Source organism: Clostridium carboxidivorans P7, assembly GCF_001038625.1.
In the GTDB taxonomy this organism is placed as follows: domain Bacteria; phylum Bacillota; class Clostridia; order Clostridiales; family Clostridiaceae; genus Clostridium_AM; species Clostridium_AM carboxidivorans.
The window spans coordinates 5,245,911-5,303,581 of sequence record NZ_CP011803.1; the positions used below are offsets into that span (position 1 = coordinate 5,245,911).

The following is a 57,671-nucleotide window of genomic DNA, read 5'->3' on the forward strand; positions in this document are numbered from 1 at the left end:
CTATTCTATGTACAGGTTTTGAATTTCACAATGCCAGCAGTAAAGGCAACTTCTTTTAATGAAGATGATATGGCGGAAAGTAGATTTTCACTAAGTGATTCAGTATTAAATGTATTAGGATTGAAAATGAACAATCCTATGTCAGTTTTATCAAAAGAAATATCTTATATGAATTTGGGTAATGATAGCTCAAAAAATGATGTAAATGTGAATTTTAATCAATTTAAGTTAGATGAAAAACAAGTTTCAAAGGACAATCCAAAATCAAATGATAGTTCTAGTGGAAATTTAAATTTGGAAAATAAAACGGTAAATGTTTATGATCCAAAATTGAAAAAAACTTTAAACACTAGCAAGCCAGAAGTACTTATATATCATACTCACACTACAGAAAGCTATAAACCAGGTAATGCCATAAGTTTTGATACATCTCAAAATGTTTGTGCAGTAGGAGATGCATTAATAGATGAATTGCAGAAGAATTATGGAATTTCTGGCATAAACGACAAAACAGTACATGATGCAGAAGCTTATACTCAAAGCTACGAACGATCAGCTGTAACAGTAGATAAATATTTAAAACAGTATAAAGACTTTAAATTAGTAATAGATTTGCATAGAGATTCTGTAGATGATAAAAAAGCAGTTACTATTAAAATGAATGGGGAAAATGTAGCTAAATTTATGCTTGTTATGGCCAGAAAAAATCCACATTTTGATAAAAATATGGAATTGGCAAATAAAATAGCAGAAACTTCGAAAAGATTATATCCAGGTTTTTGCAAAGAGGTGTGTTACTACAATTATGGAACAAGATATTTTAATCAGGATAAAAGCAATAATGCAATACTACTAGAAGTAGGTGCAGATATAAACACTACCGATGAAGCGAAAGCATCAGCTAAATATCTTGCTAGAATAATAGCAGAATGTCTTAATAAATAGAGTTTTTTATGGGAATATTGGGGTAAAGTTATTAGACAAAAATTAGAATAAGTATATACTAACATTGAATAAAAATAAAAAAAGAGTACATCCTTAAATAATAGGATAGTTGAAGGTTGGATATGTTCATTTTTTAACTATTAATTATTATTTGGGGGTGTTTTTTCTTATATGAAAAAGAATGGTAGGAGTATTATGGTTATGATAATAATATGCTTTTTCATATCCTTGTGTGGAATTATTGTTATCAGTAATAATTTGCCTAAATTTATAAAGGATAAAGCGGATTTTAAAATAGATTATTCAAAGAAGCCTTTTGATTTTAGATTTGAAGTTGGGGAGTATTCTTTATACATAAATTCAAAGGCTGTTACAAATATAAAAAACAGTTCTGGTAAAATTATTAATAATATTGGTAAAAAAGTTCAGAATGACACATCCTATATGTTAAATAAAACTTCTGATGTATTTAAGTGTGTTGAAGAAAAAATAAATAATACTATACAGCATAAAGTTAAATAAAGGTATATAGAATCCACTTTTAACTGTATTGTTGTTGTGTTATAATTTACTATGATTATTTATATTAAGAGTATAGTATAAGATTTGCAATAAGATGCAAATCTTTTAAATTGTAATTAGTAATGGAGGGTAAAGGATATGCAGAGCGAAAGGCAAAAATATATAAGAAATTTTTCTATAGTTGCTCATATAGATCATGGAAAGTCTACACTTGCTGATAGATTAATAGAAAAAACAGGAACCCTTACAGAAAGAGAAATGGATGAACAGGTTCTTGATAACATGGAACTTGAAAAAGAAAGAGGAATAACAATAAAATCACAAGCAGTGAGACTTGTTTATAAAAGAGATGATGGACATGAATATATTTTGAATCTTATAGATACCCCTGGTCATGTAGACTTTAATTACGAAGTATCTAGAAGTTTGGCTGCTTGTGAAGGTGCTATACTTGTAGTTGATGCTACACAGGGTATACAAGCACAAACTCTAGCAAACTGCTATTTAGCACTAGATCATGATTTAGAAATTGTTCCAGTAATAAATAAAATAGATTTGCCTAGTTCTAGAGCGGATGAAGTTAAGCAGGAAATAGAAGATGTAATAGGAATTGAGGCATCAGATGCACCTTTAGTATCAGCAAAAACAGGCCTCAATATAGAAGATGTATTGGAAGCTATAGTGGAAAAGGTGCCAGCACCACAAGGTGATGAAGATGCTTCTTTAAGAGCACTTATATTTGATTCATCTTATGACAGTTACAGAGGAGTAGTGTGCCATTTAAGAGTAAAAGAAGGAACTATAAAACCTGGTACAAAAGTAAAATTAATGGTTACCGGAAAAGTATATGAAGTAGTTGAAACAGGGGTATTTGCACCTAGATATATGCCTGTTAGTGAATTAAAAGCAGGAGATGTTGGATATTTCACAGCATCTATTAAAAATGTTAGGGATGCTCGTGTAGGAGATACGGTAACAGAGGCTGATAGACCAGCTAAAGAAGCATTACCGGGATATAGACCAGCAATACCTATGGTATATAGTGGTATCTATCCTGTAGACGGAGCGAAATATGGTGAGTTAAAGGATGCACTTGAAAAGTTGCAAGTAAATGATGCTGCACTATCTTTTGAACCAGAAACTTCTATTGCCTTGGGATTTGGATTTAGATGTGGATTTTTAGGACTTCTTCATATGGACGTAATACAGGAGAGAATAGAAAGAGAATTTAATTTAGATATTATAACTACAGCACCATCTGTTATATATAAAATAGGAAAAACCGATGGAGAAGTTATAGAGCTTACTAATCCTACAAATCTTCCAGATATTTCGGAAATAAAGTATATGGAAGAACCTATAGTAAAAGCGTCCATAATAACACCATCAGATTTTGTTGGAGCTGTTATGGAACTTGCTCAAAACAGGCGTGGAACATTTAAGGATATGCAGTATATAGAAACTACAAGAGTATCCTTAAATTATGAAATACCTTTAAATGAAATAATATATGACTTTTTTGATGCTTTAAAATCAAGAACTAAAGGGTATGCGTCTTTAGATTATGAATTAATGGGATATAAGGATGCTAAATTAGTTAAATTAGATATTCTTCTAAACGCAGAAATAGTAGATGCATTATCCATGATAGTTCCAGAAGAAAGAGCGTATGCTAGAGGTAGAGCTATAGCAGAAAAATTAAAAGAGATAATACCAAGACAGATGTTTGAAATACCAATTCAAGCTGCAGTAGGCAGCAAAGTTATAGCTAGAGAAACAATTAAAGCCATGAGAAAAGATGTTTTAGCAAAGTGTTATGGTGGAGATATATCTAGAAAGAAAAAGTTACTTGAAAAACAGAAAGAAGGAAAGAAGAGAATGAGACAGGTGGGAAGTGTAGAAGTTCCACAGGAAGCATTTATGGCAGTACTTAAGACAGGAGAATAAGGCATCTTCAAAAAAATAATAAGTCCATCTGCTAGTCTATTTTGTATCATGCGGCGTCGGCAGAACCCTTAGATAGGGTTCACTATCTGCGGAACCTGCCTCCTTGCCTGACGCAAAATATCCGTCGCATCTGGACTAATTATTTTCTTTCACATGCCTAAATTAATTTTCAATGTAAAAAGGTGTGATAATTTTATGATAGAAAGTGAAACTATCTATGAAAATAAAGAAGTAGCTTTGTATATTCATATTCCCTTTTGCAAACAAAAGTGTTTATACTGTGATTTTCCTTCTTTTGCCAATAAAGAAAATCTTATGTTAGATTATTCAAAGGCTTTAGCAAGTGACATAGAAAGCTGTTCTAGAAGGAGTATAAAGACTATATTCATAGGTGGGGGGACTCCCACCTATTTGACTTTAGAAGCATGGGGCAATATTAAAAAGGCTATAGATATATTGAAAAAAACTAAAGACTTGGAATTTACTGTAGAAGGAAATCCAGGAACCTTTACAAAAGAGAAATTAAAATTTTTAAAAGAAATGGGCGTTAATAGACTTAGCATAGGGCTTCAATGCTGGCAAAACAATATATTGGAAAAATTGGGGAGAATTCATACTGTCCAAGATTTTATTAAAAGTTATGAAATGGCAAGAAATATAGGGTTTCAAAATATAAATGTAGATTTGATGTTTGGCTTACCAGAACAAAATATGGAGCAATGGCAAGAAACTCTAGATAAAGTAGTAGAGTTAAGTCCAGAGCATATATCCTGCTATAGTCTTATAATCGAAGAAGGCACTCCTTTTTACTCCATGGATCAAAAAGGAAAATTAATTTTTCCAGAAGAAGAAATGGAAAGAAAAATGTATAGATATGGCATAAAATTTTTAAAAAGCAAAGGTTATAGGCAATATGAAATATCTAATTTTTCAAAGCCAGGAAAAGAGTGTAAACATAATTTAGTATACTGGAATTTGCAAGAATATATTGGATGTGGGTCAGGGGCTCATTCTTATATAGATAATTTAAGATATAGAAAAAATGAAAGCATACAAGAATACATTAAGAATGTACGAGAAAATAAGAATTTAAAACTTGATAAGCATGAAAACTCTAAAGAAGATAATATAGAAGAATTTGTTTTTATGGGACTTAGAAAAATATCTGGGATATCTATAACAGAATTTAATAAGAGATTCGACACAGATATTTATAATATATATCCTAATGTTATAAAAAAATATGTAGATAATGGCATGATTATATGTGAACACGATAATTTATTTTTAAGTGAAAGAGGCATAGAAGTCTCTAATAGTGTCATGTGTGACTTTATATTAACTTGATTTAAAGACTTTGATAGGTTTCGCTAGAAAAACAGAGAAATTTTAATATTTAGCTATTTTAAACTTGTATATAAGTTTATCCGTACAAATAAAGTTAATTATGTAGTGTTGACAAATAAAATTATCAGTGCTATTTTTTAATCATAGTAATTAGCACTCAACAACAACGAGTGCTAATAAAGAGGTGAAATTATGGAAATGGATGAAAGGAAAATAAAAATACTTCAAGCAATAATAAATGATTTTATAAATACTGCTGAACCTGTAGGATCCAGGACCATAGCAAAAAAGTATGATTTGGGTATAAGTTCTGCTACTATAAGAAATGAAATGGCAGATCTTGAGGAAATGGGGTATCTTGAACAACTCCATACTTCTTCTGGGAGAAAACCTTCTGATAAGGGATATAGACTTTATGTAGATAAGCTTATGCAGGTACCTAATTTAACACCTGAAGAAGAATATATGATAAAAACACATATTTTAAGTACAGCGTTGTTTGAGGTAGACAGAATATTAAAACAAGCTACTTCTATTTTATCTGAGTTGACTAAAATGGCCTGTGTTGTAAAAGCTCCATCTGTAGGGAAAAGCTCTATAAAGCATGTTCAGCTTTTAGATATTGATTGTAATAATATATTATTGTTAATAATTACAGACAGTGGATTAATAAAAAACAATGTAATTAGGGTAGGTAAAGCTGTTGCTTCAGATGTGCTTACAAAATTAAGCAATGTGTTAAATACTAGATTGAGAAATTTAAATTGTGATCAAATAAATTTAGAAGTTATAAATAACTTAAGAAGTGATTTAAAAGGATATGATGATATATTCAATGCTATAATTCCTGTATTATATGAAAGTTTAAATACAGTTGATAAATCTGAAATTTACACTGAAGGTTCAACTAATATATTTAATTATCCAGAATATAAGGACATAGAAAGAGCACGTGAGTTTTTATCATTGTTAGATAACAAAGATAAGATAAGTGGACTTTTAAACAGTGGTGCTAATATGTCTGTAAAAATAGGAACTGAAAATTTTGTAGAAGGTGCAGAACAATGCAGTGTAGTTTCAGCAATTTATAGTATAAATGACAAGCCTGTAGGAGAAATAGGAGTAATTGGACCAACTAGAATGCCTTATTCAAAGATAATATCTTTAATGGCTAATGTAGTTAAGGAGTTAAATTATATCTTAACTCATACGTATCCTCAAGATGGATAATAAAATAGGCTTTAAAATATATGTTAGCAATTTAGAAAGTGCTAGATTGGAGGAGTTATTTAAATGTCAAAGGAAGAACAAGTTAAAGTGGAAGAGCAGAGTGAATTAATTGAAGAAAATGTAGAAGAAGAAAAAGTTGATAAAGACCAAAATGTAGATGCTGAAGAAAAAGATGAAAATTCACAAGAGGATGATTCAAAATTAGAAGAATCTTTAATTAATGAAATAAAAAGTGAAAATGAAAAATTAGCTAAAGAAAATAGTAGATTAGATAGTGAAAATCAAACTTTTAAGGATAGATTGGCAAGAACAGTAGCAGAATATGATAACTTTAGAAAAAGAACAGCAAAGGAAAAAGAAGGCATATATACAAATGCTTGCGAAGATATCCTAAAAGAGTTTTTACCAGTATTAGATAACCTTGAAAGAGCTATAACTGTAGATGGCAGTGTAGAAGATTTAAAAAAGGGAATAGAAATGACTATAAAGCAATTTAATGGTGCTTTAGAAAAGTTGGAAGTAGAAGAAATTGGAGCAGATGGAGAATTTGATCCTAATGTTCATAATGCAGTAATGCATGTTGATGATGAACAGTATGGAAAAAATCAAGTAGTAGAAGTATTCCAAAAGGGATACAAAAGAGGCGATAAAGTTTTAAGACATAGTATGGTTAAAGTTGCAAATTAAATTTTATTATAAATAACAAACATATAGAAAGAATGTTAATTCATTTGATATTTTAGGAGGTAAATTAATATGTCAAAAGTTATAGGAATTGATTTAGGAACAACAAATTCATGTGTAGCAGTTATGGAAGGTGGAGAACCAGTAGTTATAACAAACTCAGAAGGAGCAAGAACAACTCCATCAGTAGTTTCATTCCAAGCAAATGGAGAAAGATTAGTAGGACAGGTAGCAAAAAGACAGGCAATAACAAATCCTGATAAGACAATAATATCAATAAAGAGACATATGGGAACAAACCATAAAACAAATATAGATGGAAAAGATTATACTCCACAGGAAATATCAGCAATGGTACTTCAAAAAATAAAAGCAGATGCTGAAGCTTACCTTGGTGAAACAGTTACTCAAGCTGTTATAACAGTTCCAGCTTATTTTAATGATAGCCAAAGACAGGCAACAAAAGATGCTGGAAAAATAGCAGGACTTGAAGTTTTAAGAATAATAAACGAACCAACAGCAGCATCACTTGCTTACGGTATGGATAAAATGGATACAAATCAGAAAATATTTGTATATGACTTAGGTGGCGGTACTTTCGATGTATCTATACTAGAACTTGGTGATGGCGTATTTGAAGTTAAATCTACAAATGGTGATACAAAGCTTGGTGGAGATGACTTTGATGAAAAGATAATGAACTATATAGCAGATACATTTAAAGCTGAAAATGGAATAGATTTAAGAACTGACAAAATGGCTGTACAAAGATTAAAGGAAGCTGCTGAAAAAGCTAAAATTGAATTGTCATCATCAATGCAGACTAGTATAAATCTTCCATTTATAACAGCAGATGCAACTGGTCCAAAGCACATAGATATGACTTTAACTAGAGCTAAATTTAATGAATTAACTCATGATTTAGTTCAAAGAACAATAGAGCCAATGAAAAAAGCACTTCAAGATGCTGGACTTACAATTAATGATGTAAACAAAGTTATACTTGTTGGTGGATCTACAAGAATACCAGCAGTTCAAGAAGCAGTTAAACAATTTACTGGAAAAGAACCTTCAAAGGGAGTTAACCCAGATGAATGTGTTGCAGTAGGAGCTTCTATTCAAGCAGGAGTTTTAACAGGAGATGTTAAAGATGTATTACTTCTTGATGTTACTCCATTAACACTTGGTATAGAAACTTTAGGAGGAGTTGCTACTCCATTAATTGAAAGAAATACTACTATACCAACTAAAAAGAGTCAGGTATTCTCAACAGCTGCAGACGGACAGACTTCTGTTGAAATACACGTAGTTCAAGGTGAAAGACAAATGGCTGGTGACAACAAAACTCTTGGAAGATTTACACTTTCAGGTATAGCTCCAGCACAAAGGGGAGTTCCTCAAATAGAAGTTACTTTTGATATAGATGCTAATGGTATAGTTAATGTTTCTGCTAAGGATAAAGGAACAGGAAAAGAAGCTAACATTACAATTACTGCTTCTACTAACTTAAATGATGATGAAATAGATAAGGCTGTTAAAGATGCAGAAAAATTTGCTGAAGAAGATAAAAAGAGAAAAGAATCAATAGAAGTAAAGAATAATGCTGATCAGGCTGTTTATCAGACAGAAAAGACATTAAAGGATCTTGGAGATAAAGTATCAGCAGAAGACAAAGCTAATATAGAAGAAAAAGTTAAAGCTGTTAATGCAGTAAAAGATGGAGAAGATCTAGAAGCTATAAAGAAAGCTACTGAAGATTTAACTCAAGCTTTCTATGCAGTATCATCAAAAATATACCAAGCAGCAAATCCACAAGGAGCAGCAGGAGCACAAGGTGCAGGATTTGATCCAAACAACATGGGAGGAGCAGCTGGTGCAGGACAAAACAATGCAGGAGCAAAGCATGATGATAATGTAGTGGATGCAGACTATAAAGTTGAAGATGACAAATAAAAATATTCACTAATTAGACATATATAGTGTATAATATATAGTTGTGATAATTAAGGGAGGAGTTATACTCTTCCCTTAATTTGAGTAAGAAAAATAATTATAGAATTTTAATATTTATATTAGGTGGTGAAAACAGGGATGGCAAAAAAGGACTATTATGAAGTACTTGGACTTGAAAAAGGCGCAAGTGAAGATGAAATAAAAAAAGCGTTTAGAAAATCAGCACTAAAATACCATCCAGATAGAAATCCTGGTGATAAGGAAGCAGAAGAAAAATTTAAAGAGCTAAATGAAGCTTATCAAGTGCTTTCAGATCCACAGAAAAGATCACAATATGATCAATTTGGAACTACGGACTTTAATGGAGCTGGTGGATTCGATGGAGGCTTTGGAGGTTTTGATTTTTCAGATCTTGGAGGCTTTGGTGATATATTTGATTCCTTCTTTGGTGGGGGATTTGGTGGAAATGGAAAAAGAAGAAATGGTCCTGAAAAGGGAGCTGATCTTGAATATAACTTAAATTTGACTTTTGAAGAAGCTGTTTTTGGAGTTGAAAAGCAAGTAAATATAACAAGAAGTGAAAATTGCGAAAAATGTAATGGAACAGGAGCTAAAGAAGGAACGAGTGCACATACTTGTGATAAATGCGGCGGAACTGGTCAAATGAGGGTTCAAAGAAATACTCCACTAGGAAGCTTTGTAAGTATGAGTACCTGTGATAAGTGCGGTGGTAAAGGAAAAATAATAACAGACCCTTGCCCAGAATGTAAGGGAAAGGGAAAAATAAGAAAACAAAGAAAAATAAAAATAAATGTACCAGCAGGTGTAGACACTGGTAATGTAATGCCTATAAGGGGTCAGGGTGAACACGGAAATAATGGTGGCCCAGCAGGAGATTTGTATATAAATATAAGAGTAATGCCTAGTGATAAGTTTAAGAGAAAAGGCTTTGATATTTATATAGATACTCATATAAGCTTTGTAAAAGCTGCTTTAGGTGTAGAATTAACAGTTCCAACTATAGATGGAGATGTTAAGTATGATGTTCCAGCAGGAACTCAACCTGGAACTGTGTTTAGATTAAAAGGTAAAGGAGTACCTAGGGTCAATTCTCATGGTAGAGGAGATCAATATGTTAATGTAGTAGTAGATATTCCTAAAAATTTAAACCAGAAACAGAAAGAAGCTCTTTATATGTATGCTGAAGCAAGCGGGGAAATGGCAGAAGGAAAACATAATAAAAAATCTTTTATTGACAAGCTAAAAGATAATTTGAAATAAAAAAACTTTGTTTCTCAAAATTTTGGGAAACAAAGTTTTTTATTGACATATTAAGTCTATAATTATAAAGTAGATGTGATAAAAGATTAATTGTGTGGAGGTTGTTTATGGATAAGGAATGGATAGAAGTATCAATAATTACTAGTAGTGAAGCAGTGGAAGCTGTAACAGGTATATTATACAATACTGAAGTTAAAGGGGTTTCAATAGAGGATCCTGAAGATATAGAATTCAAGAAAAAGCACCCGGGAGATTGGGATTATTTTGATGAATCATTATTAAACGTTAAAGAGGGAGCAATAATTAAAGGTTACTATAAACAAAATGAAAAGCTTGATGGATATTTAAGATATATAAAAGACAGTATTAATGACTTAGAGAAGTTTGGAATAGATAAAGGAAAAGGTTTGATTACAGTATGCAAAGTAAATGAAGAAGATTGGGAAAATAATTGGAAGAAGTATTATAAACCAACAAAGGTAGGAAATCGAGTAGTAGTAAAGCCTATATGGGAGGAATATTCTAAAAAGGATGATGAACTAGTTGTAGAGCTTGATCCTGGAATGGCCTTTGGAACAGGTACACATGAGACTACAAGAATGTGTATAAAGGCCTTAGAGAAATATGTAAAACCTGAGTCAAAAATATTTGATATAGGAACAGGTTCAGGTATACTTGCTATAACAGCTGCAAAGCTTAAAGCAAAAGAGGTTATAGGTGTAGATTTAGACCCTGTAGCAGTAAAATCTGCATCAGAAAATGTTAAATATAATGACGTTGATAATATAAAAATACTTCATGGAAATCTTATGGAAGTAGTTCAAGGAAAAGCGGATATAGTTGTAGCTAACATTATTGCTGACGTAATAATATTCTTAACAGACGGAGTAAAGGACTTTATAGTTCCAGGTGGAAGATTTATATGTTCTGGTATAATACTAGATAGAAAAGATGATGTTGTAAATAAATTAGAAAGTTCAGGATTTAATATAGAAGAAGTAAATGTTGATGGGGAATGGGTATGTATAGTTGCAAAACTTTAGTAGACTTTTGATGTAATTTTAAAAGGTGGTGTATTATGCATAAGTTCTTTGTTAATAGAAACGATATAAATGATAATGCTGCTATTATCAATGGTGATGATGTAAAACATATATATAAAGTTTTAAGACTCCAAGTTGGAGACAAAGTTAATATTAATAATTGTGGAGGTGAAGAATTCTTAGGAGAAATAGAAGAAATAAACAAAAAGCAGGTTATTGTGAAATTTATAAAGAAGCTTCCACTTAACAATGAAAGTAATGTAGAAGTTTATTTATTTCAAGGGTTACCAAAGTCTGCCAAGATGGATTTAATAGTTCAAAAAACTACAGAATTAGGTGTAAAAGAAGTAACACCTATAGTTACGGAAAGAGTTGTGGTTAAAAATGAACTAGGTGAATTTAAAAAAATAGACAGATGGTGCAGAATTGCTTTAGAAGCTTGCAAACAAAGTAAAAGAAGTTTAGTGCCTAAGATTAATACCCCAATAGAATTTCAGAGTCTCCTAGAAGTTCTAAAACAAATGGATTTAATTGTAGTTCCTTATGAAAATGCAGAAGGTTATGGAATAAAAAAAGTTGTAAATAATATAGATAAAGACAGTATAAAAAAAATAGGAATAATAATAGGACCAGAAGGTGGATTTGAAGAATCAGAAATAGAAGCTTTAGAGAAGTTAGGTGCTCATATAGTTACATTAGGACCTAGAATACTTAGAACAGAAACTGCTGGTTTTGTATGTATGTCTTTGCTTATGTATGAATTAGGAGATTTAGGAGGGTTAAAGCCCTAAATGGGCTTTAGCGAGCGGGAGCGAGTAATCTTAATTGCTCAGTGTTCCAACTAAAAGGAGGAATATTTTAATGAAAGTTGCTTTTGCTACTTTAGGCTGTAGAGTTAATAAGTATGAAACAGAAGCTATGGTAGAAAAATTTATAAAAGATGGCTACGAAGTAGTGCCTTTTGAAGAATATGCAGATGTTTATGTTATAAATACATGTACTGTAACTAATATGGGAGATAAAAAATCTAGACAGATGATACATAGAGCCAGAAGAGAAAATGAGGATGCTGTCATATCAGTTGTAGGATGTTATTCACAAATTGCATCAGAAGAAGTATCTCAAATTGATGGAGTAGATGTTGTACTTGGAACTAGAAATAAGGGTGAAATAGTTTATTGGGTAAATAGAGTAAGAGAAGAAAGAAAACAAGTAGTAGAAGTTAAAGAAGTAATGAAAAACAATGCTTTTGAAGAATTGAATATAGAAAGTTATCAAGATAAAACTAGAGCATTCCTAAAAATACAGGATGGCTGTAATAGATTCTGTTCATATTGTTTAATTCCTTTTGCAAGAGGTGCTGTGTGCAGTAAGCCTCCAGAAAAAATTATAAGTGAAGTTAAAGAACTTGCAGCACATGGATTTAAAGAAATAATTTTATCAGGAATACATACTGCTTCTTATGGAGTTGATTTAGAAGAGGATTGCAGCTTACTTTCTGTATTGGAACAGATAGATAAAATTCCTGGTATAGAAAGAGTAAGAATAGGTTCAATAGACCCACAATTCTTTACAGAAGGTGTAATAGAAAGAATAAGTGTTCTTAAAAAGTTATGTCCTCATTTTCATTTATCACTTCAAAGTGGATGTAATGAAACTTTAAAAAGAATGAATAGAAGGTATACTGCTGGGGAGTATGAAAAAATTGTAGAAGATTTAAGATCTAATATTGATGATGTATCAATAACTACAGATATTATTGTTGGTTTTCCAGAGGAAACAGAAGAAGAATTTAATACCACTTATGAATTTTTGAAAAGAATAAAATTGTCAAAAATTCATGTATTTAAATATAGTCCTAGAAAAGGAACAAAAGCTGCTGAGATGAAAAATTCAGTAGATGGTAATATTAAGGATGAGAGAAGCAGCAAACTTATAGCTTTAGATAAGGTTATGGAAGAAGAATTTATGAAAAAGTTTTTGGGAAGGAATATGGAGGTTTTATACGAACAAAAATGTAGTAACTCGCAAGATTTGTATGAAGGATATACTCCTAACTATATAAAAGTTGTATCAAAGTCTGAAAAAGATATATCAGGAAGTATTAAAAATACTGAAATTGTACAAACTAAAAATGGAATATTAGAAGGAAACTTACTAAATGATTGTTAAATTTAATTTGTTATAGATTATATAATAAATTTGAAAAGAAAAATTTATTTTTTAGAAGGATATTTTTATTAAATATTGAATATTATCAAGTAAAACTTAATTTTATATTATAAATTTTGCAGTTATATAAATTTTATATTTAATAGTGATCGGATAACTTTAAAGGAGGTGAAATCATGAAAGATTGTATTTTTTGTAAAATAATAAAGGGTGAAATACCTTGTGAAAAAGTTTATGAAGATGACATAGTGCTAAGCTTTAAAGATATAAGTCCTGGTGCACCATCTCACATATTAATAATACCTAAAAAGCATATAAGCAGCTTAAATGAGTTAACAGATGAAGATTCAAAAATAGTAGCTCATGTGTTTGTTGTGTTAAAAGAAATAGTTAAAAAGTTAGGTATAGATAAGACAGGATACAGAATCGTTAGTAACTGTGGAGAAGATGGAGGACAGTCAGTGCCACATATTCATTTTCATGTATTAGGAGGAAGAAGCCTTCAGTGGCCTCCAGGTTAAAATCTCAATGAAATTGTTGACAGCTTGTAAATCTATGTTGTATAATAAACAATGTGCTATGTAACCTACATTGGCTGTGTTTAATTTTTTTAAATTAGATTGAGCTAGCGGAGGGAGGGATAAAATATGTCAGAAATAAAAGTTGGAGAAAATGAAACTATAGAAAGTGCATTAAGAAGATTTAAGAGAAAATGCGCTAGAGCTGGTGTTCTTTCAGAAGTTAGAAAGAGAGAACATTATGAAAAACCAAGCGTAAAGAGAAAAAAGAAATCTGAAGCTGCAAGAAAGAGAAAGTTTAAATAGAATTCTTTGAAAGAAGGTACTAAGTTAATGTCTCTTAAAGAAAGACTACAAGAAGATTGGAAGCAAGCCTTAAAAGCAAAAGAAAAGTCTAAGGCTGAAACAATAAGTATGGCAAGAGCAGCTGTTTTGCAAGTTGAAAAGACAGATGGTAATAAGCTTAGTGATGAGCAGGTTATTGAAGTCTTGGCAAAAGAAGTTAAACAAATGCGTGAAGCTATATTAGAATTTGAAAAAGGAAATAGGCAGGATTTAGTTGATAAGGCAAATGAGGAAATAGAAATCTTGTTAGGTTACCTTCCTCAGCAGTTAAGCGAAGAGGAGATTTCCGAAATTGTTCGTCAAGCAGTTGATGAAGTAGGTGCAGGTAGCATTAAGGATATGGGCAAAGTTATGACTTTGATCATGCCTAAAACAAAAGGTAGAGCAGACGGTAAACTTGTAAGTCAAATTGTAAAGCAATATTTAAATAAATAAAAGGTTGAGATATTCTCAACCTTTTTTATTTTGTCATTTATTAAAAATCTTCTTCATAAATTAGTATGGAAGTATTTTTAGAGGTGATAAGATGAAGGGAAAGTTTAATAGAACAAAACAAGATATTGCAGACAAGCTAGATTTACCTAGAGACATAATTTTAAATGTACCTAAAATTACGGTGACAGGACATAATGAAATAATAATAGAGAATCATAAGGGAATAGTAGTGTTTAATGAAAATGAAGTAAAGATAAATTCAGGTATAGGATTGATATCTATAAATGGAGTTAATTTTGAAATACTGTTTATGGGGGGAAGTACCATAACAGTAGGTGGAAAATTTAAATCCATAATTTATGAGGCAAATGAGCAAGGTTAATTTCCAAAAATATAAAAGTGGTATAATAACTATAGAAGCTCGATCTCTTATACCTGAAAAATTTATCAATCTTTTATGGAAAAATGGCATTAGTGTAAGAAACATTGTAAAAAAAGACATTACTACCCTGAATATAGATATAAGTTTAAAAGATTATATTAAGTTAAAGGATATAGCTAAAAGGACAAAAACTAAAGTAAAGATAGTTGAAAGAAGAGGATTTGCATTTTTTTTAATTAAAGTAAAAAGAAGAATTGCTTTTGTAATTGGTATAATATTGTTTGTAGGTATAATTTATTATTTATCTACATTTGTATGGAGTATAGAAATAAATGTGGATCATAATTTGACACCTTATGAAATAAGACAACAGCTTAAATCTTATGGCATAAAGCCTGGAATTAATAAGAAAAACATAAATGTTTACGAAGTAGAAGAAAATCTCATGAAAAATAACGGCAATATAATGTGGGTAAAGGCTAGGGTCGATGGAGCAAAACTTAAAATTTCTGCAATGGAAAGGCAATCACCACCTAATGTAGTAGCTGATGATAAACCATGTAATTTGGTTGCTAAAAAGGATGGTGAAGTAATAAGAGTATATACTAAAGCAGGAACGTCTGTGGTTAAAAAGGGAGATATGATTAGAAAAGGACAAATTGTAGTAAAGGGAGAACAAGGAAATGAAAACTCAACTTATGCCGTTCATGCAGTTGGGAATGTAATATGTAGAACCTTTTATGAAGAAATTAAGGATGTAAAAATTGATACTTTAAAAAGAGAACGTACAGGTAAAGAAGCACAAGATATATATATAAAGTTTAACGGCAAAAAGCTATATTTAAAAAAATCTCCGAATAAATTTGTTAAATATGATAAAATAGAAGATAAAAGATTATGTGTTAATATTGAAAATTATTATGAAGTAAAAGAAACTACTGTTCATAAGGATCCTCAAAAGGTAATAAATGATACATATGATGAACTTTATTCAAATATATGTGCAAACTTAGATAAATCTGTTAAAATTGTAGATAAAATAGTGAGCTATGAGCAGGGAGATTCTTATAGAATGAGGGTATTAGTTGTAGCTGAAGAAAATGTGGCTTTAGAACAACCAATACAATAAGAAGTCTTTTATACTTAGGTGGATATAAACTTAAGCAAAAGGTAATAAAATAAAGCTTAATTCAGATTGGGTAAAGAAAAAGTGGTAAAATACCATTTAGGTATTTTAGTCCGGGGTATAACCCGTAAAATGTCATTTAGACATTTTACCCAATTCTGGGTTTGGTTGAATTTATGCAGTATGTAATCTCTGGATAAAATATGGATGCATATTAATGAAAAGGTGGTTAACATGGAAGAATTATCCATAAGGAATTTTTTTGCCAAAGAAAAAACAAATAAGATAATTATTTTTATTTTAACATTTATATTTATTTTTTCTGTATTAGTAACATCGATAGTAACTAAGAAGTATAGCTTGAAGGAAGGCGACATTGCTAAGGTAGATATAAAAGCACCGAGAGAAGTTAGAGATGAAGTATCTACAGCAGCAAGAATACAGCAGGCGACTGATTCTGTACCTATACAATATAATAAAAAACCGGAAGTAAAAACTGAAATTATAAATAAAATAAATTCATTTTTTTCTAAGTTGGTACAAGTAAAAGATGGTACTGGTGAAGAAAAAGATAAGCTACAAAAGTTAAAAAGCAATGTGGAAATAAGCTTATCAGATGATGATTATTTAACTCTTATAAGGCTAAGTAAAGAGGATTTGAAAACTGTTCAAGATTTTTCAATTAAAAACATGGCTGATATATATGATAACAATAATATAAGTGATAATAGTCAAAAGGATAATCAGGAGGATATTAAAAAAGCACAGGAAAGCATACAACTAAAAGTAAATGGATCAAAAATTCCTAAATCATTAAAAGACATATCAGCTAGCATAGGATATGCTTTAATTACTCCTAATTTTTTCTACGATAAGGACAAAACTGAAGAGCTAAAAAAGGAAGCAATAAAAAAAGTTGTTCCTGTTATGATAAAGAAAGATCAGATAATAGTAAAAGAAGGAGAACCGGTTGCTAAGTATCAAATAGAAATATTAAAGGATTTAGGTCTTTTAAATAGCAACTATCATTTTGAATGGTACATATATATTTGTTTAAGCATACTAATTTTACTAATAATGTTTCTACAGTGGTTTTATCTTTATAAGTATCATAATAACGTATATAGTGATACTAACAAGCTTATAATGATAAATATATTGAATTGCATAGCTATACTTTTGGCTAGAAGTTTATCTGTAATTTCACCATTTTTAATACCTTTAGCTTGCATACCTATGATTTTTACACTTTTAGTAAATTATAAGGTTTCTTTGGCTATAAGTGCGTTAAATTGTGTGCTTATAAGTAGAGCAGTTGAATTTAGTCCAGAAATAACTATATTAGCATTAGTAAATGTTGTTATTGGTGCTGTAATATTAAAAAAGATGCAGCAAAGAAATGATATTTTATATTCATCAATATACATTTCAATAATGAATGTAATTTTAACCTTTTCAGTAGGATTTTTATTGAGTAATAGTGTGGCAGATGTAACTCAAAAGGCGTTACTTGCATGTATTGGAAGTATATTATCTGGTATTCTTACTATTGGACTTCTTCCATTCTTTGAGAGTACTTTTGATGTTATAACTACTATAAAATTATTAGAAATATCAAATCCTAATCATCCTCTGCTAAAAAGGCTGTTAATGGAAGCTCCAGGAAGTTATCATCACAGTATTTTAGTTGGAAATCTTGCTGAAATAGCTGCAGAAGAAGTGGGTGGGAATCCAGTACTTGCAAGGGTTGCATCTTATTATCATGATGTAGGAAAAATAAAGAGACCTTACTTTTTTAAAGAAAATCAATTAGGAAGTGATAATCCTCATGACAAAATTACTCCTAATTTAAGTACTCTTATAATTACATCTCATGTAAAAGATGGTGTAGAATTAGCAAAACAGTATAAGATTCCAAAGGCTGTAAGAGATATAATAGAACAGCATCATGGAACATCTCTTGTAAAATATTTTTATGTAACTATGAAAAATTCTAGTGAAAGACCTGATGATGTTAAAGAAGAAGATTTTAGATATCCTGGACCTGTGCCTGAAACAAAGGAAGGCGCCATAATAATGTTAGCTGATGCAGTAGAAGCTGCAGTAAGGTCTATAAGTGAACCAACTAAGGGTAAAATTGAAGAAATGGTTAATAAAATTATAAAAAATAGATTAAATGAAGGTCAACTAGATAATTGTAATCTTACATTAAAAGATATAAATAAAATAAGAAAATCCTTTTTAAAGGTTCTTACAGGGATATATCATCAGAGAATAGAGTATCCTGAAGATAAATGGGCAAATAAGTAAGGAGTGTAAATATGATTTTTATAGATAATAGACAAAATAAAATAGAAATTTCAGATGAAATAGAAAAGAATATAGTAAGTATTATTGAGTATGCGCTGCAGGAGGAAAAAGTTAATATTCCTTGTGAAGTAAGTGTTATATTTGTTGATAATGAAAAAATAAAAGAAATAAATAAGGAAAATAGAAATATTGATAAAGTTACAGATGTACTTTCTTTTCCAATGCTAGATTATGAAAAGGGAAAGGTATTTAAAGATACTTATAAAGATTTTAATTTTTCACATGTAGATTTAGATGAGGGAAGCTTGGTATTAGGAGATATAGTACTTTCTCTTGAAAAAGCAAAGGAACAAAGTTTAGAATTTAATCATTCATTTATTAGAGAAGTAGTCTATCTTACCATACATTCAGTACTTCATTTGTTAGGATATGATCATATGGAAGAAGATGAAAAATCAATTATGAGAAAAAGGGAAGAGCAAATATTAGAAAAGTTCCATTTAACAAGGTAAATACATATAAAGAAAGTAGATGAAAGTTATGAGAGAAGTTAGAAAACTACTTGACAGTTTCAACTATGCTATAGAAGGAATTATATATGCAGTTAGAACTCAGAGAAATATGAAAATACATATGATTTCAGCTCTATTAGTACTAACTGCCTGCTTTTTTTATGATTTAAGTAAAATAGAACTTTTAGCCATAACAATAACTATCAGTATGGTAATTATGGCTGAACTTATAAACACAGCTATAGAGTTTGCTGTGGATGCTACAACAAATTACTACCACCCTCTGGTAAAGGTTGCTAAAAATGTGGCAGCTGGAGGGGTTCTAATAACAGCCATAAATGCTGTAGTTGTAGGATATATAATATTTTGGGACAAATTGAAGTATATAAACTTTATATTGATAATGAAGGTGAAAAGTACTAGTCCATATGTTATTTTTATAATACTAGCTATTGTATGTATAACTACTTTAGTAGCAAAAGCTATTTTTGGAGAAGGAACACCTCTTAAAGGAGGTATGCCAAGTGGTCACAGTGCAATAGCTTTTTCTATAGCTACTACTATAGCGCTTATTACTGGCCAATTAGCAGTAGTAATTTTAAGTTATATATTAGCTTTTATAGTTGCTCAAAGTAGAGTAGATTCCGAAATACATTCTATAGTTGAAGTTATTGTAGGAGGAATTTTTGGAACCTTAATTACTATATTATTGTTTAGAATATTCGGATAAAATGCTTTGAACTATTTATATTACAGATGTTAATAAAATAAAATATTGCAATGAATGAAGATAGTGCTATAATTTATTTACAACTTAATTATAATAAATATTAGAAATATAGAGAAAATATTAGTATAAACTTTTTACTTAAGAAAGATTATAAAAATAAGGAGAGAATTTATGTTTAAATCAGGATTCATAACAATAATAGGAAGGCCTAATGTGGGAAAGTCAACACTATTAAATTCAATAATGGGAGAAAAATTATCCATTGTTTCTTGTAAGCCTCAAACAACAAGAAATAATATACAAACTATACTTACAGAAAAAGATTTTCAGCTTGTATTTGTTGATACTCCTGGTATTCACAAACCAAAACATAAACTTGGCGAGTTTATGGTTAAAATAGCACAGGATTCAATAAAAGAAGTAGATTTAATATTATTCCTTACAAATCCAGAAGATGAGATTGGAAAAGGGGATATGTACATACTTGAACAATTAAAGGAATGTAATGTACCTGTATTTTTAGTTCTAAATAAAATTGATGAAAATACTCAAGAAAGAGTTGCAAAAACCTTAGATAACTATTCAAAGGTATTTAGTTTTGCAGAAATTATACCTATATCTGCATTAAAAGGAAAAAATGTAGATGAATTAAAGGAACTCATGGTAAAGTACATGCATGAAGGGCCTAAATATTATCCAGAAGATATGATTACAGATCAACAGGAAAGATTTGTTGTAGCGGAAACTATAAGGGAAAAAGCATTAAGATTACTTTCTCAAGAAGTGCCACATGGTACAGCTGTAGAAATTATATCTATGAAAAAGGATGAAAAGGGCATGTACCATATAGATGCTACTATATTGTGTGAAAAAGACTCACATAAAGGTATAATAATAGGCAAGAATGGTTCTATGCTTAAGAAGATATCCACTTATGCTAGACAAGATATAGAAAAATTTTTGCAAACTAGAGTTAATTTGAAGCTTTGGGTTAAAGTAAAGAAAGAGTGGAGAGATAGTTCAAGTATGTTAAAAGAACTTGGTTATAAATAAATTGCACACACTAAGTATATAATATACTTAGAATACGAAATATATATTCGATTATTATTAATTTTCAAAGTATACCACAAAAATTGTAAAATGTGTTGGTAGAGTGTGGAGGGGGTGGTTTTCTGTCCATATTTAAGACCAGGGCTGTAGTTATAAAAACTCAAGATATAAAAGAATCAGACAAACTTGTTTGGCTATTTAGTGAAAAGTTGGGAAAGATATCGACTATTGCGAAAGGTTCGAAAAAAAGTAGTAATAAATTATTTACTAGTACTTTGCAATTTTCCTATGGAGACTATGTAGTTTACAAAGGGAAAAGTCTTTATGTAATTAATGAAAGCACAGCTATAGATTCATTCCAAGAACTACTTAATGATTTAGATAAATTAACTTATGCATCTTATTTTTGTGAAATTATAGACATATCCATGCAGGATGAAGAAAGTAACAGGGAACTTTTCAAATTACTAATTACAGCTTTTTATTTTTTAAAGAATAAGGTTGTTGATATAGAAATTTTAGCAAGAGCTTTTGAAATAAAAGCTTTACAAGCTACAGGATATGGTTTTAATTTAGAACATTGCTGTATGTGTAGAAAAAAAATAAATACTTCTAACTATATAAGTTTCCAGTATTCTGGAGGGGTTTGCCAAGAATGTGCAAAAGTCAATGGTATTAATGTAAGTTATCCAGCATATAACGCTCTTAAATATATATCTAAAATTCCTCTAGAAAATGTATATAGAGTTAATTTATCAAAAGAAATAAAAGATGAGCTTTACAAAGTATTATCTCAATTTATTGATCAAAGTTATTTTAGAAGACCTAAAAGTTTGGATATACTTAATTGTTTAACAAAATTTGAATGATGTGAAATTTAAATTATATAATTGATAAACTATTAAAAAGGAGTGAAGTAAATGAGTGAGATTACATTAGAAAAAATTGATATCGTAAGAGAGAGAACTGGAGTTACTTATACAGAAGCTAAGGAAGCCTTGGAGGTTTGTGAAGCAAATGTAGTGGATGCATTAATATATCTTGAGCAAAATAAAAAATCAACTATGAATGACATATATACAACAAAAGATGAATTTTTAGATTGGATAAAGGATCTAGTTAAAAAAGGCAACATAAATAGAATAAAGATAAAAAAAGATGATAAAATAGTTGTTGATATTCCTGTTAATGCAGGTATTGCGGCCACTTTGACAGTATTAGTATGGCCACCACTTATTGCTATAGGCATATTAACAGCAGTGTTTACTAAAGTTACTATAGAAATTACTAAGGATGATGGAAGTATAGAAATAGTAAATAAAGTTATAAAAACTAATATGAAAGATACAATGCAAGATGTAAAAGATAAGGTATTTGATGCTGCCAATACTGTAAAAGAAAAATTTTCAGGTAAAAATGAAAATAAAAAAGAAGAAAATACTTATAGCTATACTGTAAAGTTTGATGATATAGAAAATGATGATAAGGATAAATAAGGCTGAAAAATAATTGGAAAGTCAGCGATAAATAAATTTCTAAGTACTAGGTTCTATTTAGCCTAATACTTAGAAATTATTATTCAGAGATATAGATGTTCTTTATTCTAGAAATATAAAACTAGAGTATTGTAATTGATAGTCAAAGAATAAGATTTTCATTGCTGATTTTTTATTATATCATAAAATAAATACATAATTTGGATTAATTGTTCATAAATGAAATTTAAAGATAATTAATGAAAATTAAAGAAAAGTATGATTAATGTAGAATATTCAGTCAATTTAAAACAAAAAATAAAAGTTATATATTACTTATTGCTGTATAATGTTATAATAATGATAAGTACATATAATACACTAAAGCTGAGTAAAACTTCTTTAACTAAAATTTTTATCTAAAAGTTAAGGATAAAGAGGGAGGGTGAGCATTATTAAGTTATCACCAAGGCAGGAACAAATAATAAAATTAGTAAAAGAGTATGAGCCTATAACAAGTGAAAAATTAGCATCTAAATTGAATGTTACAAGGGCTGCACTGAGGCCAGATCTGGCTGTATTAACTATGACAAGTATCCTAGATGCAAAGCCAAAGGTGGGGTATATATATTCACAAAAGCCTTCTTATAGTTTGGTATATGATTATATAAGAAATATCAAGGTACAGGATATAATGTCTAAGCCTGTAGTAGTGGATGAAAATACAACAGTGTATGATGCTATAGTACATTTATTTTTGAATGATGTAGGAACATTATTTATAGAAAATAATGGAGTACTTACTGGTGCTGTTTCAAGAAAAGATTTTCTTAAAATAGCTATGGGTGGTACGGATATGCATAAAGTACCTGTAGGTATAATAATGACTAGGATGCCTAATATTGTGTTTGTTGAAAAAGAGGATAATGCATATTTAGCTGCACATAAAATAATGGAACATGAAGTAGATAGTTTACCTGTAGTAGAAAAGTCTTATAATGGAACAAAGGAAATACTTAGAATTGTTGGCAAGGTTTCTAAAACTAATATAACAAGATTGTTTGTAAAAATGGGGGAAAATAGCTAAATTATAAATTGTTAGGTAGCGGATAAATATCCGTTAACATATACAAAAAAATATAGCAAAAAAACAATCAAAGGGGATGTTACTTATGGAAAACAAAAAATACGTTTATCTTTTTAGTGAAGGTAATGCCACGATGAGAAATTTGTTAGGTGGAAAAGGTGCTAATCTTGCAGAAATGACAAATTTGGGGATACCAGTTCCGCAAGGTTTTACAGTGTCCACTGAAGCCTGCACTAAATATTATGAAGATGGTAAAGTAATAAATGAAGATATAGTTTCTCAGGTTTATAGAGCATTGAGTACTATGGAAGAAAAGACAAATAAAAAGTTTGGAAATGTAGAAAATCCTTTATTAGTTTCAGTAAGATCAGGAGCCAGAGTTTCAATGCCAGGAATGATGGACACAATTTTAAATTTAGGACTAAATGATAATACTGTAGAAGGCTTAAGTAAACTAACAAATAATGAAAGATTTGCTTATGATTCTTATAGAAGATTCATACAAATGTTCTCAGATGTAGTTATGGGGATTGAAAAAAGAAAGTTTGAAGATGTACTAGATAAAGTTAAAGAAGTTAAAGGAGCTAAATTTGATACAGATTTAAGTGCTTCAGATTTAAAAGAGATAGTAAAACAATTTAAAGGTATATACATGAAAGAAATGGGCAAACCATTTCCACAAGAGCCTAAAGAACAGTTAATTGAGTCTATAACTGCAGTATTTAGATCTTGGGATAATCCAAGAGCCATTGTTTATAGGAGATTGAATGATATACCAGGAGATTGGGGAACTGCTGTAAATGTTCAATCAATGGTATTTGGTAATATGGGAGAAACATCAGGAACAGGTGTTGCATTTACTAGAAACCCAGCTACTGGTGAAAAACTTATATTTGGAGAATATTTGATCAATGCACAAGGTGAAGATGTTGTTGCAGGTATAAGAACACCTCAACCAATTGCAAAATTAAAAGGGGATTTGCCAGAATGCTATGAGCAATTTATGAGTATAGCACAAAATCTTGAAAATCATTATAAAGATATGCAGGATATGGAATTCACTATAGAGCAAGGCAAATTATATTTCTTACAAACAAGAAATGGTAAGAGGACAGCTCAAGCTGCATTAAAAGTAGCTGTTGATATGGTTAATGAAGGTTTAATTACAAAGAAGGAAGCTATATTAAAAGTTGAACCTAAACAACTTGATGCGCTTTTACATCCCAACTTCGATCAAACAGAAATAAAAAATGCCAAGGTGATAGCTAAAGGATTACCTGCATCACCAGGGGCTGCTTGTGGTAAGGTTTACTTTACGGCAGAAGAAGCTAAAGAGCATCATGAACAGGGAGAAAAAGTAGTACTTGTAAGATTGGAAACTTCCCCTGAAGATATAGAAGGAATGGCTGCAGCTGAAGGAATACTTACAGCTAGAGGTGGAATGACTTCACATGCGGCAGTAGTTGCAAGAGGCATGGGTACTTGCTGCGTAGCTGGTTGCGGCGATATAAGAATAAATGAAAAGAATGAAACTTTTGAAGTAAGTGGAAATGTATACCATAAGGGAGATTACATATCACTAGATGGTAGTACAGGAAATGTATATGGTCAAGCAATTAAAACAGTAGAACCAGAAATAAGTGGTTATTTTGGAACATTTATGGCTTGGGCAGATGATATAAGAACATTAAAAGTTAGAACTAATGCAGATACTCCAAGAGATGCGATGCATGCGGTTAAGTTTGGAGCTGAGGGTGTAGGACTTTGCAGAACAGAGCATATGTTCTTTGATGAGGATAGAATACCAGCAGTTAGAGAGATGATAATTTCAAAAACTGAAGAACAAAGAAGAAAAGCTTTGGTTAAATTGCTGCCAATGCAAAGAGAAGATTTTATAGGAATTTATGAAGCTATGGAAGGCAAACCAGTAACTATAAGATTTTTGGATCCACCACTACATGAATTCTTACCTACTGATGAAGAGGACATTAAAGATTTAGCTAAAGAAATGGAAGTAGGCTTTGAAGAATTAAAGGCAACAGTTGCATCTTTACATGAAGTTAACCCAATGATGGGACATAGAGGATGCAGACTTGCAGTATCTTATCCTGAAATAGCAGAAATGCAAACAAGAGCAATAATAGAAGCTGCTATAGATGTTAAAAAGAGAAAGAACTATGATATAGTTCCTGAAATAATGATTCCACTTATAGGTGAGATTAAGGAATTAAAATTTGTAAAGGATATAGTTGTAAGGGTTGCTAATGAAATAATAGATAAATCAGGTATCAAATTAAAATATTTAGTAGGTACTATGATAGAAATACCAAGAGCTGCTATTACAGCTGATGAAATAGCTAAAGAAGCTGAATTCTTCTCATTTGGAACAAATGATTTAACTCAATTAACATTTGGTTTCTCAAGAGATGATGCAGGTAAATTCTTAGGCGATTACTATGATAAGAAGATATATGAATCTGATCCATTCCAGAGATTAGACCAATCTGGAGTTGGCAAACTTGTTAAGATGGGTGTAGAGCTTGGAAAACAAACAAGACCTGATATTCATCTTGGAATATGTGGAGAACACGGTGGAGATCCATCTTCTGTTGAATTTTGCCACAGTGTTGGACTTGATTATGTATCATGTTCACCATTTAGAGTTCCAGTAGCAAGACTTGCTGCTGCACAGGCTGAAGTTAAAAATCCAAGAAAGTAAAATATTAAACTGCTGGCTTTAAGTCAGCAGTTTTGTTATATTATTTTAGTTTTAAATTTATTTTCAATGTATTTTCCAAATTTTATTGCAAAATCTAACTGATTGTTGTCATATTCTAAAGAATTTTTAAGCAGATAAAAAAAAGAATTATGGTTGCATTTGGCCATATTATTGTAATAATCTCTGGATAATTTCCAGAATTTTTGTGGAAAACTTAAATAAGCAAGAATATATTTATAGTCATCTATATTCAGTGGATTAATATTATTATATAAATCTAAGCATTCTAGTGTAAGCTCTAAGCTCCAGTTATTATTAGTTCTCCGGAGTAACCTTCTAAGAAAGTAAGAAATATCATGGCAGCAATAATCTATGCCGCACTTGTCAAAATCTATAACCCATACATTACTGTTATTGTCAAAAATTATATTTTTATTTACGTAATCAAGGTGACATAGTGATATACTAAGGTTTTCTTTACACATATTTGAAGATACTTTTACTGAAATTTCAGCCAGCAAAGAATTAATGTTAAAATGTTGTAGAAATAATTTTGAAAATTTATCTTTGTATTTAAATGCAAGGTTAGAACAGTTTAAAATTTGCTGAAAATGTTTATTGATGGAGTAAGGAAAGTTTTCTAAGTTTTTTCTAAGTGAACTTCCAGTTATAGGTGTAAAATTTTTACCTTTAGCATGCATTAATGATAAGTTATCTATAGAGGAAGTAATATGTTCTTTAATATCATAATCACATTTAATACCTTCTATCCATGGAGTTAGTATAAATAACATATTGTTAAAATTAACAAACCTTCCTCTGTCATTATTAGGAAGTATTCTTGGAACATTTATATCGTTTCTAAAAAACCATTCTATAGCAGAATAGACAAATAGTAATTCTTGTTTCGAAAAGTAAACTTTTTTTAAACAATAGGTCTTATCCAAATAATCTACTTTATAAACAGCTCTTTGTTTATCTGTATTTTTAAATTTAACTCTTTCTATTTGTGCTTGACTAAGTTCATAGTGTGGGAGCACGTATTTTTGCACATTTTCTTCAGATAATAAGGTTATATTACACTCTTTAGCAGGGTGAGGCATTATTAATAACAACTCCTTAAAAAGTTATCTCCATATAATAATATTAAAAAACTTTTTACAATATACATTTACATTAAAAAAAGGAGTTTTAGTATAAATATAGAATTAGATTATAAGGTGGTTTATATGATTGTAAGAGAAAAAATTGAAAAAAATGAAAAATTAATTCTAATAGAGCAAGCAGCATTTTCAGCAAATTCTAGGGGAAGAAGGACTCATGAGAGGAAAGATGAAATAAGAACTTGTTTTATGGTAGATAGAGATAGAATAGTTCATAGTAAGTCGTTTAGAAGGCTTAAACATAAAACTCAAGTATATATAAAAACTTGGGGGGATCACTATAGAACAAGACTTACACATACTTTAGAAGTGTCACAGATAGCCAAAACTATAGGTAAGGGAATAGGACTTAATGAAGATTTAATTGAAGCTATTGCAATGGGTCATGATATAGGACATGTGGCTTTTGCTCATAATGGAGAAGAAGTTTTGGATAAGCTGCTTCCAGATGGTTTTAGACATAATGAACATAGTATTAGGGTACTAACTAAGTTAGAAAAGCAAGGCAAAGGTCTCAATCTTACTGAAGAGGTATTAGATGGCATACTTAAACACAGTGGATTTTCGAACTCGGCCTCAAGAGCCTTTACTTTGGAAGGTCAAGTTGTAAAATATAGTGATAAAATAGCTTATGTAAATCATGATATAGATGATTCCATAAGAGCTAGATTATTAAAACAAAGTGAACTTCCAAAGGATTTAATAGCAGTGCTTGGAAAAAATCATGGTAAAAGAGTAGATACATTGGTTAAAGATTGTATTTATACAACTACAAATAATATACAAAATAATATAATGGAAGTATCTTTAAGTAAGGAAATAGGAGATGCATTGGCAAAGCTTAGGGAATTCATGTTTGAAAAAATCTATAAGGGTTCGGTGCTCAAAACGGAAAGAGATAAGGCGAAATTTGTATTGGAACAAGTTTTTAATTATTTCTTAAAAAATCCTCATAAAATGCCTTTGCTATACAGAAATATTGTAGAAAGTGAAGGGTTGTACAGAGGAGTAACAGATTACATAGCGGGAATGAGTGATGACTATTGTTTATTGTTATTCAATGGTATATATGTACCTAAAATTGTTATTTATTAAGGAATAATTTTTAGTATTAAGTGGGTAAAATAACAATTGAACTGTTATAAATTTATATATTGGATTTATTAAAATTAGCTGTGATTTTGAAGGAAATTTAATTTTTATAAAGAATATATATATATTATCTAAGTGTTTAAGAGAAAAAATATTTAATATTATAGAAGGAATGTAGTAATTTATGTCGAATATATTTATTCTCAAGTATATATGGAAACACTGAAAATAAATGATAATGATATTGACATAATGGAATTGTTTATAGTTCCATATAATAAAAAAAGATGGGTGGTAGTATCTATTGATATCGGAAGATGTCATCCAAAGAGTAAAAGAAGAAAATGATATAGTGGATGTTATATCTGAAACTGTAAAATTAAAAAGGGCAGGAAGAAATTATTCAGGATTATGTCCTTTTCATCACGAAAAAACTCCATCATTTAGTGTATCCATAGACAAACAAATATACAAATGTTTTGGATGTGGAGAAGCAGGAAATGTTATAACTTTTGTTATGAAAACAAAAAATCTTTCTTTTCCTGAAGCAGTAAGGTTATTAGCAAATAGGGTGAATATAACTATTGAAACTGATGAAAACAATGTACATAAAGATACTTTTAAACAATTATACAAACTTAATGTAGATTCTGCAAGATATTTTTTTAATTGTTTAGGAGAAAATGCTAATGCAAAACAATATTTGCTAAATAGGGGTATAACAGAAAAGACTATAAGAAGTTTTGGACTTGGATATTCAGCTAATAGTTGGGATGGATTGTTAAGACATTTAAAGAAAAAAGGTTTTACTGAACTAGATATGCTTTCAAATGGACTTATAATTAAAAGCCAAAAGGGATCTTATTATGATAGGTTTAGGAACAGGATTATATTTCCCGTTTTTGATTATAGAGGAAGAGTTATTGGATTCGGGGGCAGAGTGATGGACGATTCAAAGCCCAAATATTTAAATTCTCCAGAAACCACTCTATTTAAAAAGGGAGTAAATCTTTATGGACTAAATTTTGCAATAAAAAATAATAGGGAAAGAATGCTCATTATAGTTGAAGGATATATGGATTGTATATCGCTTCACCAGTATGGAATAACTAATGCGGTAGCTTCTTTAGGAACTGCTTTAACAACGAATCAAGCTAAACTTATAAAAAAGTACGCAGATAGTGCCATAATAGCTTATGATGCAGATAGTGCAGGACAAATGGCTACTATGAGGGGACTTGAGATATTGAAAAAAGTAGGACTTGATGTTAAAGTATTAAAGGTTCCAGAAGGAAAAGATCCAGATGAATATATAAGAAATAATGGAAAAGAAGCATTTATAAAGCTTATAGAAGAAGCTCTCCCATTAGTAGATTATAGAATAAAAAAGATTAAAGAAAATATTGATTTTAATAATTCAGAAGGTGTTATTAAATATGCGGAACAGGCTCTTGAGATTATATCAGATTTAGATGCTATAGAAAGGGAAATATACATTAAAAAATTATCCGAAGAAACTGGCATTAGGGATCAAGCTTTATATGATATGATCAATACTAAAATTCAAAAAAATGTAAAAAAATCAGAAAATATGAATATAGATAACGATTTTGGACAAAAATTATATTTAGAACCTGCATATTTAAAGGCAGAGAGAGGGCTTTTAAAAGCCATTTTTAAAGATGAAAAAGCGCTTGAATATGTAGAAAAAAGTATAAAAAGAGAAGAATTAATACTTGAAAGTCATAGAAAGATATATGATTATATTGTTGAAAATATGCAGTATGATGAGGAAGAACGACGAAAACGCATAGAAGTGAAATGTGATGATATAGATACTTCAAAAGAGTGGGTCAATATTATAGAAGCAGATTTTATATATGACAGCAGTGATTATGAAAATATAGTAGATGATTATATAAGAGGTATTAAAAAATTCAAATTAGAAGAGTCTAAGAAGCAAATTATGAATAGAATAAAGCAATATGAGATAGACGGAAAACTTGAAGAATCTTTAAAGTTGGCCCAAGAACTTATTCAAATACAAAAAAAGATTGGTGGTATGTAGTAATGACTGATGGAGGAAAAAAAATGAAAGATAAAAGTGCAAAGATGCAAATAGTTAAAAGACTTATAGAAAAAGGTAAAAAAACTGGCACTTTGACTTATAAAGAAATAATGGATGAATTAGATGAAGTAGATTTAAGTCCTGAACAAATAGAAAAAATATACGAAGTGCTTGAATCTATGGGAATCGAAGTTGCAGGTGATATTCAGGAAGTTGAAGTGGATGAAAAAGATTTAGATTTATCTGTTCCAGAAGGTATAGCTATAGATGATCCAGTAAGGATGTATTTGAAGGAAATAGGTAAGGTACCTTTGCTAGCACCAGAAGAGGAGATAAGTCTTGCACAAAGGATAGAGAATGGTGATCAAATTGCTAAAAAGAAATTAGCAGAAGCTAACTTAAGACTTGTTGTTAGTATTGCCAAAAGATATGTGGGAAGAGGTATGCTTTTCTTAGATTTAATTCAGGAAGGAAACCTTGGACTTATAAAAGCTGTAGAAAAATTTGATTATAGAAAAGGATACAAATTTAGTACCTATGCAACTTGGTGGATAAGACAGGCAATTACAAGAGCTATAGCTGATCAAGCAAGAACTATAAGAATACCTGTTCATATGGTTGAGACTATTAATAAATTAATAAGAGTTTCAAGACAACTACTTCAAGAATTAGGAAGAGAACCTCAACCAGAAGAAGTAGCTAAAATTATGGAAATGCCTGTAGATAAAGTAAGAGAAATAATGAAGATTGCACAAGAACCTGTGTCATTAGAAACTCCAATAGGTGAGGAAGAAGATAGCCATCTTGGAGATTTTATACCTGATGATGAAGCACCTGCACCTGCAGAAGCAGCAGCCTTTACTATGCTTAAGGAGCAACTTATAAATGTTTTAGATACTTTAACACCAAGAGAGGAAAAAGTACTAAGACTTAGATTTGGATTAGATGATGGAAGAGCTAGAACACTTGAAGAAGTCGGAAAAGAATTTAATGTTACAAGAGAAAGAATAAGACAAATAGAAGCAAAGGCTCTAAGAAAATTGAGACACCCAAGCAGAAGCAAAAAACTAAAGGACTATTTAGATTAAAGCACCCTATTATAGGTGCTTTTATCATTAAAAGTTTTAAGCACAGTATACTTTAGTAAACTATGTTATAATGTATAAAGGAGGGTGGTTAAGTGCAAGTTTATAAATCAGTTAAGGGATCCGGAGTATATTATATTTTAGGCATGAGTATATTGGGTGATTTACTATTAGGAGTTCTATTATTTCTAATAGATTCTTATGAAGTATTAAGTATATTAAAAGTTGCTATTATAGTTTTTAATATATATCAACTATACTATATACTAATATGTAGTTCATTAAAATATTTTGTGGACGATGATGGCATACAAATTTTAAGTGTGTTAAAGCTTAAAAATATAAAAATACCATTTACATCTATACAAGGATATCAAAAAGCACAAGGACATATAAGAGGCATGAAGCTATCAGGATGTGGCAAGAATCATTTTGCTATTGGAAGAGCCATAGTTGAAAAAATAGGAAGTACTTATATGTTTATTACTTCAACTAAAAATATAATTTATTTAAAAACAGATGATATAAACTATGGATTATCTCCTGAAAATTTTCATGAGTTTGAGAAAAATTTAAATGATAAAAATGTAAATTGTATAAGTTGGGAATACAAAGTTAATAAGAATGTAAATTTATATAAAGATAAAAAATTTTTTATTCCATTTATTATAGTAACTGTAGCAGTTCTTATCCTTACACTGAATCCAATAATATTGTACTTTTGCAATAAGCTTCCGGCTATGATGCCTTTAAATTTCAGTTCACACTTCGTGGCTATAAAATTTGGTACAAGTAAACAGTTTGCATTTAAACAGATGGTTTATGGAGTACTTAATATGGCAGTACTATTTTGTATGTATAATGCAGGATATCTTTGTGCTCGATATGATAAAAAATCTGCATATAAGTTTATTTATGTGCCTTTAATTTTAACATTTGTTTTTCTTATTATGCAAATTAGAATTTTACTTACGTTTAGATAAATAGAATGGAGAATATATAAATGGAACTTAGCTTAAGACTTAAAACCATAGTAGGTTTGGTAGATAAATGTAATTGTGTTGCAGATATAGGTACAGACCATGGATATGTGCCTATAGAATTGATAAAAAATAATACTTGTATTAAAGCTATTGCTTCTGATATAAACAAGGGACCAGTAAAAAAAGCAAGTATTAACATAATATCTGAAGATTTACAAGAACAAATAGATTGTAGACTGGGCGCAGGATTAAATACTGTAAAAGTAGGAGAGGCTCAAGGAGTCATAATTGCTGGAATGGGAGGAAATCTAATTCGGGATATTATAGAAGAAGGATTAGAAGTTTTCAAAAAATGTGAATTTGCAATATTACAGCCAGTACAAAATCCTGAAGTTTTAAGAGAATATATATATAAAAAGGGATATAATATTATTGATGAGGAACTATGTATTGACGAAAACAAGTTTTATGAGATAATAAAAATAAAATATGATAATAAAGTTGAAAAGGTTGATAGTATTTTTTATGAAGTAGGTAAATCATTGATAGATAAAAAACATCCTCTTGCAGCCCAATTTATAAAATTTAAGATATCAACATATAATAAAATATTAGGTAATATAAAAGATGATACGAAATTAGCTGTGGATAGAAAAGTCGATATTAAAGTTAGAATTCAAAAGCTAGAGGAGTTGCTTAAATGTCTTTAAGAGTAAGAGATATTAATAGTATAATGGAAAAATATGCACCATCAAAATTCAAAGAGGATTATGATAATGTAGGTCTTATGGTAGGGGACATGGAGTGCGAAGTAACATCCATACTTGTGGCATTAGACTGTACTTTGGAAGTTATTAATGAAGCCAAAGAAAAAAAGTGCAATTTTATATTAACCCATCATCCATTACTTTTCAAGAAACCTTTGAATATAACTAAAGGCACTTTATTGGGAAAAAAAATAATAGAGCTTATAAAGAATGATATAAATGTTTATTCAAGTCACACTAATCTTGATTCTGTAAAAGGAGGTATTAATGATACTATAATGCAGCTTTTAAACTTTCAGGATTATAATACTATAGAACTTTCTAAAAGAAATGAGGAAGATGATAAGGTTTCAGGCATTGGAAGAATTGCAAAGCTCAAAGAAGCTATAACAGTTGATGAAATGTGCAGCAGAGTAAAGAAATGCTTAAATGTTCCTTTTTTAAGATATTCAGGTGACGAGGATAAAATAATAAAGAAAGTTGCAGTTATAAATGGCAGTGGACAAAGTTATTTTAATGAAGCTAAAAAATTGGGAGCAGATTGTATAATTACAGGTGACACTACATATCACTATGTTAGCGATTTTGAAGAAGAAAACATAGCTGTTATTGATGCTGGACATTTTGATACAGAATGGCCTGCTGTAGTGTTATTGGCTAAACAATTTAAAAATAAAATAGAAACTATGGGTTACAAAAATTCTGTTTTTATATCAGAGTCTAATAAAAATCCGTACAAATATAAATAGAAGTGGGTATTTAACATGCTCATTTCTATTTTTTATTTAAAAAAGAATTAGTGGGAGGATAAAAAATGAGTTTATTGAAGCAACTTATCGAGATTCAGGATAATAAAAAAAATATTGCAGTATGTAGTAATTTAATTAATAATCATGAATATACTGGTAATTTAAAAAGAGTAAAGAAAGAATTTGATATGGAAAAAAGTAAATTTAAAAATAACGAGAGTGAAATGTCAAATTTAAGAAACAAATATCAAATGGCAAGTAGTAATCTAAATAATGATAAAGATGAGTTAGAAAAAATTAAATTTGAGCTTTATAATAATGCAGGAAGCGATTTGAAATTAATAGATGCACTGCAAAAAAAGTTTAATAAAAAGCAGGAAGGTATAAAGATAGTAGATAATCAAGTTTTAAAGTTATTAGAACAAGAAGAAAAATTGAGTTCTGAAAAAGAAAGCTTAAAAATAAAACTTTCTAAACTTAAAAATGATTTTTACACATATAAAAATACAGAAGGTAAAAAAATTAATGACGCAAGAGAAAAAATAAAAAAATCAGAAGAAGCTATTAAGGAATTAGAAAAACTTATTCCTGTTGATATTTTAGAAATTTTCAATAAGATATGCAGTTCAAAGGGTACAGGTGCAGCAGAGCTAAGGGATAATATATGTTCAGGATGTAAAGTAAAAGTTTCTTCCATGACTATAGATAATGTAAATAAACAGCAAAGAATAGTATACTGTGATAACTGTGGAAGAATAATTTATTGTAATGAAAAGAAGAATTTTTAAAGTATGGTTAAAATTTTATTTGTAATTTCAATTTATGTGTGATATTATAATATTCGTGAGTAAGTCAGACAATCGCTGCTGTAGAAATACAGGAGAGGAAAGTCCGAGCTCCATAGGACAGGGTGCTGGGTAATACCCAGTCAGGGCAACTTGAAGGAAAGTGCAACAGAGATATACCGCCATATGTGTTTATCACATATGGTAAGGGTGGAAAGGCGAGGTAAGAGCTCACCAGCGCATTGGCGACTTTGCGGCTATGTAAACCCCATCTGGAGCAAGATCGAATAGAGAAGCGTTAAGGGGTGGTCCGTCCCGCTTCCGGGTAGTATCGCTGGAGCCTATTAGTAATGATAGGCCTAGATAGATGATTGTCTAATACAGAACTCGGCTTATAGATTTGGTCACATATTTAAAACACTAGCTTTGTGCTTGGTGTTTTTTTATTTTGCCACCGTTTTTCCACCATTATAATGGACTAAGTAATTTAGTAATTTGTATTTGGATCAATGAATTATATACTATAGAGTTAATTTATTAACTTTATAGTATTTTTTGTATACTTTTGTGAATAAATGTAGAATTCCATGCGAATTACCTTATTTCATTGAGTTTACAGCGCTTTTAGTTGGAATAATTAATAAAAACGAAATGATTGTATTTTAATTATATTGAAAAAATATCTGTAATATTATAAAATAGTTATATCACTCTGTTAAAAAGTAGACATAATACCTAAAAAAATAGAAAAAATGAAGGATAGGTGAAATTTATGTTAAAAATTGTACTAGGGTTTATGATTATAAGCGCTTTAGGATTCATAGCAGTACTTATTAAAGATTATATTAAGAAGAAAAATGATGGTGCCTTGGAAGAAGGCAGTTTTATAAAGTTTGGTCTTATTGGTATGTTAGCTAACTTTTTTGACACTTTAGGAATAGGAAGCTTTGCTATAGAAACATCTTTATTCAAAAATTTAAAAATGGTAGAAGATAAAAAGCTTCCAGGAACATTGAATGTAGCCAATACTATTCCAACAATGACGGAAGCACTTATATTTATGACTGTAATAAAGGTAGATGCAGTAACTCTTTTTAGCATGTTAGCGGCTGCAGTATTAGGTGCTGTTGTAGGAGCTAAAATTGTTTCTAGATTTAATGAGAAAACGATTCAGGTAGCTATGGGAGTATCTTTGGTAGTAGTAGCTTTACTTATGGTAGCAGGATTATTAAATTTATATCCAGTGGGTGGAGATGCCACAGGTTTAACAGGAGCAAAACTTGTAATTGGAATCATAGGAAATTTTGTTTTTGGAGCACTTATGACAGTGGGAATAGGGCTTTATGCACCTTGCATGGCTTTAGTGTTTGCATTGGGAATGGGGCCTAAGGTAGCCTTTCCTATAATGATGGGTTCTTGTGCATTGTTAATGCCTTTCTCATCTTACCAATTTATAAAAAGTGGAGCATATTCAAGTAAGGCTTCAGTGTCTATAGCTGTGCTAGGTACTGTAGGTGTATTGATAGCTGCATATATTGTTAAATCATTGCCTTTAAATGTTTTAAAATGGGTAGTTACTTGTGTAATAATTTATACTTCATCTATGATGTTTAAATCTGCTAGAACTAGTAGAAAAATAGCAGTTGAAGCTGAAGGTTAACAAATTATTAAGACTTCCAGTAGAATATATACTATTGGAAGTCTTTTATGTATAATGATAGTATTTAAAGTCTAAATAAGGATGTGATTTTATGAATCCTATAGCTTTTTCTATTAATGGTTTTGATGTAAGATGGTATGGAGTAATTATAGGTACTGGAGTTATAATGGCTCTTATATTGGGAAATATAAATTGCAAAGCTAGGAATTATAATTTTGATAATGTCATGGATGTATTTTTAATTTCCTTCCCATTTGCTGTAATAGGAGCAAGAGCTTATTATGTATTTTTTGAGTTTGATCAGTACAAGAACAATATTATAAATATGTTTAATATAAGACAAGGTGGTTTGGCTATTCATGGAGGTATATTATTTGGTTTAACTACAGCTTTCATTTATACTAGATATAAAAAAATAAACTTCTTAGAGTTAGCAGATATAGCAGCACCTTCTATAGTGTTGGGTCAGGCTATAGGAAGATGGGGAAACTTTTTTAATGGAGAGGCTCATGGAGGTATGGTATCTTATGAATTTATAAAGCATTTTCCTCTATTTATACAAAAAGGAATGTATATAGATGGAAGTTATTATCATCCTACTTTTTTATATGAATCTATTTGGAATTTATGTGTTTGCTTAATACTTGTGTATTTGCTGCGAAGAGTATTAAAAAATGGAACTGTAATTTTGGCTTATGTAGGTTTATACTCTTTAGGAAGATTTTTTATAGAAGGATTAAGAACGGATAGCTTAATGTTTTATGGTATAAGAATGGCTCAGTTAGTAAGCATTGGAGGTATGGTTTTTAGTATTATATTTTTATTGCTTATATATAGAAAATGTTATTTAAAAAAGTTAATTTAAAATAATGAAGTAGAGATCATCTAAATGGTAAATCCAGTTTAGATGATCAAAATTGTATTTAAAAGTTATTCATGTACTTTATAAGGTAACCTATATAATATTGGAATTTTACTTTTGGGCCTAATGAATTTTCACTTATAATTTCATGAATTTTATTGATTTTATACATTAATGTATTTCTGTGCAGATAAAGTTTTTGTGCTGTTTTAATGTAATTACCATCTTCTAAAAGAAATGTATGAAATATTTTTGAGAAATCTGTATTATTTTGCATATCATATCGATCTAATTTGCCAACAGTATCATAATAATATTCTTTTAAAAGGCTTGTGTTCCCAATTTCCGTGAGTAATTTATATGCTCCTATGTCTGAATAAAATATGCTTTTATCACAATGATATTCTGATTGTATTGCTTTCAGAGCTTTTTGTGCTTCTATGTAACTTTTTTTTATATCAGAAAATTCGCTGTATAAATTACCAATACCTATATTTATATTTATGTCAGAAAAAACTTTTTTACAATTTAATATTATGTTTTCTGTAAACATTTTTAAGTCCATACATTTTTCTTTTTCATTAATTAAAAGAAAGACTACAGATTCATTATTAAAAAAGCTTATAGGTCGGCACTTAGCATCCCAAATCGAATTATTAACAGATCTTAAAAAAGAATCTTTAATATTGGTTATCATTTCATTATCTCTAATATTTTTAGAACATAGGTATTGTTCAAAATTAGCTATCTTTACAATGATTATTCTAAATGAATTTAAGGAATTGTTTTCACATAATGAAATCTTTTCAATAAATTCTTCGTAAGTAGTTTTGTTGAAATATATTATATTCATTAGTAAATCTTCGTATATAAGCTCATCCAAATGCATCTTTACTATATAATTACAAATACTTCTTGTTATTTTTGATAAATTAATTTCCCAAGGTATTTCGAATACAGGAAAGTCATTATCATTTGCAATCTTTTTTACACAATCAGGGACTTGTTTGAAGTACTTTCCTATATTTACAATTAAACCAGCTGCTTTTTTCTCAATTAATTTATTAATAAGTTCAATAAAATTTAGATTGTTATTTAGAATTCCAATGCCTGTAAGTAATATTAATTCATCTTTTTGCACATATCCTACATGATCTGAAGTTTCTATAAAATGAAACCAACTTACTGTTTTAAAGAGACCTTTATTTCCTCCTACTAATTTTAAATCTTTAAGTTCAGGCAATTTTATTAATTGATCAAATCTAACATTCATAGGTTACTTCTCCTTTAAAAGTATTAATAGGTTTGTAAGTTATAAATATACTATTATCTTAATTACTATAAGTCGCTATCAAAGTTAATTTTACATTTTATATATTAAATATTATTAAATAAATTATAAAGTTAGAATAATATTGAGCAATATTACGGAAAGATTGAGGAGTTAGCATAATAATTTGAAAATTTAGAATATTATATTGACAAAACTATAACAGCAGACTAAAATAAAAATCGGGGCACATGGTTATTTTTACTTATATGTAAATTAATGTTAAAGAATTTATTTTTTATGGAGGTGTTATATGTGAAAAAGCTTGATATGGTAATTAAAAATGGAACTGTTGTTACTGCTTCTGACTGCTATAAAGCTGACCTTGGAATAGTAAATGGAAAAATTGAGGTAATGGGGTCAGGATTGGAAAAGTATGCTGATAAGGTTATTGATGCTGAAGGTAAATATGTATTTCCAGGAGGAATAGATCCACATACTCATATGGATATGCCTTTTGGTGGAACTTTTTCAAGTGATAACTTTAATACTGGTACCAAAGCTGCAGCTTGTGGAGGAACTACTACAATTGTAGATTTTGCGGTTCAACCTAAGGGAAAAAGCTTAAAAGATACAGCTAAAATTTGGAGAGAAAAATCTGATAATAAAGCATGTATCGATTATGGAATTCATATAGTAATTACCGACATGAATGAAGATATTATGAATGAAATACCTGAAATAATTAAATCAGGATATTCTAGTTTTAAATTATTTATGACTTATGATGGAATGATGGTAGATGATGACACATTAATGAAAACGCTTACAAAAGTAAGCAGCAATGGTGGATTAACTTGTGTGCATGCTGAAAATTATTATGTAATAAAATATTACACTAAAAAACTTTTGGACGAAGGAAAAACTGAACCAAAATATCATGCTATTTCCCGTCCAGATTTATGTGAAGGAGAAGCAGCAGGTAGGGCTATTAAATTAGCAGAATTATGTAATACTCCACTTTATATAGTCCATAATACTTGTGAAGCTTCAGCATCTGAAATAGCAAGGGCTAGAAAAAAAGGTTATCCAATTATGGGTGAGACTTGTCCTCAATATTTATTGCTATCTTATGATAATTATGAAGAACCAGATTTTAATGGATCAAAATATGTTATGTCACCACCTTTAAGAGATAAGAAAAATTGGCCTTATTTATGGGAAGCTCTTAAAAACAATACATTACAGGCTGTATCTACTGATCACTGTCCATTTTTTATGGAGCAAAAAAGAATGGGAATAAATGATTTTACTAAAATACCTAATGGAGCTCCGGGAGTTGAATTAAGGATGCCACTTATGTATACCTATGGTGTATTAGAAAGAAAATTGACTCTTCAAAAATTTGTAGAAGTAACATCTACTAATGTAGCAAAAATCTTTGGTATGTATCCACAAAAAGGAACTATTGCTATAGGTAGTGATGCTGATTTAGTAATATTTGATCCAAACAAAGAAGTTACTGTGACTCAAAGTATGCTTAATGAAAATGTAGATTATACGCCATTTGAAGGATTTAAATTAAAAGGATATCCAGAAATTACATTATCCAGAGGAGAAGTTATAGCTAAGGATGGAAAGTATATTGGATCAGAAGGAAGAGGAAAATTTATAAAGAGAGGCGTACCTGAAATTATATAAAAAATATATTGTTTAAAATTAGGTGAATTAACGAAATAACATTATGCATAATTGTTTGTTTAATAGAAATAGATTTTCAAGGAGAGTGCGTGTATGGATAAAAAACCTAAACCGCAGAGAGAATTTGGTGGACTTTATGAGATGGCAGATTCTGCAATAGAAAGTATAAAAGGTAGTAGGTACTATAATAGTGATTTAGCACCTACAAAGCTTAAGCAAAGAACTTGGACTACTTACAATGTTACAGCATTGTGGGTAAGTATGTGTATTTGCATGCCAACATACATGATGGCGGCTTCAATTATTTCAGCAGGACTTACCTGGTGGCAGGCTCTCTTAAATGTTGCTCTTGGAAACCTAATAGTTTTAATACCAATGCAGCTTAATTCACATGCAGGAACTAAATATGGAATACCATATCCAGTATTTGCAAGGTTGTCCTTTGGTGTATGGGGGTCTAACATTGCGGCTATGGCAAGAGCTATAGTAGGTGCAGGATGGTTTGGTATCCAATGCTGGATAGGTGGAGAAGCTATAAATTCAATTTTAGGTACACTTGTTCCAGGATGGGCTAGTTTTTCTTTATCACTTTGGATTTCATTCTTTGGTTTTTGGGCTTTAAATGTAGCAATAGTCCATAAAGGACCAGAAACTATAAAGTTTATGCAATCATGGACTGTTCCTATACTTGTTACTGTATCTTTAGCACTTGTTGTATGGGCTTATACATCTGTAGCTGGTATGGGAAAAGGAATTTCAGATATATTTAACATGCCTGTAGCTAATAAACCAGCATCATTTGGAGTAACATTTTTAAAAAGCTTAGCTGCAAACATAGCATTCTGGGCAACGCTTGCTTTAAATATACCAGACTTTAGTAGATTTGCGAAAAGTCAAAAGGCTCAATTTAGAGGGCAGTTATTTGGATTGCCTTTAACAATGGTTGCATTTTCTTTTGTAGGCATATTTGTTACAGGTGCAACAAGAGTACTTTATGGACAGTTTATATGGGATCCAGTTCAAGTTATTGAAAGAATGAATAGTCCTATAGCATCAATTATAGGATGTCTAGGTATAATTATAGCAACCACAAATACTAATGTAGCTGCTAATGCAGTAGCAACTTCAAATGATATTTCTAATCTTAATCCAGGAAAAATATCTTTTAAAACAGCAACACTTATTACTGGTGCAGCAGGTGTAGCAATTATGCCTTGGAAACTTTTATCTAGCGCGTCTTCTTATATATATGGATGGCTTGGAACTTACGGTATACTTTTAGGACCTTTAGCTGGCATATATATTGCAGACTACTATATTCATCGTAAGAAATTAGTAGACATGAAATCATTATTTTTAACAACTGAAGGAAGGTATTGGTATAAGAAAGGGTTGAATGTAAAGGCCATATATGCTTGGATATTAGCTTTAATATTGCCAATAATGGGGTTGTTTATACCAAGTTTAAGTTTATTGGCTGATGGTGGATGGATGGTAGGGTTTGTATTAGCTATAATTATTTACCCTATTTTAATGAAAAATGATACTGTTTCTATACTTTCGCCTGAAGAAAATGAAAGTATAACGGAAAAGATTTCTACGGCTTCGATTGATGAAAATAATGATGTGAATGTGTAACATAGGTTATAAAAAACACAAGTGTAAATTAAATATAAAAGGATGTGTATAAAATGAAAAGTGATATGTTGACTTGTAGTAAAGACAGAATGGAGGACAAGATTGTCACATTTAGTAAATTTGGTGATGCAGGTCATGGCGGAATTACTAGATATTCATTATCACCTGAAGCTCATCAGGCAAGAGATGAATTTGTAAAAAGAATGAAGGCAATCGGGGCTACAATTGAAACTGATGATATGGCTAATATGTATGCAACTATTAAAGGTTCAGAGCCAGGACTAAAGAAAATTGTAATGGCATCTCACTGTGATTCGGTTAAAAATGGCGGAAACTATGATGGTATTTTAGGTGTAATGTCTGCTATGGAAGTTTTAGAAACCATTGTGGCTGATAAAATTCCACACAGACATTCCATTACAGCTATGATTTGGACAAATGAAGAAGGTTCTCTTTATCCACCTGCTATGATGTCATCAGGAGTTATTTGTGGCAAGTTTAAGAAAGAAGATATGTTAGCTTCAAAGAGTATATTAGATTCTACAAAGACCTTCGGACAGGCATTAGATGCTAGCCCATATAAAGGGGAAGAAAAGAACAGGTTAAACCCTAAGGATTATATGGCTATGTTTGAAACTCATATCGAGCAGGGTCCTATACTTGAGGACGCAGGTAATGAAATTGGTGTTGTAACTTGTGTACTTGGTATGTTTAACTACAGAATAAAATTCTTTGGTCAGGCTGATCATGCGGGGACCACTCCAATGTATAAAAGACATGATGCATTGTTTGCTGCAGCTAAGGCTCTTTGCTACTTACATGAAGAAATTGATAAATTAGATGATAAAGACCTTGTATATACAACTGGTGAAATTGTATGTCATCCATGTGTTCATACAGTAATTCCTGATATGATTGATTTTTCAATCGATGTAAGACATGAAGATCCAAAAGTTCTTGCAAAGGTTCTTGCTATTGTTAAGAGTCTTGATGGTAAGGAAATTGAAAAATGCACATGTAAAGTGGAAAAGGCTTGGGCTAGAGACACAGTATACTATGACAAGGAATTAATAGGATATGTTAAAGAAAGTGTAGATGAGCTTGGATATTCAAATCAGTATATCAATAGTGGTGCTGGACATGATGCTCAATTTGTATCTGAAATGATTCCTACAACTATGATCTTTGCTCCAAGCAAAGATGGACACAGCCACTGTGAACCTGAATTCACATCAGTTGAACAGTGTACAAAAGCTGCAAGTGTAATGCTTAATGCAGTTCTTAAAACAGACAAAAAATAAGAAACATCTATTTAGTTCAAATGATTGATTAAATTTTAATTAATAACAAAGCCAATATTACAGGGAAACAAGTTTTCATTAAACTTTTAAAAATAATGAAACTTGTTCCTCTTTAATAGATATATAAGCTGAAAAAATTTTCTGGTTTATATCTCTATTTTTAAATATCAATTTTTGTGTAAAAAAAATGAAAATATTAATTAATTTTCCATATAGTACGGGGAAATATGAGGAATGGGAGATGGTTTTATGGCAAAGGCATTAGAAGGGGTAAAGGTATTAGATTTAACACATGCATATAATGGTCCTTTTTGTACAACTCTTTTAGCTGATAATGGAGCAGATGTAATTAAGATTGAAAGTCCAAAAGGTGATCAATGTAGATTTTGGGGTCCGATAGATCCAAAGAGCGGAGAAAGTGGATTTTATGCTTTTTTAAATAGAAATAAAAAAGGAATTACATTGAATTTAAAGACTGAAGAAGGCAAAAAAATATTTTTAGAAATGGTAAAAGATGCAGATGTAGTTGTAGAAAATTATAGACCAGGTGTTATGAAAAGGTTAGGTATAGATTATGAAGTTTTAAAAGAAATAAATAGTAGAATAATATATGCTTCAGGCTCAGGATTTGGACAATATGGACCTATTGCTAATAGACCTTGCTATGACATAGTAGCTCAATCTATGGGAGGAATGGTGAATTTAACTGGATTTCCTGATTCGATTCCAACTAAAGTAGGGCCATCTATAGCAGATAATGTTACTGGAATATATTTATGTGTAGGAGTTTTAATGGCTCTTTATAATAGAGAAAAAACTGGATTAGGACAATCTGTTGATGTGGCAATGTTAGATACAATATTCTCTCTTCTAGAAAATGCAATTGTTATAAATACTATGACAGGAGAAATACCTCACAGACAAGGAAATATAGATCCATCTATAGCTCCTTTTGATGTTTATAAAGTTAAAGATGGTTATGTAGCTGTAGGAGTTGGAAATGACAAGTTGTGGTCTAAGTTCTGTAATGTAATAGGAAGGACAGACTTAATACAGTGCGAAAAATTCTTAACTAACGATTTAAGATGCAAAAATTATGATCCTGAATTAAAGGAAATAATTTCTGATTGGATTAAAGATAAAACAAAGAAGCAATTAGAAAATATGTTTGATGAAGCTGGAATTCCTTGCGGACCAGTTCTAGATATGAAAGAAGCAATTGAACATCCTCAAATTCAAGCTAGAGAAATGATGGTTCATATGGAACACCCAATTATAGGTGAAATGTATTTTCAAGGAGTGCCTATTAAATTCTCAAGGACTCCTGGCAGCGTAGATACTCCAGCGCCTCTTTTAGGACAGCATAATGAAGAAATATTTGGGCAACTTTCTATAAGCAAAGAAGAGGTAGCTAGCATGAAGGAAAATGGTGTAATTTAAATTTTTAAAAGGAATATTTGAGGAGGTATATTTAGATGAGAAATCAATCAGTATTAAGCTACAAGATGATGCCATCTGATGCAAATAATTTAGGATTTGTTGTTCCAGCAGGAAGGATATTAGACATCTGGGGGGATGCTGAGACTGAGGTTATGATTTTAAATGATGGGGATGAATCCTTATGCTTAGGATATCATGATGTAAAATTTTATCACGATCTTTATTTAGGAGATCAGGTAGACTTTAAGGCAACTATGGTGAAGATAGGTAATACATCTCGTACGGTTAAACTTGAAACATACAAAATTGCTACTCAAGCAAAACGAAATGGAAGACCTGAGGCAGATGATAGTGAAATGGATTTATTAGATCCTCCTTTATTATGTGGAGAAGGCTATTCAATACTTGTAGTAAAAAAGAATCTTCAAAGAGGAATTCAACCAGATGGTATTGTAGCAGATCCATGGGAAGAAGTAGAAAAATAATTGAAATTTAATAATAGGAGGTATAAAAATGGCTTTTGAAAAAACAGATAAAAATTACGAAACTAAAATGCGTTTAAGAATGTCAGATAAAGATGTTTTTTATGCTGGCGGTATAGTAAATGGATCTCGTTCAATAACTTTAATGGGTGATGTTGCTACTAGACTTATGATTATGCATGATGGTAATGAAGGAAGATGTACGGGGTTCGATAATATCAGATTATATAAGTCAATTTTTGCAGGAGATTACCTTGAATTAGTAGGAAGAATTATTGGAGTAGAAGGAAATAAGAGAAAAATTCAGTGTAGAACTTTTAAAGTAGCATATAATCCTAAGATTCCAGGAGATGCAAGCGCTATAAATGTACTAGTAAAACCAATTTTATGTACAGAATTTATAGCAACATATGAATCATTAAAATAGAAGTAGTTTATAAATAATAGGTTGATAAGTTAATTTACCAACCTATTATTTATAAAAGCAATCAGTGATTGAGTATTTGTGAGTGAAACTTGAAGGAGGCAAGCAAATGAGTTTTAATTTAACCCAGGAACAAAAAATGATAGTTAATACAGTTAGAGAATTTACTAAAAATGAAATTGCTCCAATTGCAGCAGAAATAGATGAAACAGGCGAATTTCCTAGAGAAAACATAAATAAAATGGCTAAATTAAATATGCTTGGAATGCCTTTTCCTGTAGAATTTGGAGGCGCAGGGCAAAATGAATATGTATTTGCCATGTGTATAGAAGAAATAGCAAAAAAGTGTGCATCCACAGCAGCTATACTTGCTGTACATAATATACCATGCTGGATTTTAACGAATTATGGAACAGATGCACAAAAGGAAAAATATTTAAGGCCATTACTAAAAGGAGAAAAGATTGGAGCTTTTGCTTTAACTGAACCTAATGCAGGTACAGATTCTGCCAGCCAAAATAGTAAAGCTGTTTTAAAAGGGGATAGTTATATATTAAATGGCCAAAAATGTTTTATAACTAATGGTGGAGAAGCTGGTATATATATAATTCTTGCCATGACAGATAAAACAAAAGGAACTAAAGGCATAAGTGCTTTTATAGTAGAAGAAAACTTTAAAGGTTTTTCCATAGGAAAAAAGGAAAACAAAATGGGAATAAGAGCATCTGCTACTTCGGAGCTTATATTTAAAGATTGTATTATACCTAAGGAAAACCTTTTAGGAAAGGAAGGCCAGGGATTTAAAATTGCAATGCAAGCATTAGATGGAGGAAGAATAGCTATGGCAGCACAAGCTGTTGGTATAGCTCAAGGTGCTATGGATGAAACCGTAGAATACTTAAAGCAAAGAGAGCAGTTTGGAAAACCGCTAGCAGCTTTTCAAGGACTTCAATGGAATTTGGCTGATATGGAGACAAGAATAAATGCTTCCAGACTTCTAGTGTATGATGCAGCAAATAAATTAGATAACGGAAAAACTATAACTAAAGAAGCATCAATGGCCAAGTTATTTGCGGCAGAAACTGCTATGTATGTAACTACTAAAGCAGTGCAGCTTCATGGAGGCTATGGCTATATGAAGGATTACCCAATTGAGAGAATGATGAGAGATGCTAAAATAACTGAGCTGTATGAGGGTACTTCTGAAGTACAGAGAATGGTTATTTCTAGAAGCTTGTTGAAATAAGAGGTGATATATTGTGAAGATTATAGTTTGCATGAAACAAGTTCCAGATACTAATGAAGTAAAAATTGACCCTGTAAAAGGGACATTAATTAGAGAAGGGGTTCCAAGCATAATAAATCCAGATGACAAAAATGCATTAGAAGAGGCCTTGAGAATAAAAGAAAAATTTGAAGATGTAAATGTAACAGTTTTAAGTATGGGACCACCTCAAGCAGAGAATGCGCTAAGAGAAGCTCTAGCCATGGGTGCGGATGAAGCTATTATTTTGAGCGATAGGCAATTTGGTGGTTCAGATACATGGGGAACATCTTTGATAATAGCTTCTGCTATAAATAAAATAGGCAATTACGATATAGTACTTTGTGGTAGGCAAGCTATAGATGGAGATACTGCACAAGTTGGCCCAGAAATAGCAGAACATCTTGGTTTACCTCAAATAACTTATGTTAGTGAGTTACAAATAAAGGGAAATGAAATAGTAGCAAAAAGAGCAATGGAAGATGGATATTATGTTATTAAAACAAAGATGCCTGTAGTTTTAACAGCTATAAAAGAATTAAATGAACCCAGGTATCCTTCAATAAAAGGTATATACAATGCATTTAAAGAAAGAGTTATAACTTTATGGAATATTAATGATATAGAGATAGATAAAAATCGTATAGGGCTAAAGGGTTCTCCAACAAATGTTAAAAAGTCATTTACCCCTGAACTTAAGTTTAAAGGAGAAATTATTACAGGGACCGTCGAAGAGGCTTCTCGAAAACTAGCGGTAAAAATAAAAGAAAAGCAAGTAGGGTAGTGGGAGGTAAGTTTATGAGTAATAAGGATTATAAAGGGGTATGGATATTTGCAGAACAAAGAGAAGGAAAAATATCAAATGTTTCATTGGAATTATTAGGTGAAGGAAGAAAAATAGCAGATAAATTAAAAGTAGATCTTACAGCTATATTAATAGGTGATAAAATAGAAAGTTTGTCAAAAGAATTAATACAATATGGTGCAGACAAAGTACTATATGTAGAAGACAAATTTTTAAAGCTATATACCACAGAGGTATATACGCGAATAATATATGAGATGGTGAAAGATAGAAAACCAGAAATACTTTTAATTGGTGCTACTTTTATTGGTAGAGATTTAGCTCCAAGAATTGCTGCCAGATTGAGAACTGGTTTGACAGCAGATTGTACAGGTTTAGATATAAGTGAAGAAGATGGCAATCTATTAATGACAAGACCAGCTTTTGGTGGAAATTTAATGGCAACTATAGTTTGTAATTATCATAGACCACAAATGTCAACTGTACGACCAGGTGTAATGAAAAAGGCTGAATTGAATCCAAATAGAGCAGGAAAAGTAGAAAAAATTTCTTTTAAGTTAAAGGAAAAAGATAAAAATACAGAAATAATTAATGTTATAAAGAAGAGTAAAAAAGAAGTTTCATTGGGGGATGCAAGAATTATAGTGTCAGGGGGTAGAGGACTAGGTGATAAAGAAGGGTTTAAACTTATAGAAAAACTTGCTGACTCTATAGGTGGAGAGGTTGGATCTTCTCGTGCAGCTGTGGATGCTGGATGGATAGATCAATGTCATCAAATAGGACAGACAGGTAAAACTGTAAGACCTAAAATTTATATAGCATGCGGCATATCAGGAGCTATTCAACATTTAGCTGGTATGAATTCCTCAGATTGCATTATAGCTATAAATAAGGATAAGGATGCACCTATATTTAAAATAGCTCACTATGGTATAGTTGGTGACTTGTATGAAGTTATACCTAATTTAATAGAAGAACTACAAGAGAGGTAGAACGAAAATAAGTTTAAAAATAATTGATAATGCTAAAAACCATATTTTTTAGTTTAGATTTACTAATTATGAATATCTAACAATAAGTGAGTATATAAAGAAAATTAAATATTATATATAGGGAGGAAAGTGTGTAAATGGAAGGATATTTAGAAGAAAATAAAAAAACACTAACTAATTTTTTGGCTATTGAAGAAGCTTCAAGATGTTTATTATGCTATGATGCTCCCTGCAGTAAAGCTTGCCCTGCAGGTACAGATCCAGGAAAGTTTATACGTTCACTTCGATTTAGAAATCTTAAAGGGGCTATAGAAACTATAAGAACGAATAATCCTTTGGGAGGAATATGTGCTAGGGTATGTCCTTATGATAAATATTGTGAGGGTGCTTGCAGTAGATGCGGTATAGATAAGCCGATAAAAATAGGGGACTTGCAGAGATATTTAACAGATTATGAGAAAAATAGTAATATGAAGGTTATGGAAAAATCTAAATTAGATAAAGAAAAAGTAGCAGTAATAGGTTCAGGACCAAGTGGGCTTTCTGTAGCAGCTATTTTGTCACAAAAGGGGTATAAAGTTACAGTTTTTGAACAAAAGGAAATTCTAGGTGGATGGCTAAGTTATGGGATACCACCTAAAAGATTACCACAAGAGGTAGTTGAAAATGAAATAAATCATTTAAAAGATTTGGAAATTGAATTTAAAACTAACTGTAAAATAGGAAATCAAGTAAATATAGATAGTTTGAGAAAAGATGGATATAAGGCATTTTTAATTGCTTGTGGAATTCAAAAGTCCAAAAGCATAGAGGTTAATGGAACTGAATTAAAAGGCATTATAAATGGTGTAGATTTCTTATCAGAAGCAAAAATAAAGAAGGGTAATATAAAAGTTGGCATCCATGTAGTTGTTATAGGTGGTGGAGATGTAGCTATGGATTGTGCTTCTACAGCAAAACTTCTTGGTGCAGAAGATGTTAAAATTGTCTATAGAAGGACTATAGAAAAAATGCCTTCTAGTATTGAAGAAAGACAGTATGTTCAAGGCGTATTAAATATTCCTATATTTACAGGATTTAAGCCAGTTGAAATCTTGGGAAAATCAGGAAAGGTAACAGCCCTTAAAGCTAAAGGCATGTTTGATGATTCATCAATGGATCTTGAGGCAGATATGATTATAGTGGCTGTTGGACAAGAAATTGATGATATGGATTCTATAATAGATATTAAATCGGAAGATGTATTTACAGCTGGGGATATAGTTGAAAAAGATAAAACAGTTGTTCAGTCTGTAGGCTCAGGAAAATTGGCGGCAGAAAGAATAGATGCATATTTGACAGAAATAAGGAACACAGATACAGGATTAGGTGAAATAGCATCAGTTAAGGAGGGTTTAAAATAATGAAAAAAAAGGATCTATCCATAGATTTTTGTGGAGTAAAATGTGAAAATCCATTTTTCTTATCTTCCTCACCTGTTGGAAACAATTATGATATGTGTGCAAAGGCATTGGAAACTGGTTGGGGCGGTATAGTATTCAAAACTGTTGGTATTTTTATAGCAAATGAAGTTTCACCACGTTTTTCTGCATTAACTAAGGAATCTACACCATTTGTAGGATTTAAAAATATGGAAATGATAGCTGAGCATCCACTAGATTTTAATCTTGAACAAATGAGATTACTTAAGAAAAATTACCCTAATAAGGTGCTAATAGCCTCTATAATGGGGGAAAATGAAGAAGAGTGGACTAAACTTGCAAAATCTGTTACTGAAGTAGGAGCAGACATTATAGAATGTAATTTCTCATGTCCTCAAATGACAAGTAGTGCTATGGGATCTGATGTGGGACAAAATCCAGCATTGGTTAAAAAATATTCAGCAGCAGTAAGAAAAGGTACACATCTTCCAATTATTGCAAAGATGACACCTAACATAGGAAATATGGAGATGCCTGCAATAGGAGCAATAGAAGGTGGTGCTACTGGTATTTCAGCTATAAATACAATAAAATGTATAACAGGAATGGATTTGGATAAACTTGTTGGATTACCAATAGTAAATGGAAAGTCATCTATATCAGGGTATTCAGGAAAAGCCATAAAACCTATAGCATTAAGATTTATAGCTCAATTAGCAAAAGAGCCAAAGCTAAAAAATGTTCCTATAAGCGGAATAGGTGGAATTGAAAACTGGGAAGATGCCCTTGAATTTATATTACTTGGTGCAAGTAATGTTCAAGTCACTACAGCTATAATGCAATATGGATATAGAATAGTAGAGGATATGATAAGTGGATTATCCTATTACATGGAGGATAAAGGAATAGACAAGTTGCATCAATTAGTTGGAGCGGCCCTCAATAATATTGTTTCTGCTGAAGAACTAGATAGAGATTATATAGTATATCCAAATTATGAACAGGATAAGTGTATTGGATGTGGCAGATGTTATATATCTTGCTATGATGGAGGACATCAAGCAGTAGTATGGGATGAAGAGAAAAGAAGACCATCACTTAATAAGGACAATTGTGTAGGATGTCATTTATGTTCAATGGTATGTCCTATAGAAGGATGTATTACTAAAGGTGAATTGACCTTTAAAAATGGTGCAGAAAGTAGAGAAATTTCTCTTTAATATATAAAGCAAATAGCCTGAAACTTAATAAAAAGTTTCAGGCTAAAAATATTTATATGAATTCCTAATATATTTTTTTTTATGGGTTAGATTATAAAGTGAAACTTATCTAAAATTTTTACTAAAATCTAATCTCACATATAAAAAAGTTAGGAGGTATATGAAAAGTGTCTCATAAAGATAATAAAAATAGCAAAGATAATAAAAAAGCTGGAAAAAAGACTAAGAAAGAGCTTGAAGATATGAAAATGGAAATTTCCAATGATATAGGATTTTCAAGCCAAACTAAAAAGCTTGGAAAGGATAAACCTAAAGAATATTAGTATAATAATTAAACTGTGATGCAAATAAATTTGCGTCACAGTTTTTTAGTAAAGAAAATATCTTAGCTTATTTATTTTGAGTATACGTACTAATAAAATAGCTAAGATATCTAACGGAGGATAGAACTATTGAGTATTTTTTTTTACGTAATAATTACAACCAAATTGTTATGATGTAAAAATTACTTATAAGTAAATTATACCATTAATCCTATGGATTAATAAAGTAAAATATGATATAAATAGTTAATTTAATATTTGTAAGTTATTCTGATAATTTTAATTTTAAGCTCTTAGTTGAACCATCCCTATATACTTCTAAACTTATTTCATCACCAGATTTGTGTTTGGATTTTATAGTATTCATACTATCTACGGATTTTACTGATTTACCATCAAATTTTGTAATTATATCTCCAGCTTGTAGACCAGCTTTTTCAGCAGGACTAAATTCTTGAACTTGAATTACAGCAACTCCTTCAGGAACGTTATTTTGTTTAGCTACGTCTGAAGAAATATCTTTACAAGAAATTCCTATTTTTAATATAGGTTTTAAAAGACTATCTATTTTAGGTTTAATTGAATCCATAGGAATTGCAAAACCTAATCCTTCAACTCCACTTCCATTAATTTTTGCAGTATTTATACCTATTACTTGGCCTTGAGAATTTACCAAAGCACCGCCGCTGTTACCAGCATTTATAGCTGCATCTGTTTGTAGGAAAGTTTGTTTTGGACCATTGGTGCTTTCTTGTATTTCTCTATTCTTAGCACTTATAACACCAGTTGTTACAGAACCCAGAAGTTCCTTACCTAAAGGATTTCCTATAGCAACTACAGGATCACCAACTTGAAGAGCCTCTGAACTTCCAAGTTCAGCTACAGCAGGCATTTTTACACTGCTATCAGTAACCTTTACTATTGCTAAATCCATATTTTGATCATAATTTACTATTTTTGCAGACACTTCTTTTTTATCATTAAGTATTACCTTTACTTGTTGAGCTCCATTTATAACATGAAAATTTGTTAAAATGTAACCTTCACTATTTATTATAATACCTGAACCCATACCTTCCTGTTTTTCAGCAAATCCATAATCATTTTGAGAAATACCTGTGGTAGAAACACCAACTACAGCAGGTCCAACCTTTTGAGCTATTTGAGCTACAGTTAAGGAACCCTTTGTAGATACAGTTGATGCATTAATATAATTTGTAGAAGTAGCGGTAGTTCCACTTCCTTGCTTTAAGTTTTGATATAAAGGTGTATTTTTGAAAAAGTTCGAGTTAGGAAGATAATATAATGTGACTGCAGTAGAAGCTGTTCCTGCTACTACACTACAAATCAATCCAACTATTACATAGGACACAAGTCCTCTTTTTATTTTTCCTTTATGTTTAAAAAACTTATTTTGAAAGTTATAGTTGTTATTACTGTTATTAAAATCCTTACCTTCACTGCTGTTATTAGTATTAACTAATTGAAATCCATTTTTTTCATTATTTGAGTTATCCATGATAAGTACCTCCTTAGGTTTTTGTTGTACTATATTTATTATACTAGAGTTATTTTGTGACATTTTCATGTCAAAATTATGAACACAATATAACTTTTCTGTATAATAATTGTTAATATGTTTAACGATTATTATACAGAAAAGTTATATTTTTATTTCCCAAGGAATAAATACTATATGGGTTACTAAGGCATCTTCAAAAAAATAATAAGTAAGAGCTCCTTTGATTAAGGAGCTCTATTAATATCCAAAGCACTTTGAGGATTCCTTTTTTTCATTTCATCTTTATCAGTAACTATTGGTTTGCGAGGCCTTTTCTTTTCCATTTTCTTTTCTTTTTTGCTTTCAGTATGCATAAAAACAACCCCTTTCAATAATAATATGCTAACCACAAAAAACTTATTTATGCTATGAAAAAAATGTGATAACATATAATATGTGTTTGTAAACAATTTATAAAATTAAGAAGGTTTAATATGTATAAAGACGTTAAATTAGAAAAAAGTTATGATGTTCTTATGGAAAAAAACCGAAAGAAAAGTTATGGATGTTTTTATACACCAGATTATATTATAGATTATATTATAAAAAATACTTTTGATAATTTAAATGTTATAAAAACACCTTTTGTTAAAATTCTTGACCCTTCCTGTGGTTCAGGATATTTTTTAATTAAAGTAATTAAATTTTTGGTAGAGGAATTTACTAAAAATATTGATGCTTTGTCAAAAAAATATGAAGAAGAAGAGTATATTATAAATGGAGATTGTAAGTTAAAAGGTAAAGATTATTGGAAAGTTGAGAATATAATTTTACATATAGTAAATCATTGTGTTTATGGTGCAGATATAGATTATAATGCAGTAGAAATATGCAAGCAAAATATTGTTTCCACTTGTGAAAATAAGAAAGGACTTATTTTAAATGTAGTTTGCTGCGATAGTTTAATTAAATGGGAAAAAGCATATATAAATAAAACAGAAAAGTCAAATTATTTGTGTGATTTTTGGAGTAAAAAATATGACTATATTGTAGGAAATCCCCCTTGGGTTTCTTTAAACAGAAAGAATAAGCAGTGCAAAGATATAGAGCTAATAAATTACTATATAAATGAATATGAGGGAAATATATATTTACCTAATTTATATGAGTATTTTCTTAAAAGATCCTTACAAGTGTTAAAAATGCATGGAAGAATTGGATTTGTACTGCCTGATAGACTTGCAAAAAATCTTCAATACAAAAATTTTAGAAAAAAAATAATTTTAAATTATAGTATAAAAAATCTTGCTTTTGAAATAACGTTTCCAAATATAAATACAGATGTAATGATCTTTATATTAGAAAGAAGTTACAGCAAAGACAATGAAATAGATTTATATGTACATAAAAAGAGAAATTATAGAATTTATCAAAGTCAATATTTAAAAAATGAAAATTATGAATTTCTATATAACAGCAATAGTTTTAATTTAGATATTAAGAAAAAAATAGAAATGAACAGTAAATTTCTTGGAGACATATGCACAACTTTTACAGGATTTATAGGAAGTTCTAAAGAAATAAAAAAATATAGAGTAAATAGTAAGCAAATAAGTATACTAAAAGGAGAGAATATAACTAATTTTAAAATTTTAAGTAAGTTCTATTATGAATTTGAAAAGCAAAATATAAAGGGTGGAACTAGTAATATAAAAAAGTTGACCTATTCACCTAAAATAGTATTAAGAAAAACGGGGAATACTATAATTGCAGCTTTGGATGAGGATGGAACTGCTATAGAACAATCTTTGTATGGCATAATTAATTTAGATAAAAGATTTTCTTATAAGTATGTATTGGGCATATTAAATTCTAAATTAATGCAGTGGTATTATTCCAGTTTCCTTATAACAAATTCAAAGTCAATTCCTCAACTTAAAAAATATAGCTTAAATCAAATACCTATAAAGTTTTGCGATGCTAAGAGGCAGTATAAAATAGAAAATTTGGTAGATAAAATTAGTAAACAACATAATTTATATGAAAAGTTTAAGGATGAACTAGATAATGAAGTTTTTGATTTGTATGAAGTAAGTGATAAGTATAGAGATAAACTGCTGTAAAAGTTTAACTATTAAAGGATTTACTGATGAATATATTTGCAATGTTCGTCCTGTAACGAATGTTTTAAATGCAAATGGAATACATAGTAAATTCTGAGTAGAACATTACATTAAAAAAACATTCAAATATATTGACTTTATGCTTTATCAATGCTAACATATATAACGTAATATAATTAAATAGTCATCCGTATAATCTTGAAAATATGGTTCAAGAGTCTCTACCAGAATACCTTAAATATCTGACTATGGGTGGATCCGTGAAATTTATATTTAAAAAATTGAATTTCTGTTTTGGATTTACTTGAAATCTGAACAGAAATTTTTTTATTGAGGAGGAAAAATATGTATATGGAAAGATCTAATCCAGAAGAACCAAAGAAATCATTTTTAAATTCATTTTTTAAGTTGTCAGAAAACAATACCAATGTTAAAACAGAAATATTGGCCGGAATTACTACATTTATTACTATGGCATATATAATTTTCGTAAATCCTTCAATACTTATGCAGGCGGGAATGAATTCAAAAGGACTTATGGGAGATGCAGCAGTAAAGGCTGGGTTATCAGCTATTAATGATCCAGTTGTAGCTTCAGTATTTGGGGCTACTTGTATAGCAGCAGCAGTGGGTACATTAGTAATGGCTCTTTATGCTAACCTTCCTTTTGCTCAAGCACCAGGAATGGGACTTAATGCATTCTTTACTTATAGTGTATGTTTAACTTTAGGATATACATGGCAGCAAGCTTTAGCCGCTGTATTTGTATCAGGAGTACTTTTTATAATAATTACAGTTACTTCAATAAGAGAAAAAATAGTTGACGCATTACCACATAATTTAAAACTTGCAATTTCAGGTGGTATAGGATTGTTTGTAGCACTTGTAGGTTTAAAAGGCGGCGGAATAATAGTAGCAAGCAGTAGTACATTAGTAACCTTTGGAAAGTTTACAGATCCTCATGTTTTAGTAACAGTTATAGGTATAGCAATAACTGGAATTTTAATGGCAAGAGGAATTAAAGGTTCAATATTAATAGGTATAATACTTACTACTATAGTTGGAATTCCTTTTGGTGTAACACATCTTGCAGGTGTAAAAATAATAAGTGCACCTCCATCTTTAGCACCAACATTATTTGCATTCGATTTTAAAGGACTTTTAGGACTAGGAAAAGCAGGAATGCTTGGAGCTTTTACAAGTTTAATTATGGTTGTTATAACTTTTAGTTTAGTAGATTTATTTGATACTATCGGAACTTTAGTTGGAACTGCACAAAAAGCTAATATGCTAGATAAAGACGGAAAAGTTAAGAATATGCATAAAGCTCTTTTATCAGACGCAGTAGCAACTACAGTAGGCTCATTGCTTGGAACAAGTACAGTAGTAACTTATGTTGAATCCACATCAGGAGTATCAGAAGGTGGAAGAACAGGATTAACATCTTTTACAACTGCTGTATTATTTATATTAGCATTATTCTTCGGAGGACTTGTAGGTGTAGTTCCATCAGAAGCTACAGCACCAGCACTTGTAATAGTTGGAGTTCTTATGATTGGAGCTATAACAAAAATTAATTTTGAAGATTTTACAGAAGCTCTTCCAGCATTTTTCACTATAGCTATTATGCCATTTAGTTACAGTATAGCTAATGGTATAGCAGCAGGAATAATATTTTATCCAATAGTAAAAATAGCAACTGGAAAATCCAAGGAAGTTCACCCTATAGTATATGTACTTGCTTTATTGTTTATATTAAGATTTACATTACTTCCATAAGAAAATTTAGATATTTTAGAGTATATAAATATGTAATTACTCATATTTATATACTCTATTTTTATTTTTTGCATAGGTAGAAACTTCAGTTGTACACATTTTGCTTGTAAAATATTAACAATGTATTAAATGTATTTAAGTTTCATTGAATTGATATACAAAATAAATTACTATTAACTAAAAGATGGATGTTAGGGGGAGCTTATGATTAGATTCAGAAAATTAGTTTTATATGGAATAGGTATACTAGTATTTTTAGTTATAATATTTGCTTTTCAAGTTATCTATTTTGGAGAAAGTTCAAAACCTGAAAAATCTGACTGCATAATTGTATTGGGATGTAAGGTTTATGGGAGTACTCCAAGTCCTTTTCTTATTTGGAGAACAGATGAAGGACTTAGGCTGTTTAAAGAAGGGTATGGCAAGTATATAATAGTGTCTGGTGGAAAAGGCCAAGGTGAGAGTATATCTGAGGCTGAGGCTATGAAAAGATATTTAGTTTCTAAAGGTGTAGATTCTTCTAAGATAATATTAGAAGATAAGTCAGCATCAACTATGGCTAATTTAATAAATTCAAAAAGTATAATGGAAAAAAAGAACTTTAAAACAGCCATTATAGTATCCAATAAATATCACTTAAAAAGAGCTTCTCTTATGGCTACCCAGGAAGGAATAAAAGCAAGTTATTCTGGTGTTTTTGTTAAACCTTATAAAACAGATGAATTTGTTGGATATCTCAGAGAAGTTCCTGCTCTTATGAAGTATTATTTTTTAAAAGCTTATTCTAAAATATTTTAAATAAAAAAGGAAATTTTCAGAAAACATAGAATATATAAAATATAGCAAAATATGTATGCTTAGTTAAAAATTAATACTGAGAACAATAAATTAGGAGGTAATACTGATGGGCAAAGTTTATTACTGCGTGGAATGCAAAAGAGTAATAGAAAATGACAA

53 protein-coding genes, 1 other RNA gene and 1 riboswitch (2 of these 55 cut by a window edge) are annotated in these 57,671 nt (G+C 30.3%); of the genes, 50 read left to right on the forward strand and 4 right to left on the reverse strand.

What is annotated here, in order from left to right:
• The 24 genes from Ccar_RS23565 to ppdK form a co-directional block, all read left to right on the forward strand.
• Window positions 1-945, forward strand: partial view of a stage II sporulation protein P gene (locus tag Ccar_RS23565; RefSeq protein WP_007061158.1) — the 3' portion only. 135 nt of this gene lie to the left of the window's left edge; only the last 945 of its 1,080 coding nucleotides appear in the window; the start codon falls outside the window, past its left edge; it ends in the stop codon at window positions 943-945.
• Window positions 946-1,116: 171 nt separating this feature from the next.
• Window positions 1,117-1,467 carry a hypothetical protein gene (locus Ccar_RS23570; protein ID WP_237737372.1) on the forward strand — a complete coding sequence of 117 codons (351 nt, stop codon included), beginning with the start codon at window positions 1,117-1,119 and terminating at the stop codon, window positions 1,465-1,467.
• Between the two features lie 138 nt (window positions 1,468-1,605).
• Window positions 1,606-3,414 carry a translation elongation factor 4 gene (gene lepA, locus Ccar_RS23575; protein WP_007061156.1) on the forward strand — a complete coding sequence of 603 codons (1,809 nt, stop codon included), beginning with the start codon at window positions 1,606-1,608 and terminating at the stop codon, window positions 3,412-3,414.
• A gap of 195 nt (window positions 3,415-3,609) precedes the next feature.
• The gene (hemW, locus tag Ccar_RS23580) at window positions 3,610-4,761 is read left to right on the forward strand and encodes a radical SAM family heme chaperone HemW (protein ID WP_007061155.1); all 1,152 of its coding nucleotides are present in this window, start codon (window positions 3,610-3,612) and stop codon (window positions 4,759-4,761) included.
• A gap of 192 nt (window positions 4,762-4,953) precedes the next feature.
• Window positions 4,954-5,991, forward strand: coding sequence for a heat-inducible transcriptional repressor HrcA (gene hrcA / locus Ccar_RS23585; protein ID WP_007061154.1), 1,038 nt, complete (start codon window positions 4,954-4,956; stop codon window positions 5,989-5,991).
• Window positions 5,992-6,054: 63 nt separating this feature from the next.
• Window positions 6,055-6,678, forward strand: a complete 624-nt coding sequence (gene grpE, locus Ccar_RS23590; RefSeq protein ID WP_007061153.1) for a nucleotide exchange factor GrpE — start codon at window positions 6,055-6,057, stop codon at window positions 6,676-6,678.
• Between the two features lie 69 nt (window positions 6,679-6,747).
• Window positions 6,748-8,628, forward strand: a complete 1,881-nt coding sequence (dnaK, locus tag Ccar_RS23595) for a molecular chaperone DnaK (protein ID WP_007061152.1) — start codon at window positions 6,748-6,750, stop codon at window positions 8,626-8,628.
• 138 nt (window positions 8,629-8,766) lie between these two features.
• Complete coding sequence (gene dnaJ, locus Ccar_RS23600; protein WP_007061151.1) at window positions 8,767-9,909, forward strand: molecular chaperone DnaJ; 1,143 nt, start codon at window positions 8,767-8,769, stop codon at window positions 9,907-9,909.
• A gap of 107 nt (window positions 9,910-10,016) precedes the next feature.
• Entirely contained in the window at window positions 10,017-10,952 is a 936-nt protein-coding gene (gene prmA, locus Ccar_RS23605) for a 50S ribosomal protein L11 methyltransferase (protein ID WP_007061150.1), read from the forward strand.
• A 35-nt stretch (window positions 10,953-10,987) separates the two neighbouring features.
• Window positions 10,988-11,743: a 16S rRNA (uracil(1498)-N(3))-methyltransferase gene (locus tag Ccar_RS23610; protein ID WP_007061149.1), complete on the forward strand. Its 756-nt coding sequence runs from the start codon at window positions 10,988-10,990 to the stop codon at window positions 11,741-11,743.
• 70 nt (window positions 11,744-11,813) lie between these two features.
• Window positions 11,814-13,124 carry a tRNA (N(6)-L-threonylcarbamoyladenosine(37)-C(2))-methylthiotransferase MtaB gene (mtaB, locus tag Ccar_RS23615; protein ID WP_007061148.1) on the forward strand — a complete coding sequence of 437 codons (1,311 nt, stop codon included), beginning with the start codon at window positions 11,814-11,816 and terminating at the stop codon, window positions 13,122-13,124.
• Window positions 13,125-13,300: 176 nt separating this feature from the next.
• Window positions 13,301-13,645, forward strand: coding sequence for a histidine triad nucleotide-binding protein (locus Ccar_RS23620; RefSeq protein ID WP_007061147.1), 345 nt, complete (start codon window positions 13,301-13,303; stop codon window positions 13,643-13,645).
• A gap of 126 nt (window positions 13,646-13,771) precedes the next feature.
• Complete coding sequence (gene rpsU, locus Ccar_RS23625; protein ID WP_007061146.1) at window positions 13,772-13,948, forward strand: 30S ribosomal protein S21; 177 nt, start codon at window positions 13,772-13,774, stop codon at window positions 13,946-13,948.
• Between the two features lie 27 nt (window positions 13,949-13,975).
• Window positions 13,976-14,422 (forward strand): GatB/YqeY domain-containing protein, encoded by a 447-nt coding sequence (locus Ccar_RS23630; RefSeq protein ID WP_007061145.1) that lies wholly within the window; start codon window positions 13,976-13,978, stop codon window positions 14,420-14,422.
• Between the two features lie 91 nt (window positions 14,423-14,513).
• Window positions 14,514-14,804, forward strand: a complete 291-nt coding sequence (gene yqfC / locus Ccar_RS23635) for a sporulation protein YqfC (protein ID WP_007061144.1) — start codon at window positions 14,514-14,516, stop codon at window positions 14,802-14,804.
• Window positions 14,791-15,933 (forward strand): sporulation protein YqfD, encoded by a 1,143-nt coding sequence (yqfD, locus tag Ccar_RS23640; RefSeq protein ID WP_007061143.1) that lies wholly within the window; start codon window positions 14,791-14,793, stop codon window positions 15,931-15,933. Before yqfC ends, yqfD begins: the two co-directional genes overlap by 14 nt.
• 231 nt (window positions 15,934-16,164) lie before the next feature.
• Window positions 16,165-18,240 carry an HD family phosphohydrolase gene (locus Ccar_RS23645; protein ID WP_007065095.1) on the forward strand — a complete coding sequence of 692 codons (2,076 nt, stop codon included), beginning with the start codon at window positions 16,165-16,167 and terminating at the stop codon, window positions 18,238-18,240.
• Between the two features lie 11 nt (window positions 18,241-18,251).
• A complete protein-coding gene (ybeY, locus tag Ccar_RS23650) occupies window positions 18,252-18,752 on the forward strand; it encodes an rRNA maturation RNase YbeY (protein WP_007065094.1) in 501 nt (166 codons plus the stop codon).
• Window positions 18,753-18,780: 28 nt separating this feature from the next.
• Window positions 18,781-19,482, forward strand: coding sequence for a diacylglycerol kinase (locus tag Ccar_RS23655; RefSeq protein WP_007065093.1), 702 nt, complete (start codon window positions 18,781-18,783; stop codon window positions 19,480-19,482).
• 171 nt (window positions 19,483-19,653) lie between these two features.
• Entirely contained in the window at window positions 19,654-20,535 is an 882-nt protein-coding gene (era, locus tag Ccar_RS23660) for a GTPase Era (protein ID WP_007061137.1), read from the forward strand.
• Between the two features lie 95 nt (window positions 20,536-20,630).
• The gene (gene recO / locus Ccar_RS23665) at window positions 20,631-21,404 is read left to right on the forward strand and encodes a DNA repair protein RecO (RefSeq protein ID WP_007065092.1); all 774 of its coding nucleotides are present in this window, start codon (window positions 20,631-20,633) and stop codon (window positions 21,402-21,404) included.
• Window positions 21,405-21,455: 51 nt separating this feature from the next.
• On the forward strand, window positions 21,456-22,031 hold the full coding sequence (locus Ccar_RS23670; RefSeq protein ID WP_007061135.1) for a DUF4342 domain-containing protein: 576 nt from the start codon (window positions 21,456-21,458) through the stop codon (window positions 22,029-22,031).
• A 424-nt stretch (window positions 22,032-22,455) separates the two neighbouring features.
• Window positions 22,456-23,097: a transcriptional regulator CcpN gene (ccpN, locus tag Ccar_RS23675; RefSeq protein ID WP_007061134.1), complete on the forward strand. Its 642-nt coding sequence runs from the start codon at window positions 22,456-22,458 to the stop codon at window positions 23,095-23,097.
• Window positions 23,098-23,182: 85 nt separating this feature from the next.
• Window positions 23,183-25,816: a pyruvate, phosphate dikinase gene (gene ppdK / locus Ccar_RS23680; RefSeq protein WP_007061133.1), complete on the forward strand. Its 2,634-nt coding sequence runs from the start codon at window positions 23,183-23,185 to the stop codon at window positions 25,814-25,816.
• A 35-nt stretch (window positions 25,817-25,851) separates the two neighbouring features.
• Here the strand turns inward: ppdK and Ccar_RS23685 are convergent, their stop codons facing one another.
• On the reverse strand, window positions 25,852-26,919 hold the full coding sequence (locus Ccar_RS23685) for a CotS family spore coat protein (RefSeq protein WP_007061132.1): 1,068 nt from the start codon (window positions 26,917-26,919) through the stop codon (window positions 25,852-25,854).
• Window positions 26,920-27,045: 126 nt separating this feature from the next.
• On the opposite strand from Ccar_RS23685, the gene Ccar_RS23690 reads away from it, so the two are divergent.
• The 10 genes from Ccar_RS23690 (at window position 27,046) to lgt (ending at window position 37,033) form a co-directional block, all read left to right on the forward strand.
• Window positions 27,046-28,074 carry a deoxyguanosinetriphosphate triphosphohydrolase gene (locus Ccar_RS23690; protein WP_007065091.1) on the forward strand — a complete coding sequence of 343 codons (1,029 nt, stop codon included), beginning with the start codon at window positions 27,046-27,048 and terminating at the stop codon, window positions 28,072-28,074.
• Window positions 28,075-28,375: 301 nt separating this feature from the next.
• Window positions 28,376-30,139 (forward strand): DNA primase, encoded by a 1,764-nt coding sequence (gene dnaG, locus Ccar_RS23695; protein WP_007061130.1) that lies wholly within the window; start codon window positions 28,376-28,378, stop codon window positions 30,137-30,139.
• Between the two features lie 23 nt (window positions 30,140-30,162).
• Entirely contained in the window at window positions 30,163-31,227 is a 1,065-nt protein-coding gene (gene rpoD, locus Ccar_RS23700; protein ID WP_169823849.1) for an RNA polymerase sigma factor RpoD, read from the forward strand.
• A gap of 92 nt (window positions 31,228-31,319) precedes the next feature.
• Window positions 31,320-32,207, forward strand: coding sequence for a PH domain-containing protein (locus Ccar_RS23705; RefSeq protein WP_007061128.1), 888 nt, complete (start codon window positions 31,320-31,322; stop codon window positions 32,205-32,207).
• 20 nt (window positions 32,208-32,227) lie between these two features.
• The gene (locus Ccar_RS23710) at window positions 32,228-32,917 is read left to right on the forward strand and encodes a tRNA (adenine(22)-N(1))-methyltransferase (RefSeq protein WP_007061127.1); all 690 of its coding nucleotides are present in this window, start codon (window positions 32,228-32,230) and stop codon (window positions 32,915-32,917) included.
• Window positions 32,908-33,723: a Nif3-like dinuclear metal center hexameric protein gene (locus Ccar_RS23715; RefSeq protein WP_007061126.1), complete on the forward strand. Its 816-nt coding sequence runs from the start codon at window positions 32,908-32,910 to the stop codon at window positions 33,721-33,723. The genes Ccar_RS23710 and Ccar_RS23715 overlap by 10 nt, the downstream gene beginning before the upstream one ends.
• A 65-nt stretch (window positions 33,724-33,788) precedes the next feature.
• Window positions 33,789-34,511 carry a zinc ribbon domain-containing protein gene (locus Ccar_RS23720; protein WP_007061125.1) on the forward strand — a complete coding sequence of 241 codons (723 nt, stop codon included), beginning with the start codon at window positions 33,789-33,791 and terminating at the stop codon, window positions 34,509-34,511.
• A gap of 56 nt (window positions 34,512-34,567) precedes the next feature.
• An RNA gene (rnpB, locus tag Ccar_RS26195) (RNase P RNA component class A) lies at window positions 34,568-34,919 on the forward strand.
• A 361-nt stretch (window positions 34,920-35,280) separates the two neighbouring features.
• Entirely contained in the window at window positions 35,281-36,168 is an 888-nt protein-coding gene (locus Ccar_RS23725) for a sulfite exporter TauE/SafE family protein (protein WP_007061124.1), read from the forward strand.
• A 91-nt stretch (window positions 36,169-36,259) separates the two neighbouring features.
• Window positions 36,260-37,033: a prolipoprotein diacylglyceryl transferase gene (gene lgt / locus Ccar_RS23730; protein WP_007065089.1), complete on the forward strand. Its 774-nt coding sequence runs from the start codon at window positions 36,260-36,262 to the stop codon at window positions 37,031-37,033.
• Window positions 37,034-37,091: 58 nt separating this feature from the next.
• On the opposite strand, the gene Ccar_RS23735 is transcribed toward lgt, so the two are convergent.
• On the reverse strand, window positions 37,092-38,303 hold the full coding sequence (locus tag Ccar_RS23735; RefSeq protein ID WP_007061121.1) for a PucR family transcriptional regulator: 1,212 nt from the start codon (window positions 38,301-38,303) through the stop codon (window positions 37,092-37,094).
• Between the two features lie 312 nt (window positions 38,304-38,615).
• On the opposite strand from Ccar_RS23735, the gene hydA reads away from it, so the two are divergent.
• The 12 genes from hydA to Ccar_RS26550 all read left to right on the forward strand — a co-directional run bounded on the left by hydA (window position 38,616) and on the right by Ccar_RS26550 (window position 51,311).
• Window positions 38,616-40,001 carry a dihydropyrimidinase gene (hydA, locus tag Ccar_RS23740; RefSeq protein ID WP_007065088.1) on the forward strand — a complete coding sequence of 462 codons (1,386 nt, stop codon included), beginning with the start codon at window positions 38,616-38,618 and terminating at the stop codon, window positions 39,999-40,001.
• A 93-nt stretch (window positions 40,002-40,094) separates the two neighbouring features.
• Complete coding sequence (locus Ccar_RS23745; protein ID WP_007063771.1) at window positions 40,095-41,639, forward strand: NCS1 family nucleobase:cation symporter-1; 1,545 nt, start codon at window positions 40,095-40,097, stop codon at window positions 41,637-41,639.
• Window positions 41,640-41,692: 53 nt separating this feature from the next.
• Window positions 41,693-42,940 carry a Zn-dependent hydrolase gene (locus tag Ccar_RS23750; RefSeq protein ID WP_007063770.1) on the forward strand — a complete coding sequence of 416 codons (1,248 nt, stop codon included), beginning with the start codon at window positions 41,693-41,695 and terminating at the stop codon, window positions 42,938-42,940.
• Between the two features lie 249 nt (window positions 42,941-43,189).
• Entirely contained in the window at window positions 43,190-44,380 is a 1,191-nt protein-coding gene (locus Ccar_RS23755; protein WP_007063769.1) for a CaiB/BaiF CoA transferase family protein, read from the forward strand.
• Window positions 44,381-44,415: 35 nt separating this feature from the next.
• Complete coding sequence (locus Ccar_RS23760; protein WP_007063768.1) at window positions 44,416-44,865, forward strand: hotdog fold domain-containing protein; 450 nt, start codon at window positions 44,416-44,418, stop codon at window positions 44,863-44,865.
• 28 nt (window positions 44,866-44,893) lie between these two features.
• A complete protein-coding gene (locus Ccar_RS23765; protein WP_007063767.1) occupies window positions 44,894-45,289 on the forward strand; it encodes a hotdog fold domain-containing protein in 396 nt (131 codons plus the stop codon).
• 106 nt (window positions 45,290-45,395) lie between these two features.
• Window positions 45,396-46,532: an acyl-CoA dehydrogenase gene (locus Ccar_RS23770; RefSeq protein ID WP_007063766.1), complete on the forward strand. Its 1,137-nt coding sequence runs from the start codon at window positions 45,396-45,398 to the stop codon at window positions 46,530-46,532.
• A 13-nt stretch (window positions 46,533-46,545) separates the two neighbouring features.
• Complete coding sequence (locus Ccar_RS23775; protein ID WP_007063765.1) at window positions 46,546-47,334, forward strand: electron transfer flavoprotein subunit beta/FixA family protein; 789 nt, start codon at window positions 46,546-46,548, stop codon at window positions 47,332-47,334.
• A 14-nt stretch (window positions 47,335-47,348) separates the two neighbouring features.
• Window positions 47,349-48,347 carry an electron transfer flavoprotein subunit alpha/FixB family protein gene (locus Ccar_RS23780; RefSeq protein ID WP_007063764.1) on the forward strand — a complete coding sequence of 333 codons (999 nt, stop codon included), beginning with the start codon at window positions 47,349-47,351 and terminating at the stop codon, window positions 48,345-48,347.
• A 137-nt stretch (window positions 48,348-48,484) separates the two neighbouring features.
• Entirely contained in the window at window positions 48,485-49,750 is a 1,266-nt protein-coding gene (locus Ccar_RS23785) for an FAD-dependent oxidoreductase (protein WP_007063763.1), read from the forward strand.
• Window positions 49,750-50,988, forward strand: a complete 1,239-nt coding sequence (gene preA, locus Ccar_RS23790) for an NAD-dependent dihydropyrimidine dehydrogenase subunit PreA (protein WP_007063762.1) — start codon at window positions 49,750-49,752, stop codon at window positions 50,986-50,988. The genes Ccar_RS23785 and preA overlap by 1 nt, the downstream gene beginning before the upstream one ends.
• Before the next feature lie 167 nt (window positions 50,989-51,155).
• Window positions 51,156-51,311, forward strand: coding sequence for a hypothetical protein (locus Ccar_RS26550; protein WP_007065087.1), 156 nt, complete (start codon window positions 51,156-51,158; stop codon window positions 51,309-51,311).
• 265 nt (window positions 51,312-51,576) lie between these two features.
• Here Ccar_RS26550 and Ccar_RS23795 read toward each other — a convergent pair whose 3' ends face one another.
• Both Ccar_RS23795 and Ccar_RS27675 read right to left on the reverse strand, forming a co-directional pair.
• Complete coding sequence (locus Ccar_RS23795; RefSeq protein WP_007062863.1) at window positions 51,577-52,830, reverse strand: S1C family serine protease; 1,254 nt, start codon at window positions 52,828-52,830, stop codon at window positions 51,577-51,579.
• Between the two features lie 227 nt (window positions 52,831-53,057).
• The gene (locus Ccar_RS27675) at window positions 53,058-53,186 is read right to left on the reverse strand and encodes a hypothetical protein (RefSeq protein ID WP_007065086.1); all 129 of its coding nucleotides are present in this window, start codon (window positions 53,184-53,186) and stop codon (window positions 53,058-53,060) included.
• A gap of 120 nt (window positions 53,187-53,306) precedes the next feature.
• Between Ccar_RS27675 and Ccar_RS23800 the strand changes: the two genes are divergently transcribed.
• The 4 genes from Ccar_RS23800 to Ccar_RS23815 form a co-directional block, all read left to right on the forward strand.
• Entirely contained in the window at window positions 53,307-54,935 is a 1,629-nt protein-coding gene (locus tag Ccar_RS23800; RefSeq protein WP_007062862.1) for a TaqI-like C-terminal specificity domain-containing protein, read from the forward strand.
• A 168-nt stretch (window positions 54,936-55,103) separates the two neighbouring features.
• Window positions 55,104-55,204: riboswitch (purine riboswitch) on the forward strand.
• 76 nt (window positions 55,205-55,280) lie between these two features.
• Window positions 55,281-56,714, forward strand: coding sequence for an NCS2 family permease (locus Ccar_RS23805; protein ID WP_007062861.1), 1,434 nt, complete (start codon window positions 55,281-55,283; stop codon window positions 56,712-56,714).
• A 204-nt stretch (window positions 56,715-56,918) separates the two neighbouring features.
• Window positions 56,919-57,512 (forward strand): YdcF family protein, encoded by a 594-nt coding sequence (locus Ccar_RS23810; protein WP_007062860.1) that lies wholly within the window; start codon window positions 56,919-56,921, stop codon window positions 57,510-57,512.
• A gap of 106 nt (window positions 57,513-57,618) precedes the next feature.
• On the forward strand, window positions 57,619-57,671 hold the 5' end (the start) of the coding sequence (locus tag Ccar_RS23815) for a hypothetical protein (protein WP_007062859.1). Its footprint extends 193 nt past the window's final position; only the first 53 of its 246 coding nucleotides appear in the window; the start codon lies at window positions 57,619-57,621; the stop codon falls past the right edge of the window.

Excerpts from the sequence above, each read along its gene's own strand:
- Ccar_RS23570 (WP_237737372.1), top strand. The coding sequence starts at position 1,117 with ATGAAAAAGAATGGTAGGAGTATTATGGTTATGATAATAATATGCTTT.
- lepA (WP_007061156.1), top strand. The coding sequence starts at position 1,606 with ATGCAGAGCGAAAGGCAAAAATATATAAGAAATTTTTCTATAGTTGCT.
- hemW (WP_007061155.1), top strand. The coding sequence starts at position 3,610 with ATGATAGAAAGTGAAACTATCTATGAAAATAAAGAAGTAGCTTTGTAT.
- hrcA (WP_007061154.1), top strand. The coding sequence starts at position 4,954 with ATGGAAATGGATGAAAGGAAAATAAAAATACTTCAAGCAATAATAAAT.
- grpE (WP_007061153.1), top strand. The coding sequence starts at position 6,055 with ATGTCAAAGGAAGAACAAGTTAAAGTGGAAGAGCAGAGTGAATTAATT.
- dnaK (WP_007061152.1), top strand. The coding sequence starts at position 6,748 with ATGTCAAAAGTTATAGGAATTGATTTAGGAACAACAAATTCATGTGTA.
- dnaJ (WP_007061151.1), top strand. The coding sequence starts at position 8,767 with ATGGCAAAAAAGGACTATTATGAAGTACTTGGACTTGAAAAAGGCGCA.
- prmA (WP_007061150.1), top strand. The coding sequence starts at position 10,017 with ATGGATAAGGAATGGATAGAAGTATCAATAATTACTAGTAGTGAAGCA.
- Ccar_RS23610 (WP_007061149.1), top strand. The coding sequence starts at position 10,988 with ATGCATAAGTTCTTTGTTAATAGAAACGATATAAATGATAATGCTGCT.
- mtaB (WP_007061148.1), top strand. The coding sequence starts at position 11,814 with ATGAAAGTTGCTTTTGCTACTTTAGGCTGTAGAGTTAATAAGTATGAA.
- Ccar_RS23620 (WP_007061147.1), top strand. The coding sequence starts at position 13,301 with ATGAAAGATTGTATTTTTTGTAAAATAATAAAGGGTGAAATACCTTGT.
- rpsU (WP_007061146.1), top strand. The coding sequence starts at position 13,772 with ATGTCAGAAATAAAAGTTGGAGAAAATGAAACTATAGAAAGTGCATTA.
- Ccar_RS23630 (WP_007061145.1), top strand. The coding sequence starts at position 13,976 with ATGTCTCTTAAAGAAAGACTACAAGAAGATTGGAAGCAAGCCTTAAAA.
- yqfC (WP_007061144.1), top strand. The coding sequence starts at position 14,514 with ATGAAGGGAAAGTTTAATAGAACAAAACAAGATATTGCAGACAAGCTA.
- yqfD (WP_007061143.1), top strand. The coding sequence starts at position 14,791 with ATGAGCAAGGTTAATTTCCAAAAATATAAAAGTGGTATAATAACTATA.
- Ccar_RS23645 (WP_007065095.1), top strand. The coding sequence starts at position 16,165 with ATGGAAGAATTATCCATAAGGAATTTTTTTGCCAAAGAAAAAACAAAT.
- ybeY (WP_007065094.1), top strand. The coding sequence starts at position 18,252 with ATGATTTTTATAGATAATAGACAAAATAAAATAGAAATTTCAGATGAA.
- Ccar_RS23655 (WP_007065093.1), top strand. The coding sequence starts at position 18,781 with ATGAGAGAAGTTAGAAAACTACTTGACAGTTTCAACTATGCTATAGAA.
- era (WP_007061137.1), top strand. The coding sequence starts at position 19,654 with ATGTTTAAATCAGGATTCATAACAATAATAGGAAGGCCTAATGTGGGA.
- Ccar_RS23670 (WP_007061135.1), top strand. The coding sequence starts at position 21,456 with ATGAGTGAGATTACATTAGAAAAAATTGATATCGTAAGAGAGAGAACT.
- ppdK (WP_007061133.1), top strand. The coding sequence starts at position 23,183 with ATGGAAAACAAAAAATACGTTTATCTTTTTAGTGAAGGTAATGCCACG.
- Ccar_RS23685 (WP_007061132.1), bottom strand. The coding sequence starts at position 26,919 with ATGCCTCACCCTGCTAAAGAGTGTAATATAACCTTATTATCTGAAGAA.
- Ccar_RS23690 (WP_007065091.1), top strand. The coding sequence starts at position 27,046 with ATGATTGTAAGAGAAAAAATTGAAAAAAATGAAAAATTAATTCTAATA.
- rpoD (WP_169823849.1), top strand. The coding sequence starts at position 30,163 with ATGAAAGATAAAAGTGCAAAGATGCAAATAGTTAAAAGACTTATAGAA.
- Ccar_RS23710 (WP_007061127.1), top strand. The coding sequence starts at position 32,228 with ATGGAACTTAGCTTAAGACTTAAAACCATAGTAGGTTTGGTAGATAAA.
- Ccar_RS23715 (WP_007061126.1), top strand. The coding sequence starts at position 32,908 with ATGTCTTTAAGAGTAAGAGATATTAATAGTATAATGGAAAAATATGCA.
- Ccar_RS23720 (WP_007061125.1), top strand. The coding sequence starts at position 33,789 with ATGAGTTTATTGAAGCAACTTATCGAGATTCAGGATAATAAAAAAAAT.
- Ccar_RS23725 (WP_007061124.1), top strand. The coding sequence starts at position 35,281 with ATGTTAAAAATTGTACTAGGGTTTATGATTATAAGCGCTTTAGGATTC.
- lgt (WP_007065089.1), top strand. The coding sequence starts at position 36,260 with ATGAATCCTATAGCTTTTTCTATTAATGGTTTTGATGTAAGATGGTAT.
- Ccar_RS23735 (WP_007061121.1), bottom strand. The coding sequence starts at position 38,303 with ATGAATGTTAGATTTGATCAATTAATAAAATTGCCTGAACTTAAAGAT.
- Ccar_RS23745 (WP_007063771.1), top strand. The coding sequence starts at position 40,095 with ATGGATAAAAAACCTAAACCGCAGAGAGAATTTGGTGGACTTTATGAG.
- Ccar_RS23750 (WP_007063770.1), top strand. The coding sequence starts at position 41,693 with ATGAAAAGTGATATGTTGACTTGTAGTAAAGACAGAATGGAGGACAAG.
- Ccar_RS23755 (WP_007063769.1), top strand. The coding sequence starts at position 43,190 with ATGGCAAAGGCATTAGAAGGGGTAAAGGTATTAGATTTAACACATGCA.
- Ccar_RS23760 (WP_007063768.1), top strand. The coding sequence starts at position 44,416 with ATGAGAAATCAATCAGTATTAAGCTACAAGATGATGCCATCTGATGCA.
- Ccar_RS23765 (WP_007063767.1), top strand. The coding sequence starts at position 44,894 with ATGGCTTTTGAAAAAACAGATAAAAATTACGAAACTAAAATGCGTTTA.
- Ccar_RS23770 (WP_007063766.1), top strand. The coding sequence starts at position 45,396 with ATGAGTTTTAATTTAACCCAGGAACAAAAAATGATAGTTAATACAGTT.
- Ccar_RS23780 (WP_007063764.1), top strand. The coding sequence starts at position 47,349 with ATGAGTAATAAGGATTATAAAGGGGTATGGATATTTGCAGAACAAAGA.
- Ccar_RS23785 (WP_007063763.1), top strand. The coding sequence starts at position 48,485 with ATGGAAGGATATTTAGAAGAAAATAAAAAAACACTAACTAATTTTTTG.
- preA (WP_007063762.1), top strand. The coding sequence starts at position 49,750 with ATGAAAAAAAAGGATCTATCCATAGATTTTTGTGGAGTAAAATGTGAA.
- Ccar_RS23795 (WP_007062863.1), bottom strand. The coding sequence starts at position 52,830 with ATGGATAACTCAAATAATGAAAAAAATGGATTTCAATTAGTTAATACT.
- Ccar_RS27675 (WP_007065086.1), bottom strand. The coding sequence starts at position 53,186 with ATGCATACTGAAAGCAAAAAAGAAAAGAAAATGGAAAAGAAAAGGCCT.
- Ccar_RS23800 (WP_007062862.1), top strand. The coding sequence starts at position 53,307 with ATGTATAAAGACGTTAAATTAGAAAAAAGTTATGATGTTCTTATGGAA.
- Ccar_RS23805 (WP_007062861.1), top strand. The coding sequence starts at position 55,281 with ATGTATATGGAAAGATCTAATCCAGAAGAACCAAAGAAATCATTTTTA.
- Ccar_RS23810 (WP_007062860.1), top strand. The coding sequence starts at position 56,919 with ATGATTAGATTCAGAAAATTAGTTTTATATGGAATAGGTATACTAGTA.